At 67.6% G+C, this 52,742-nt stretch carries 65 protein-coding genes (1 of these 65 running past the window's edge); 34 read left to right on the plus strand and 31 right to left on the minus strand.

What is annotated here, in order from left to right; all coding sequences use genetic code 11:
• Positions 1–278 precede the first annotated feature (278 nt).
• Both ACTFO6_RS14335 and ACTFO6_RS14340 read left to right on the plus strand, forming a co-directional pair.
• On the plus strand, positions 279–557 hold the full coding sequence (locus ACTFO6_RS14335) for a BrnT family toxin (protein ID WP_439935129.1): 279 nt from the start codon (positions 279–281) through the stop codon (positions 555–557).
• The gene (locus ACTFO6_RS14340) at positions 532–810 is read left to right on the plus strand and encodes a BrnA antitoxin family protein (RefSeq protein ID WP_439935130.1); all 279 of its coding nucleotides are present in this window, start codon (positions 532–534) and stop codon (positions 808–810) included. Before ACTFO6_RS14335 ends, ACTFO6_RS14340 begins: the two co-directional genes overlap by 26 nt.
• Positions 811–902: 92 nt before the next feature.
• Here the strand turns inward: ACTFO6_RS14340 and ACTFO6_RS14345 are convergent, their stop codons facing one another.
• The 3 genes from ACTFO6_RS14345 to ACTFO6_RS14355 all read right to left on the minus strand — a co-directional run bounded on the left by ACTFO6_RS14345 (position 903) and on the right by ACTFO6_RS14355 (position 2,984).
• Complete coding sequence (locus ACTFO6_RS14345; protein ID WP_439935131.1) at positions 903–1,844, minus strand: hypothetical protein; 942 nt, start codon at positions 1,842–1,844, stop codon at positions 903–905.
• Between the two features lie 10 nt (positions 1,845–1,854).
• Positions 1,855–2,298 (minus strand): DUF6932 family protein, encoded by a 444-nt coding sequence (locus ACTFO6_RS14350; RefSeq protein ID WP_439935132.1) that lies wholly within the window; start codon positions 2,296–2,298, stop codon positions 1,855–1,857.
• Between the two features lie 200 nt (positions 2,299–2,498).
• Positions 2,499–2,984, minus strand: a complete 486-nt coding sequence (locus tag ACTFO6_RS14355; RefSeq protein WP_439935133.1) for a hypothetical protein — start codon at positions 2,982–2,984, stop codon at positions 2,499–2,501.
• Positions 2,985–3,152: 168 nt separating this feature from the next.
• Between ACTFO6_RS14355 and ACTFO6_RS14360 the strand changes: the two genes are divergently transcribed.
• The 4 genes from ACTFO6_RS14360 to ACTFO6_RS14375 are packed head-to-tail and all read left to right on the plus strand — an operon-like array spanning position 3,153 to position 4,501.
• Positions 3,153–3,596 carry a hypothetical protein gene (locus ACTFO6_RS14360; RefSeq protein WP_439935134.1) on the plus strand — a complete coding sequence of 148 codons (444 nt, stop codon included), beginning with the start codon at positions 3,153–3,155 and terminating at the stop codon, positions 3,594–3,596.
• 20 nt (positions 3,597–3,616) lie between these two features.
• Positions 3,617–4,000, plus strand: coding sequence for a DUF6631 family protein (locus ACTFO6_RS14365; protein WP_439935135.1), 384 nt, complete (start codon positions 3,617–3,619; stop codon positions 3,998–4,000).
• 5 nt (positions 4,001–4,005) lie between these two features.
• On the plus strand, positions 4,006–4,155 hold the full coding sequence (locus ACTFO6_RS14370) for a hypothetical protein (RefSeq protein ID WP_439935136.1): 150 nt from the start codon (positions 4,006–4,008) through the stop codon (positions 4,153–4,155).
• Positions 4,145–4,501: a DUF2513 domain-containing protein gene (locus ACTFO6_RS14375; RefSeq protein ID WP_439935137.1), complete on the plus strand. Its 357-nt coding sequence runs from the start codon at positions 4,145–4,147 to the stop codon at positions 4,499–4,501. Before ACTFO6_RS14370 ends, ACTFO6_RS14375 begins: the two co-directional genes overlap by 11 nt.
• 140 nt (positions 4,502–4,641) lie before the next feature.
• Here the strand turns inward: ACTFO6_RS14375 and ACTFO6_RS14380 are convergent, their stop codons facing one another.
• Complete coding sequence (locus ACTFO6_RS14380) at positions 4,642–4,839, minus strand: hypothetical protein (RefSeq protein ID WP_439935138.1); 198 nt, start codon at positions 4,837–4,839, stop codon at positions 4,642–4,644.
• Between ACTFO6_RS14380 and ACTFO6_RS14385 the strand changes: the two genes are divergently transcribed.
• Together ACTFO6_RS14385 and ACTFO6_RS14390 are read left to right on the plus strand one after the other, a co-directional pair.
• Complete coding sequence (locus tag ACTFO6_RS14385; RefSeq protein ID WP_439935139.1) at positions 4,838–7,741, plus strand: tape measure protein; 2,904 nt, start codon at positions 4,838–4,840, stop codon at positions 7,739–7,741. The genes ACTFO6_RS14380 and ACTFO6_RS14385 overlap by 2 nt on opposite strands.
• Positions 7,738–8,523, plus strand: a complete 786-nt coding sequence (locus tag ACTFO6_RS14390) for a DUF2460 domain-containing protein (RefSeq protein WP_439935140.1) — start codon at positions 7,738–7,740, stop codon at positions 8,521–8,523. The genes ACTFO6_RS14385 and ACTFO6_RS14390 overlap by 4 nt, the downstream gene beginning before the upstream one ends.
• Positions 8,524–8,526: 3 nt before the next feature.
• Here the strand turns inward: ACTFO6_RS14390 and ACTFO6_RS14395 are convergent, their stop codons facing one another.
• From ACTFO6_RS14395 to ACTFO6_RS14420, 6 genes are all read right to left on the minus strand, one after another.
• On the minus strand, positions 8,527–9,858 hold the full coding sequence (locus ACTFO6_RS14395; RefSeq protein WP_439935141.1) for a sulfate adenylyltransferase subunit 1: 1,332 nt from the start codon (positions 9,856–9,858) through the stop codon (positions 8,527–8,529).
• 11 nt (positions 9,859–9,869) lie between these two features.
• Entirely contained in the window at positions 9,870–10,811 is a 942-nt protein-coding gene (cysD, locus tag ACTFO6_RS14400) for a sulfate adenylyltransferase subunit CysD (RefSeq protein WP_439935142.1), read from the minus strand.
• A complete protein-coding gene (locus ACTFO6_RS14405; protein ID WP_439935143.1) occupies positions 10,808–11,563 on the minus strand; it encodes a phosphoadenylyl-sulfate reductase in 756 nt (251 codons plus the stop codon). The genes cysD and ACTFO6_RS14405 overlap by 4 nt, the downstream gene beginning before the upstream one ends.
• Positions 11,564–11,578: 15 nt before the next feature.
• A complete protein-coding gene (locus ACTFO6_RS14410; RefSeq protein ID WP_439935144.1) occupies positions 11,579–12,355 on the minus strand; it encodes a sulfite exporter TauE/SafE family protein in 777 nt (258 codons plus the stop codon).
• Positions 12,356–12,526: 171 nt separating this feature from the next.
• A complete protein-coding gene (locus ACTFO6_RS14415; protein ID WP_439935145.1) occupies positions 12,527–12,982 on the minus strand; it encodes a hypothetical protein in 456 nt (151 codons plus the stop codon).
• A 57-nt stretch (positions 12,983–13,039) separates the two neighbouring features.
• Positions 13,040–15,121, minus strand: a complete 2,082-nt coding sequence (locus ACTFO6_RS14420; protein WP_439935146.1) for an NAD(+) synthase — start codon at positions 15,119–15,121, stop codon at positions 13,040–13,042.
• Between the two features lie 458 nt (positions 15,122–15,579).
• On the opposite strand from ACTFO6_RS14420, the gene ACTFO6_RS14425 reads away from it, so the two are divergent.
• From ACTFO6_RS14425 to ACTFO6_RS14480, 12 genes are all read left to right on the plus strand, one after another.
• Positions 15,580–16,092: a hypothetical protein gene (locus ACTFO6_RS14425; protein ID WP_439935147.1), complete on the plus strand. Its 513-nt coding sequence runs from the start codon at positions 15,580–15,582 to the stop codon at positions 16,090–16,092.
• A 369-nt stretch (positions 16,093–16,461) separates the two neighbouring features.
• Positions 16,462–16,965 (plus strand): MarR family winged helix-turn-helix transcriptional regulator, encoded by a 504-nt coding sequence (locus ACTFO6_RS14430; RefSeq protein WP_439935246.1) that lies wholly within the window; start codon positions 16,462–16,464, stop codon positions 16,963–16,965.
• 150 nt (positions 16,966–17,115) lie between these two features.
• Positions 17,116–17,598, plus strand: a complete 483-nt coding sequence (ectA, locus tag ACTFO6_RS14435) for a diaminobutyrate acetyltransferase (protein WP_439935247.1) — start codon at positions 17,116–17,118, stop codon at positions 17,596–17,598.
• Positions 17,595–18,908, plus strand: a complete 1,314-nt coding sequence (gene ectB, locus ACTFO6_RS14440) for a diaminobutyrate--2-oxoglutarate transaminase (RefSeq protein ID WP_439935148.1) — start codon at positions 17,595–17,597, stop codon at positions 18,906–18,908. Before ectA ends, ectB begins: the two co-directional genes overlap by 4 nt.
• Positions 18,905–19,303, plus strand: a complete 399-nt coding sequence (locus ACTFO6_RS14445) for an ectoine synthase (RefSeq protein WP_439935149.1) — start codon at positions 18,905–18,907, stop codon at positions 19,301–19,303. The genes ectB and ACTFO6_RS14445 overlap by 4 nt, the downstream gene beginning before the upstream one ends.
• A gap of 88 nt (positions 19,304–19,391) precedes the next feature.
• Entirely contained in the window at positions 19,392–20,324 is a 933-nt protein-coding gene (thpD, locus tag ACTFO6_RS14450) for an ectoine hydroxylase (protein ID WP_439935150.1), read from the plus strand.
• Positions 20,325–20,362: 38 nt separating this feature from the next.
• Positions 20,363–21,241 carry an ectoine/hydroxyectoine ABC transporter substrate-binding protein EhuB gene (ehuB, locus tag ACTFO6_RS14455; protein WP_439935151.1) on the plus strand — a complete coding sequence of 293 codons (879 nt, stop codon included), beginning with the start codon at positions 20,363–20,365 and terminating at the stop codon, positions 21,239–21,241.
• 28 nt (positions 21,242–21,269) lie between these two features.
• The gene (gene ehuC / locus ACTFO6_RS14460) at positions 21,270–21,932 is read left to right on the plus strand and encodes an ectoine/hydroxyectoine ABC transporter permease subunit EhuC (RefSeq protein WP_439935152.1); all 663 of its coding nucleotides are present in this window, start codon (positions 21,270–21,272) and stop codon (positions 21,930–21,932) included.
• Complete coding sequence (gene ehuD, locus ACTFO6_RS14465) at positions 21,929–22,597, plus strand: ectoine/hydroxyectoine ABC transporter permease subunit EhuD (protein ID WP_439935153.1); 669 nt, start codon at positions 21,929–21,931, stop codon at positions 22,595–22,597. Before ehuC ends, ehuD begins: the two co-directional genes overlap by 4 nt.
• Positions 22,594–23,370 carry an ectoine/hydroxyectoine ABC transporter ATP-binding protein EhuA gene (gene ehuA / locus ACTFO6_RS14470; protein ID WP_439935154.1) on the plus strand — a complete coding sequence of 259 codons (777 nt, stop codon included), beginning with the start codon at positions 22,594–22,596 and terminating at the stop codon, positions 23,368–23,370. The genes ehuD and ehuA overlap by 4 nt, the downstream gene beginning before the upstream one ends.
• A gap of 204 nt (positions 23,371–23,574) precedes the next feature.
• Positions 23,575–24,315, plus strand: coding sequence for a tetratricopeptide repeat protein (locus tag ACTFO6_RS14475; RefSeq protein WP_439935155.1), 741 nt, complete (start codon positions 23,575–23,577; stop codon positions 24,313–24,315).
• Between the two features lie 49 nt (positions 24,316–24,364).
• On the plus strand, positions 24,365–24,844 hold the full coding sequence (locus ACTFO6_RS14480; RefSeq protein WP_439935156.1) for a DUF456 domain-containing protein: 480 nt from the start codon (positions 24,365–24,367) through the stop codon (positions 24,842–24,844).
• A 41-nt stretch (positions 24,845–24,885) separates the two neighbouring features.
• Here ACTFO6_RS14480 and ACTFO6_RS14485 read toward each other — a convergent pair whose 3' ends face one another.
• From ACTFO6_RS14485 to ACTFO6_RS14520, 8 genes are all read right to left on the minus strand, one after another.
• Complete coding sequence (locus ACTFO6_RS14485) at positions 24,886–25,497, minus strand: trimeric intracellular cation channel family protein (RefSeq protein WP_439935157.1); 612 nt, start codon at positions 25,495–25,497, stop codon at positions 24,886–24,888.
• 71 nt (positions 25,498–25,568) lie between these two features.
• A complete protein-coding gene (locus ACTFO6_RS14490; RefSeq protein WP_439935158.1) occupies positions 25,569–25,817 on the minus strand; it encodes a hypothetical protein in 249 nt (82 codons plus the stop codon).
• A gap of 188 nt (positions 25,818–26,005) precedes the next feature.
• On the minus strand, positions 26,006–26,575 hold the full coding sequence (locus tag ACTFO6_RS14495) for a glycine zipper 2TM domain-containing protein (RefSeq protein ID WP_439935159.1): 570 nt from the start codon (positions 26,573–26,575) through the stop codon (positions 26,006–26,008).
• A 52-nt stretch (positions 26,576–26,627) separates the two neighbouring features.
• On the minus strand, positions 26,628–26,849 hold the full coding sequence (locus ACTFO6_RS14500; protein WP_333840819.1) for a CsbD family protein: 222 nt from the start codon (positions 26,847–26,849) through the stop codon (positions 26,628–26,630).
• A 287-nt stretch (positions 26,850–27,136) separates the two neighbouring features.
• The gene (locus ACTFO6_RS14505) at positions 27,137–28,501 is read right to left on the minus strand and encodes a sigma 54-interacting transcriptional regulator (RefSeq protein WP_439935160.1); all 1,365 of its coding nucleotides are present in this window, start codon (positions 28,499–28,501) and stop codon (positions 27,137–27,139) included.
• A complete protein-coding gene (locus ACTFO6_RS14510) occupies positions 28,498–28,989 on the minus strand; it encodes a dihydrolipoamide acyltransferase (RefSeq protein ID WP_439935161.1) in 492 nt (163 codons plus the stop codon). The genes ACTFO6_RS14505 and ACTFO6_RS14510 overlap by 4 nt, the downstream gene beginning before the upstream one ends.
• Before the next feature lie 59 nt (positions 28,990–29,048).
• On the minus strand, positions 29,049–30,521 hold the full coding sequence (locus ACTFO6_RS14515; protein ID WP_439935162.1) for an ATP-binding protein: 1,473 nt from the start codon (positions 30,519–30,521) through the stop codon (positions 29,049–29,051).
• Between the two features lie 104 nt (positions 30,522–30,625).
• Entirely contained in the window at positions 30,626–31,681 is a 1,056-nt protein-coding gene (locus ACTFO6_RS14520) for a tartrate dehydrogenase (protein WP_439935163.1), read from the minus strand.
• Positions 31,682–31,891: 210 nt separating this feature from the next.
• Here ACTFO6_RS14520 and ACTFO6_RS14525 point away from each other — a divergent pair, with 210 nt between their 5' ends.
• Positions 31,892–32,164 carry a hypothetical protein gene (locus ACTFO6_RS14525; RefSeq protein ID WP_439935164.1) on the plus strand — a complete coding sequence of 91 codons (273 nt, stop codon included), beginning with the start codon at positions 31,892–31,894 and terminating at the stop codon, positions 32,162–32,164.
• Between the two features lie 15 nt (positions 32,165–32,179).
• Here ACTFO6_RS14525 and ACTFO6_RS14530 read toward each other — a convergent pair whose 3' ends face one another.
• The 5 genes from ACTFO6_RS14530 to ACTFO6_RS14550 form a co-directional block, all read right to left on the minus strand.
• Entirely contained in the window at positions 32,180–32,461 is a 282-nt protein-coding gene (locus ACTFO6_RS14530; protein ID WP_439935165.1) for a hypothetical protein, read from the minus strand.
• A 123-nt stretch (positions 32,462–32,584) separates the two neighbouring features.
• Positions 32,585–34,696: a RelA/SpoT family protein gene (locus tag ACTFO6_RS14535; protein WP_439935166.1), complete on the minus strand. Its 2,112-nt coding sequence runs from the start codon at positions 34,694–34,696 to the stop codon at positions 32,585–32,587.
• 193 nt (positions 34,697–34,889) lie between these two features.
• A complete protein-coding gene (rpoZ, locus tag ACTFO6_RS14540) occupies positions 34,890–35,096 on the minus strand; it encodes a DNA-directed RNA polymerase subunit omega (RefSeq protein ID WP_333839540.1) in 207 nt (68 codons plus the stop codon).
• 21 nt (positions 35,097–35,117) lie between these two features.
• Entirely contained in the window at positions 35,118–35,729 is a 612-nt protein-coding gene (gene gmk / locus ACTFO6_RS14545) for a guanylate kinase (RefSeq protein WP_439935167.1), read from the minus strand.
• A gap of 91 nt (positions 35,730–35,820) precedes the next feature.
• The gene (locus ACTFO6_RS14550; protein WP_439935168.1) at positions 35,821–36,687 is read right to left on the minus strand and encodes a YicC/YloC family endoribonuclease; all 867 of its coding nucleotides are present in this window, start codon (positions 36,685–36,687) and stop codon (positions 35,821–35,823) included.
• A 150-nt stretch (positions 36,688–36,837) separates the two neighbouring features.
• Here ACTFO6_RS14550 and ACTFO6_RS14555 point away from each other — a divergent pair, with 150 nt between their 5' ends.
• Positions 36,838–37,575, plus strand: a complete 738-nt coding sequence (locus ACTFO6_RS14555) for a PP2C family protein-serine/threonine phosphatase (RefSeq protein WP_439935169.1) — start codon at positions 36,838–36,840, stop codon at positions 37,573–37,575.
• Positions 37,576–37,677: 102 nt separating this feature from the next.
• Positions 37,678–38,397 carry a ribonuclease PH gene (gene rph, locus ACTFO6_RS14560; protein ID WP_439935170.1) on the plus strand — a complete coding sequence of 240 codons (720 nt, stop codon included), beginning with the start codon at positions 37,678–37,680 and terminating at the stop codon, positions 38,395–38,397.
• 17 nt (positions 38,398–38,414) lie between these two features.
• On the opposite strand, the gene ACTFO6_RS14565 is transcribed toward rph, so the two are convergent.
• From ACTFO6_RS14565 to ACTFO6_RS14575, 3 genes are all read right to left on the minus strand, one after another.
• Positions 38,415–39,131, minus strand: coding sequence for a DUF1045 domain-containing protein (locus tag ACTFO6_RS14565; RefSeq protein ID WP_439935171.1), 717 nt, complete (start codon positions 39,129–39,131; stop codon positions 38,415–38,417).
• A 128-nt stretch (positions 39,132–39,259) separates the two neighbouring features.
• Positions 39,260–40,102: an EamA family transporter gene (locus tag ACTFO6_RS14570; protein ID WP_439935172.1), complete on the minus strand. Its 843-nt coding sequence runs from the start codon at positions 40,100–40,102 to the stop codon at positions 39,260–39,262.
• 24 nt (positions 40,103–40,126) lie between these two features.
• A complete protein-coding gene (locus ACTFO6_RS14575) occupies positions 40,127–40,906 on the minus strand; it encodes a TerC family protein (RefSeq protein WP_439935173.1) in 780 nt (259 codons plus the stop codon).
• Positions 40,907–41,041: 135 nt separating this feature from the next.
• On the opposite strand from ACTFO6_RS14575, the gene rdgB reads away from it, so the two are divergent.
• The gene (gene rdgB / locus ACTFO6_RS14580; protein ID WP_439935174.1) at positions 41,042–41,638 is read left to right on the plus strand and encodes an RdgB/HAM1 family non-canonical purine NTP pyrophosphatase; all 597 of its coding nucleotides are present in this window, start codon (positions 41,042–41,044) and stop codon (positions 41,636–41,638) included.
• Positions 41,639–41,650: 12 nt separating this feature from the next.
• Here rdgB and ACTFO6_RS14585 read toward each other — a convergent pair whose 3' ends face one another.
• Positions 41,651–42,334: a phosphoribosyltransferase gene (locus ACTFO6_RS14585; protein WP_439935175.1), complete on the minus strand. Its 684-nt coding sequence runs from the start codon at positions 42,332–42,334 to the stop codon at positions 41,651–41,653.
• A gap of 33 nt (positions 42,335–42,367) precedes the next feature.
• On the opposite strand from ACTFO6_RS14585, the gene ACTFO6_RS14590 reads away from it, so the two are divergent.
• From ACTFO6_RS14590 to ACTFO6_RS14600, 3 genes are all read left to right on the plus strand, one after another.
• Complete coding sequence (locus ACTFO6_RS14590) at positions 42,368–42,688, plus strand: cupin domain-containing protein (RefSeq protein ID WP_439935176.1); 321 nt, start codon at positions 42,368–42,370, stop codon at positions 42,686–42,688.
• Positions 42,689–42,764: 76 nt separating this feature from the next.
• Positions 42,765–43,991, plus strand: a complete 1,227-nt coding sequence (hemW, locus tag ACTFO6_RS14595; protein WP_439935248.1) for a radical SAM family heme chaperone HemW — start codon at positions 42,765–42,767, stop codon at positions 43,989–43,991.
• 119 nt (positions 43,992–44,110) lie between these two features.
• Positions 44,111–44,398, plus strand: coding sequence for a coiled coil domain-containing protein (locus ACTFO6_RS14600; RefSeq protein WP_439935177.1), 288 nt, complete (start codon positions 44,111–44,113; stop codon positions 44,396–44,398).
• A gap of 143 nt (positions 44,399–44,541) precedes the next feature.
• Here the strand turns inward: ACTFO6_RS14600 and msrB are convergent, their stop codons facing one another.
• Entirely contained in the window at positions 44,542–45,108 is a 567-nt protein-coding gene (msrB, locus tag ACTFO6_RS14605; RefSeq protein ID WP_439935178.1) for a peptide-methionine (R)-S-oxide reductase MsrB, read from the minus strand.
• A 174-nt stretch (positions 45,109–45,282) separates the two neighbouring features.
• Between msrB and ACTFO6_RS14610 the strand changes: the two genes are divergently transcribed.
• From ACTFO6_RS14610 to ACTFO6_RS14620, 3 genes are all read left to right on the plus strand, one after another.
• The gene (locus tag ACTFO6_RS14610) at positions 45,283–45,753 is read left to right on the plus strand and encodes a GNAT family N-acetyltransferase (protein ID WP_439935179.1); all 471 of its coding nucleotides are present in this window, start codon (positions 45,283–45,285) and stop codon (positions 45,751–45,753) included.
• A gap of 89 nt (positions 45,754–45,842) precedes the next feature.
• On the plus strand, positions 45,843–46,316 hold the full coding sequence (locus ACTFO6_RS14615; RefSeq protein WP_439935180.1) for a GNAT family N-acetyltransferase: 474 nt from the start codon (positions 45,843–45,845) through the stop codon (positions 46,314–46,316).
• 4 nt (positions 46,317–46,320) lie between these two features.
• Positions 46,321–46,992 carry a DUF6882 domain-containing protein gene (locus ACTFO6_RS14620; RefSeq protein ID WP_439935181.1) on the plus strand — a complete coding sequence of 224 codons (672 nt, stop codon included), beginning with the start codon at positions 46,321–46,323 and terminating at the stop codon, positions 46,990–46,992.
• Positions 46,993–47,164: 172 nt separating this feature from the next.
• Here the strand turns inward: ACTFO6_RS14620 and ACTFO6_RS14625 are convergent, their stop codons facing one another.
• A complete protein-coding gene (locus ACTFO6_RS14625) occupies positions 47,165–47,386 on the minus strand; it encodes a hypothetical protein (RefSeq protein WP_439935182.1) in 222 nt (73 codons plus the stop codon).
• A gap of 74 nt (positions 47,387–47,460) precedes the next feature.
• Between ACTFO6_RS14625 and ACTFO6_RS14630 the strand changes: the two genes are divergently transcribed.
• Together ACTFO6_RS14630 and ACTFO6_RS14635 are read left to right on the plus strand one after the other, a co-directional pair.
• Positions 47,461–48,939: a phospholipase D-like domain-containing protein gene (locus tag ACTFO6_RS14630; protein ID WP_439935183.1), complete on the plus strand. Its 1,479-nt coding sequence runs from the start codon at positions 47,461–47,463 to the stop codon at positions 48,937–48,939.
• Complete coding sequence (locus ACTFO6_RS14635; RefSeq protein WP_439935184.1) at positions 48,936–50,060, plus strand: FAD-dependent oxidoreductase; 1,125 nt, start codon at positions 48,936–48,938, stop codon at positions 50,058–50,060. Before ACTFO6_RS14630 ends, ACTFO6_RS14635 begins: the two co-directional genes overlap by 4 nt.
• On the opposite strand, the gene ACTFO6_RS14640 is transcribed toward ACTFO6_RS14635, so the two are convergent.
• On the minus strand, positions 50,048–50,320 hold the full coding sequence (locus ACTFO6_RS14640; protein ID WP_439935185.1) for a hypothetical protein: 273 nt from the start codon (positions 50,318–50,320) through the stop codon (positions 50,048–50,050). The two genes, ACTFO6_RS14635 and ACTFO6_RS14640, sit on opposite strands and share 13 nt — an antisense overlap.
• Positions 50,321–50,587: 267 nt before the next feature.
• Between ACTFO6_RS14640 and ACTFO6_RS14645 the strand changes: the two genes are divergently transcribed.
• Together ACTFO6_RS14645 and ACTFO6_RS14650 are read left to right on the plus strand one after the other, a co-directional pair.
• Complete coding sequence (locus ACTFO6_RS14645) at positions 50,588–51,844, plus strand: FAD-dependent oxidoreductase (protein ID WP_439935186.1); 1,257 nt, start codon at positions 50,588–50,590, stop codon at positions 51,842–51,844.
• Positions 51,841–52,695 (plus strand): glycosyltransferase family 2 protein, encoded by an 855-nt coding sequence (locus ACTFO6_RS14650; protein WP_439935187.1) that lies wholly within the window; start codon positions 51,841–51,843, stop codon positions 52,693–52,695. The genes ACTFO6_RS14645 and ACTFO6_RS14650 overlap by 4 nt, the downstream gene beginning before the upstream one ends.
• A gap of 31 nt (positions 52,696–52,726) precedes the next feature.
• On the opposite strand, the gene ACTFO6_RS14655 is transcribed toward ACTFO6_RS14650, so the two are convergent.
• Positions 52,727–52,742 carry the end of a PGPGW domain-containing protein gene (locus tag ACTFO6_RS14655; RefSeq protein WP_439935188.1) on the minus strand. Its footprint extends 314 nt past the window's final position, so the window shows 16 of its 330 coding nt (coding positions 315–330); the start codon falls outside the window, past its right edge; it ends in the stop codon at positions 52,727–52,729.

Genomic DNA, 52,742 nt, shown 5'->3' on the forward strand with positions numbered 1-52,742 from the left:
TGCTCCCGAATTCGCTCCCATCGTTCGTCGCTCAAACGCAGCATGAACCCAATTCTAGAAACTCATACGCGCGCAGATAACAATTTTGAGATAGGTTCTAGATTCATCACGCTTCCCATTTTTCTGGCGCCGAAGCCGCCGGCGCTCAGGCTTTTGCCGGCAATAACGAAACGCTAACTAAATGTCAATAGCGTATCGTTAATTAAGCCCAACTATCCGCCCACTACGTACATACAAAAAGCTTGGCGCGGAAATGAAGTGTATGTACAATTTGCTCCGTGGAAATTACCTTCGACCCTGCCAAGAACGCCCGCAACATCCGGGAGCGGGGGCTTTCCTTCGAGCGGGTGGCGGAGGTGGATTTCAACACGGCCCTGATTTACCCGGACACCCGCAGGGACTACGGCGAGACGCGCTACCTCACGCTATGCTATTTGGACAAGCGGTTGCACGTCCTTTGCTTCACCGAGACCGAGACTGGGATTCGGGTCATCAGTTTTCGCAAGGCGAACGCAAGAGAGGCAAGACGATATGGCAAGGCGCAAACCCTTGATTGATGCCAAAGGCGAAGTGCGCGAATTGACCCTAGAGGACCTGAAGAAATTCAAACCGGCTCAAGAAGCGCTGCCGCCCTCGCTGAGAAAGAAGCTCGGGGTGCGCGGGCCGCAGAAGGCGCCCACCAAGGAGCGCATCACGATACGGCTCTCCCGGGACGTGGTGGAGCGCTTCCGCGCGACCGGCGAGGGCTGGCAGACGAGGATCGACGCGGCGTTGCGGGACTACCTCAAGACGCATCCGCGCTTGAGATAGGGCGGAGACGCATGGGAGGTGGAGATCGTGGCGGGCAAGCCTTTGCGCAAGGCGGCGTGAGGGGGCGGCCCCGGTGGCTCCGGCGATCTGTGTTACAACAGGTTTTGCGTTGCGATCGGCTCGATGCGTTCAACGAAAAGCAGTCGCGGCCTGCCGTGCCGGTCATGAGCAGCGCGCCCGCTGACATGCGCCTGCTCGCCAATGAGCGTCTTGGCTTGCTGGGCGGTCAGTTCAGTTAGCACGCAGCGCAGCGCGCCTTCCGTAGTCCGCAGCACGATCCGGGTTTTATCCAGATCGGCCGCGCGCACTTCGCCCTGCAGGGTCACTTCGCGCAGATCGCGCCCGTAGGGTTTCGCCAGCGCCTCACGCAGCACGACGCGCTCGCGGTTGCTTAAGGCGGCAGATCCATGCGTCCCCGATGCGACCTCCAGGGTATGAATGCCGGCGCGCCCTGTCGGGGCGAGGCGCAGGAGGCTTTCCAGCAGCACATCGCGCTCGGCGGGATCGGGCATGGCTTCCTCAATGCCTGGGCGCAGACCCTCGTCGTCAATGAAACGCGCCGCCTCCGGTAGCAGGCCGATGCGCTGCGCGAGCTGCGCCACGAGTTCGGTATCTTCCGGCAGCAGATCGCCCGCGGGCGGCTCGATGCGGAAGCCCATCCATAGGCTGCCCGGCGCCATTCCGGCCAGTCGCAGATCCAGGCGCTTGATGAGACGTTTGCTATCGGCGCCTTGAAGCTCGATCCATGCGGCCGACAGCGCTCTCATCACTCTCTCCGAGGTGGAGGCGAGCCAATTGAGCGCGGAAAGCCTGGGTCCATCACTGGCTGCTCCCGGCCCTTCCGCATGCAGCACGAGATGCGCGCGGTCCAGGAGGCGTGCAAGCGGCAGGCCGCGCTCGTACAGTTCATCGAGGAGCTGCGCCTGGGCCGGGAGCGGCGGCAACCGGTCCTCGTGCGCCATGGCGGCGCCCCAGGCCATGATCTGCTCTAGAATCAGCTCGATCTTGGTTTTGGTCTGCTCTTCCCAGGTCATAGCGCGATCCTCACGATTCCGCGCCGGTCGGATGCGGCCAAGTGCTTGATGGCGCCGGTTTTTTCTCCGACGTATTGAAAAAACTCGAGAAATCGCTGCCGTAGCCGACAAACGTGATGTAGAAGTCTACCCGATATTGCGCTGTCAGGCGCGAATGGGCATGCATGCTTCCGACTCGGTGCAAATCGCCTTGCAATGAGGGAGCGCGCTCAAGTGGCACCCGCAGCGTGCAGTCGGTGTCTTCTGGGCAGGGCTTGTCGGAAAGCAGCGAGCCAGCAATGTCCAGGTACAGACCGGACGCCCAAGGGAGGAGTTCAGTTTCGATGAACTGGCGCAGCAGCCGCAGTAGGTTGTTGCGGCAGTCTTTTCCGCCGAAGCGGCGGATCAGCTCATCGAGGCTGGCCTCATGAATACCAGGGAGCAGAAGGCCGCGGGGATCGAAATCCGGGATCATGGATCTGCCAGGTCTTCAGCACGCGTGAGCGCCGACACGTTGGCCAGGTTTTGGCTTTCCGCACCGCGCAGGAGCTCGACCAGCATGCTGCGGAGCATGTGCTGTTGCGTCGGGGTGAGGAGACGAAACAAATGGACGAATTCGCATTCCCGCGGCGTCGCTTACAGCAAGACCGGCAGTTCGCGGCGCTCCACGGGGCATTAGCGCTTCTTGCGCCGCAAATCCCATGCACGAGCGTGCGGGGCGATGCTGATGCTCTTAGCCGCCGCGAGGAGCATGCGGCGCGCGTCCTCCGGCGCCGCCCGATAGGCGCGTACGATCCATGCTTCTTCCGCCCGCGCGAGCTCGACCTCCTCTCCTGCCTGCCTGGCGGCCCGGTAGGCCGCCAGGAGCTGCTGCTCGTCGGCGGGGAGAGGTGGCAGAGATTTACGGGCAGGGCCGATCAGAGCGGCTGAATGGTCGTGGTCCATCCAGCCGACCTCTTTCCCGGCTGCAGCCTCGAATTCGCGAGCTTGTCGAGAGCCGATCGCTTTCGGTTTTCCCGTCTTTGAATCCCGTGCTTGGTTAAGCAGCTGGCTAATTTGAGCTGGCTGCTTTCCTACCATGGCAGCGAATCGCGCAATGCTGCCGGCTGCCGCGACCAGAGTACGCAGGTTTTCCAGTCGGATTTCTTCGATGACTTTCACTAGATCAATTAGATAGCAGAATGCTAATGTTGTGAATTCGTGCGGCACTATTGACACAGCAATAACGATTCGCTAATTTCGCCGCATGACTCTCGACGAATACCTGCGTAATAACAGCGCACGCGCATTGGCTGGGGCCATCGGAGTGCCGGCGCCATTGGTAAGTCAGTGGCGCCTGGCGACTACGTGCGGCTTGCCAAGCAGAAGGTCTCTTCGGTGGTGATCAAGGATTCCGCCGCCACGCCGGCGACTCTGGTGCAGGACACCGACTATGAGATCGCGAGCGCCGACCACGGCACGATCAAGATCCTGAACGTGGGCACTTACGTTCAGCCCTTCAAGGCGGACTACACCTACGCGCAGGTCACCCACGTCAACCTGTTCACCCAGGCCCAGCCTCAGGTGTGGCTGCGCTTCGAGGGCCTGAATAGCGCGGATGCCAACAAGCCCGTGCTGGTGGAGCTCTACAAGTGCGCGCCGAATCCACTCAACGAACTCTCGCTCATCGGCGAGGAGATCGCCCGGATGCAGCTCGAGGGATCCGCCCTCTATGACGAGACCAAGGTGGGCGATTCACTCCTCGGTCAGTTCGGCCGCGTGGTGCTGATCTGACGTGGCGGGCGGACAGGGACATGCGGATCACGATTGCTGACAGGACCCTCGATCTCCAGCCCGTCAAGGTGCGCGACCTGCCGGCGTTCCTCGCGGCCGTCGAGCCGATCGCGCGCGAGCTGGCCGGGGGAGACATCCTGGGCGCGCTCATGCGCCAGGCCGACCGCGTGATCGAGGCGACCGCCATCGGCGCAGGCGTCGAGCGCGCGTGGTTGGAAGCGCGCGAGGCTGACGAGCTCGTCGAGCTGGCGGCGGCGGTAATAGAGGCGAATGCGGATTTTTTCGTGCGGCGGGTGATGCCCGCCCTCGAGACGGCCACCAGCCGCATCGCCGCCGCGATCGGCTCTGGTGGCACGCATGGGTCGCCCGGCTCGTCCGGGCCGGCTTCGGCTACCGGGACGTGATGGACATGCCCTGGACGCTCGCGCGGGACTTTTCCGAGGCCGCGGCCCGGCTCGACCGTGAGGCGCAGCTTGCGCAGGCCATCGCGGCCCGAGCCGCTCAGGCGGAGGAGAAGGGCTGGAAGGCATGGGTGAGGGAGTTGACCCGTGAAACGTGATTGGGAACTGATCCGCATGATCCTCTTGCGCATCGAGACCGCACCGGATCTTTCCGGCCGGTACTTTGCCGACCGGTTTCCAGAGTGGCCGGCGGACGCGGTGAATTACCACCTGTGGCTGCTTATCCAGTCCGGGTTGATTGCCGGCCAGTGCAACGCCGATGCGCCGCGCCCAGGGTTCGTTTGTTACGGCGTGGCGCTTACCTGGGCGGGACAGGAGTTCCTCGCCGCTGTCAGAGACGATATGGCATGGCACCGGATCAAGGCGCGTCTAGCCGAGCGGGTTGTGGATTTGTCGCTCGATGCGGTGCTTGCCTGCGCGCGGAGAATCGTGGCGGACGGGTGATTGCGGTCAGCCGAGATGCGCGATGGTGTCGCGGCGGCGGCGAAGGCGAGCCAGGTCACGAGACTGATCCCTAGCATCGTGCCGGCCCAGACGCGCGGTGCAAGCGGAAGAAAAGGACTGAAAGCGGTGGGTGAAGGAGGTCAGCGACCAATGATGGCGGCGATGATGCCCAGCAGAGCGCCTTTCGCGGCGCCTGGCAGCGTCAGCCAGACCGCAAGCCAGCCAATGGCGGCTGCCGTCATCGCCCACACGGCCCACGTCTGCCCGCCAACGAACGCGAAGATGGCCATCAGCCAGAACAAGCTGCCGAACACCTGAAGTAGGTTTTTACGATCCATGGCCAACAACCTGTCGATCTCGCTCAAGCTCAGTCTACAGGATGACGGCGTGCAGGCCAAGGTCGCCCGCGCGGCTGCCTCCATCGTCGGCCTGCGCCGCGAGGTGGACAAGCTCGCCGATTCCGGCCGTACTGTCAGGCAAAGGCTTGGCGAAGGGATGGATTCGATCTCCCGACAGTTGGCCAGCATGCAGCGCCTGGCGCAGAGCGCGTTCCTGATCTTCCAGGGCGCAGGGCTCGTGGGCGGCATCGCCCGCACGGCCGCCGAGTTCGAGTCGCTGGAGGCGGCCATGCGCGTCGTCTTCGGCTCGGCAGAGGCCGCCTCCAGCGAAATGGATCGACTGCGAGCCGAATCCGAGCGCCTGGGCGTACCGCTGGAGACGCTGGCGCGCTCCTGGCTCGCCTTCGCCGCCGCCGCGCGCGGCACGGCGCTGGAGGGCGCCCAAGCGCGCGAAGTGTTCACGGCGCTGGCCGAAGCCTCAGCCGTGCTTGGGCTTTCGCAGGATCAGCTGCAGGGCGCGCTGCTCGCTGTGCAGCAGATGATCAGCAAAGGCACGGTCTCGAGCGAGGAGCTGCGCCAGCAACTGGGCGAACGGCTCTATGGCGCGATGCAAATCGCGGCGCGCTCGCTGGGAATCACCACGCAGGCGTTTTCTGACCTGCTCGAGCGCGGCATGATTCCTGCCGACCGTTTCCTGCCGGCCTTCGCGCGGCAACTGCGGCAGGAATTCGGCCAGGGCGTGGCGGATGCCAGCAACACGGCCCGCGCGGCCTTCGCCCGGCTGGAGAACGCGCTACTTGAGCTCAAGCTGGAATTCGCCCGCTCCGGCTTCATGGAGGCGCTGGTCGATGCCGCCAAGCAGTTGACCGCAGCCTTCCAGAATCAGGGCTTTCGACAGTCGGTGCGCGAGTTCGGCGCGCTCATCGGGAATCTCACGCGCTTCGTGGTCGAGCACGGCGACAAGCTCGTCGTGCTCGGCGGCGTGCTGGCCGGCGCGCGCACGGGCGCCATGGCGGGACGCCTGTTCGGGCCGAAGGGCGCGGCGATCGGCGCGGGCATCGGTGCGGTGGCAGGGGGCTTGGGCGCCGCCTCACTCCTGCCGGAAGACACTGCCTCCGGCGAGGACGAAAAGCGAGTCATGGATGTGGAGGCCGCCGTCGCCCGGCTCAAGCGCCGCATCGAGGAGACGCGACAAGCCGCCGCGGCCGGGCTCATCACCGCGTCTGAGGCCCAGGCCAGGATCGCCGCCGACGAGCAAAGGATCGCGCGACTGACCGCCAAGCCGGAGTCTGAAACGGCGGCGCCAGGGGCGCCGTCCGATTTTGGCCGCGAGCTGATGCGTAGACAATGGGATGACTACCTCAAGCAGTTCCGCGACAAATCCCAACAACTTAAGGATGCGCTGACGGAGCTGCGCGAGAAGGCCAAGGCCGCGGGCATCAGCGAAATGAGTCAGGAATTCAAGCGCGCCGAGGCGGCAATCCGCGCGAAGTTCGCAGAAGATACGGCCGCGGCGAGACTTGCTGCTGCCAAGGACGCCGCCGAGGCCGAGCTTACCCTCCTCAAAAGTGGCCTTGCGCGCGCCCAGGCCGCTTATGAGGCTGCGCTCGAGGATCGGCTGATTTCGATCCGGGACTTCTACGCCGCCAAGACGGCGATCGAAACCAGTGAGATCGACGCCGAGATCGCCAGGACGCGGCAGATGCTGGCCGAGCAGCAACGGCTGGCGTCCTCTGGCAAGACGGAGGCAGATCGCATTCGCGCCAGGGGCGAGGTGGCCAAGCTCGAAGCGGAACTCATCACGCTCAACGACCGCCGCGCCGACATCGAGCAGGCGAACGCCCGCAAGGCGGCCCAGGCCGAGCGCGACTTGGCTGATGCGCTGGCGCAAGCGCGGGAGGAGCTGGCGAACATCACAGGCCAAGCAACGGATGCAGACCGCCGCGCTGCGATCGAGCGGCAATACAGGGATCTTCGCGCCCGTCTCGCCGCAGAGGGCGACACACAGGGCGTCTCGCTCATCGACCGGCTGATTGACGTCAAGGCCGCGCAGGCCAACCTCCAGGCGCTGGAGCAGTCCTGGCGGCTGGCGCTGGAGACCATGCGCAACGCCGAGCAGTCGATCAATATCCAGCAGAGCCAAGGCCTGATCACCACGGCGGACGCGCAGTCGCGGATCGCCGAGGCGCACCGGCAGGCCGCCGCTGCGCTCGATGAGTTGCTGCCGAAGATGGAGGCTGCCGCGCAGGCGCTTGGACCAGAGGCCGTGGCGCGGGTGCAGGCGTGGAAGAACGAGCTGGCCTCCGTCAAGCAGGTGGTCGACCCCATCGCCGAGAGCCTCAACACCAGCGTGAAGCAGGCCTTCGAGGACATGTTCGTGTCCATCGGGCAAGGCGCCAAGTCGGCCAAGCAGGCCTTCCTCGACTTTGGCCGCTCGATCCTCGCCACCATCAACCGCATTATCGCCCAGAAGTTCGCCGAGCAGCTCTTTGCAGGCTTCGGAGGAAAAGGCGGTGGTATCGGCGGCTTCATCGCCGACTTCTTTAAGGGCTTCAAGTTCTTCGCGGCCGGAGGCTACGTCTCCGGCCCGGGCACCTCCACCTCGGATTCGATCCCCGCACGGCTGTCCGCCGGCGAGTACGTGGTGCGGGCCGCCGCCGTGCGGCAGCTGGGTGTAGCGTTTCTGGACGCCATTAACGGCCTGCGCGTGCCCCCGCCCGTCGTCTCCGGGCGGCTGGCGTTTGCCTCGGGCGGTCTGGTGCCGTCGGTCGGCGCCGGCGAGCCTCCCGTGGTGGTGCAAATGACGATCCAGACCCCGGACGCTTCGAGCTTTAGGCGTTCCCAAGGCCAGATTGCAGCAGAGATGCGGCTCGCCCTGGAGCGGGCCCGCCGCAACCTATGAGCTTCGTCGAGATCCGCTTGAACGACGGCCTCATCGTCTACGACACGGTGGGCGGCCCGGAATACTCCACAGACGTGATCGAAGTGCAGTCGGGCTTCGAGAAGCGCAATGTTAATTGGGCCGCCTCCCGCGGCCGTTGGGAGCTGGGGGAGCGGCGCGTGCGCCGCGCAGAGCTGGAGGCCCTGATCGCCTTCTTCCGCGCAGTCAAGGGCCGGGCCTGTGGCTTCCGCTTCAAGGACTGGGCGGACTATTCGGTCTCTACCGCCAACGGCCGGCTCGGCACCGCCCAGGAGACCGAATCCCCCGAGGAGCGGGCCCGGGCGGCCTGGCAGTTGGGCTATCTCCTCCACCTCTACGGCGAGTACGAGCGTGCCATCGAGCGCTACCGCGAGTCCATTTCTATCCATCCCACAGCCGAGGCCCATACCTTTCTCGGCTGGTCGTTGAGCCGTCTTGGCAAGCTCGAGGAGGCCATCGCCCAGTGCGAGATCGCGATCCGGCTCGATCCGGACTTCGGCAACCCGTACAACGACATCGGGGTTTATCTCATCGACCTCGGGCGGCTGGAGGAGGCGGTTCCCTGGCTGGGAAAGGCCACCAAGGCCAAGCGCTATTGCTGCTACCAGTTTCCCCATTTCAACCTGGGGCGGGTATGGCTCGCCCAGGGGCGGATCGAGGAAGCCAGGCACGCGTTCGAGCGGGCGCTCGAGTACGATCCCGATTACATGCCCGCCCGGCGGGCGCTCGAGGTTCTGGAACGCAGCGGCTTGCGGGGTTTGTAGCCTCTACGCCGCCCAGTCGTGGGCGCCAAGCGTCGGCGCGGAGTCCAGCACCATGCCGGCCGCCACCGTGCGGGCGCTCCATTCGTCGATCAGGATGAAGCTCCCGGTGCCCCGGCGGCGCGTGTACGGGTCGAAGGCGAGGGGCTCCTGGAAAAGGAGCGTCACCCGGGCGATGTCGTTGGCTTGCAGCGCCTCACCGACGGGCCCGTCGGCCAGGGTGTCCATGTCCAGCCGGGATTCCACTTCCAGCACCCGGGCCTTCACGGTGCGGGTGCCCAGCTTCAACGCGTAGGGGGCACCCTCCCGCAGGGGCTCGCGATCGAACCAGCACAGGGTGGCCTGGGCGACGGTGTTGACCGTGGGGGGTGAGGCGGGACTGGCGATCAGGCTGCCCCGGGAGACGTCCAGCTCCCGGTCCAGCACCAGGGTGACCGCGTCGCCGGCTTGGGCCCGCTCCACCGGGCCGTCGAGGCCCAGCACGGTGCGCACCTGGGCCGAGCGCGCGCCGGGGTAAATCCAGACCTCCATGCCGGGCGCTACCGCCCCCGACTCCACGCGCCCCATGAGCCGCCGGCCTTGGCCCGGTTGCAGCGGGCGGCCTACCAGTTGCACGAAAAAGCGAAAAGGCTGCGGTCCTAGGTCGCGGGCGGGGTCCAGGCGCTCCAGCGCATCGAGCACGGTGGGGCCCTCGTACCAGGGCATGGCGCCTCGGCGCGCCGCCACGTGCTCGCCGGCGGTCGCCGAGACGGGGACGCTGACGGTGTCAACCAACCCGAGCTTCCCGGCGAGGGCCGCCACTTCCCGGGCCCGCTCGACGAACGCCCGGCGGCTGAAGGCCGCCAGGTCCATCTTGTTGACGGCCACGATGAAATGGCGCACCCCCAGCAGCCGCGCCAAGGCGAAGTGCCGGGCGGTCTGGCGCGTGACTCCCTTGGTCGCGTCCACCAGGATCACCGCCGCGTCCGCCCGGCTCGCGGCGGTGGCCATGTTGCGGGTGTACTCCTCGTGCCCGGGGGCGTCAGCGATGATGTACTTGCGTTCGCCGTGGCTGAAGTAGCGGTAGGCGACGTCGATGGTGATGCCCTGCTCCCGCTCGGCCTCCAGCCCGTCGGTGAGCAGCGACAGATCGATGGTCGCCTCCCCCCGGCGCCGGGAGGCGCGCACCAGGGCCGCCATCTGGTCGCTGTAGATGGCGCCGGTCTCGAGGAGGAGCCGCCCGATCAGAGTGCTCTTGCCGTCGTCCACGTCCCCCGCGGTCATGAAGCGCAGCAGGCCGCGCTCGGGGTTGAGGGTGATGTCCCGCTTGAGCGGGATGATCTCTGCCGGTGTGGTCATGGCATGGCTCCTCAGAAATAGCCTTCCCGTTTGCGCCGCTCCATGGAAGCTTCCGCCGTGTAGTCGTCGAGCCTCGTTGCGCCCCGCTCCGTGACCGCCGCCCGCCGGGTTTCCTCGATCACCTCCTCCACGGTCGTGGCGGAGGATTCCACCGGGCAGGTGCAGCTCATGTCCCCCACGGTCCTGAAGCGCACCGAGAGTTCTTCCACGGCTTCCCCGTCCCGGGGCGGCCGCAGGGGCGTCACGGGGACGAGCAGCCCGCGATGGCGGACGACCGGGCGCCGGTGAGCGAAATAGAGGGACGGCAGGTTGAGGCCCTCCCGGGCGATGTACTGCCACACGTCCAGCTCGGTCCAGTCGCTCAAGGGGAACACCCGCAGGTGCTCTCCTTCGAGCACCCGCGAGTTATAGAGAGTCCAAAGCTCCGGCCGCTGGCCCTTTGGGTCCCACTGGCCGAAGCGGTCCCGAAAGGAGAACACCCGTTCCTTGGCCCGGGCTCTCTCTTCGTCCCGGCGGGCGCCACCGATCAAGGCGTCGAAGCCGAATTCCCGCACCGCCTCCAGCAGGGTGACCGTCTGGGCGGCGTTTCGCGACTCGTCCTCGGCCCGTAGGCGCACCGTGCCGCGGCGGATGGAATCCTCCACCGAGCGCACAATGAGCCGCACTCCCGTTTCCCGAACGAGCCGGTCGCGGAATTCCAGCACTTCGGGAAAGTTGTGCCCGGTGTCGATGTGCAGCAGGGGAAAAGGCAGGCTGCCGGGGTAGAAGGCCTTCTGGGCCAGCCGGAACAACACCACCGAATCCTTGCCGCCGGAGAAGAGCAGAGCGGGATTGGCGCACTCCGCGGCGACTTCCCGCAGGACGAAGACCGCTTCCGCCTCGAGCCAGTCGAGGGGGTCCAGCGTCTTTGTCGGGGCGCCGGCGAAGGCATGCTGGTGAAAGGCATCGTTCATGGTTGCACCTGTCTCGATCGAACAAGCTTTCCGTCGGGCCCCACGTGCAGGCCGCATTCCCGGGTGGCGGGCTCCTCCCACCACCAGCGGCCCGCCCGCGGGTCCTCCCCCGGAGCCACCGGCCGGGTGCAGGGCGCGCAGCCGATGCTGCGGAAGCCCCGGTCGTGGAGAGGGTTGTAGGGGACGTCGAAGGCCCGGAGGTAGTTCCACACCTCCTCCTCGCTCCAGTCGGCGAGGGGGTTGAATTTGACGAGCCCGTGCTGGACGTCGAACTCCCGTTCTGCGATATCCGCCCGGGTAATGGACTGCTCCCGGCGCAGCCCCGTGATCCAGGCCCGCTTGCCCGCCAGGGCGAGCTTCAAAGGTGCGAGCTTGCGGATTTCGCAGCAGCGTTTGCGTATCGCGATGCTGCGATAGATGCCGTCGTCGCCGTGGGCCTCGTGGAACGCCAGGACGGCCCGGGGATCGGGCTCGAAGGTGCGCATGCGATAGCCGTAGCGGCTCTCGACCGCTTCCATTAGCGACAGCGTCTCCGGATGGAGCTTTCCCGTGTCGAGGGTGAAGATCTCGATGCAGGCACCTAGGCGCAGGATGGCGTCGGTCAGCACCATATCCTCGGCGCCCAGGCTGGAGGCGAGGGCTGCGGGGCTGAAATCCCGGGCGATGTGGCGCACCGTGTCCTCCAGCCGGGCGAGCTTCTGCGCCCGGGGCCCGGGGCCTGGGAAACGGTGGGAAAGGCTGGACTTGCCCATGGGTTTTTCCTTTTCTTACCAAGCGAGTTTGCCGGCGACCGCCAACAGCGCCGTGCCCATGATCCGGCGCAGCACCGGCTCCGGGAGCGCGCCGCAGAGCCGCGTTCCCACCCAGACGCCGGGGATCGACCCGAGGAGCAGGCCAGCGAGCAGCCCCCACTGCACCGTGCCCAGGGCCGCATGGCCGAGGCCGGCCACCAGGGTGAGGGGCACGGCGTGGGCGATGTCGGTCGCCACGATGCGCCGGGCGGCCCACTCGGGGTACACCATGGAGAGAAAGGCCACCCCCAGGGCGCCGGCGCCCACCGACGAGACGGTAACCAGCACCCCCATGGCCGCCCCCATAGCGATGGTCGCGCGAGCCTCACCCCCGAGCCGCTCCACGAGCCGGGCGCGGGCAGCCAAGGCCTGGGCCCGCCGCCCGAAGAGGAGTGCCAGGCCGGTGAGGATGAGGGCCCCGGCCAGGACGGCACGCACCGCCCTATCCAGTCCCTCGGGGCTGCCGACTTGCCCCAGCCAGGCCAGCGCCAGGAGGCTGGCAGGCAGGCTTCCGAGGGCGAGCAACCCCACGGTGCGCCAGTCCACCACCCGCTCCCGGTGATTCCACCGAGTGGCGCCCACCTTGGTAAGGGCGGCGTAGAGTAGGTCGGTCCCCACCGCGGCGGCGGGCGCCACCCCCAGCACCAGAATGAGCAGCGGCGTCATGAGGGCGCCGCCGCCGATGCCGGTCAAGCCCACCAGCACGCCCACCAGGAATCCCGCCAGGGAAGTCGAGGGATCGAAACCGTCCATGGGAAGAGGTCAGAAATTTTTATGCACACATTAATGGCTCTTATCCTATTCCTGGGACATATATTCTCAAAGAAATTTAAAGCCAGATATTTATTCCTAAAATTTATTTAAAACGGGATCCATGGGGTGGCCCTGGAAGGCAAATCCGGGAAGGATGCTCAGGGGCTTTTTTCAGGGGTTGGCGAGCCGCCGCCGGGCCGAAGCCGGGCGGGGACGGCGGCGCTCCCGGGTCCGCGCCCTGGCGGAAGGCGGCGCGAGCTGGGAGACCCGCTTCAGGATGCGCAGGCTCGCCCGAGTGGCGGTGACCGCCAGCGCCTGGTCCCGGTCGAATTCGATCACCAGGTGCACGCGGCCCGAGGCGGCGAATCCCAGAGGCAGCTCACGGGTCAGGAAAATGCTGCGGCAGCGGATTTCCCATTTCGAAAGCCGCCGCGGCAGCCGGCGCGGCGCCTGTTCCACCGTGGCGCCCCACAGGCGGAGCTCGGCCTCCACCATAGGGGTGACTTCGCCAGCGCTGCGCCCTCGCAGGTGCAGGGGCACCCGGGGGAAGCAAACGGCCACGTGGGTCGGCCGCTGGGTGAGGGTGCCCACCAGGGCACCGTCCAATTCGACGAAGGAGTCCTTCAACCGGTCAGCCTGGGCGGGGAGGTTGCCGGTCCATTCTTGAATCGGGAGGCAGGCCGGTCAAGGCCCGTTCCGGGGCGGGCTTTCTCGGTCAGGGATGGCGGCGAGGCGGGCGAGCCAGGCGCGGGCGTTCCCGTCGCTCGGGGCGCGCCAGTCGCCTCGGGGGGAAAGGGAGCCGCCGGAACCCACCTTGGGGGCGTTGGGCAGGGCGCTGCGCTTGTACTGGCTCAGGCGGAAAAAGCGGTCCAGGAACACCCCGAGCCAGCGTTTGATCTCGGCGATGGTGTACTGGTGGCGTTTCGCCTCGGGAATGTCGGGCCAGGTGCCGGTTGCCTTGGTGTGCCAGGCGCACCAGGCCAGGTAGGCCACCTTCTCCGGGCAATAGCCGAAGCGCAGCACATAGTAGAGGAAGAAATCCACTAGCTCGTAGGGTCCGATGATCTCCTCGGTGCGCTGCCCGGGCTGGTCGCCGTCGGCGCCCGGCACCAGCTCCGGGCTGATCTCGGTCTCCAGCACCTCTAAGAGGACCTGGCTCGCCTCGGTACCGAAGCGGCCGGTGGCCGCGACCCAGCGGATCAGGTATTGGATCAGGGTCTTGGGCACGCTCGCGTTCACGTGGTAGTGGGCCATGTGGTCGCCCACCCCGTAGGTGCACCAGCCCAGGGCTAGCTCCGAGAGGTCGCTGGTGCCCACCACCATGGCCCCGTGCAGGTTGGCGAGGCGGAACAGATGGCTCGTGCGTTCGCCCGCCTGCACGTTCTCGAAGGTAACGTCGAAGACGGGCCTGTCCTCGCGGTGGGGATGGCCGATCGCCCGCAGCAGGGCTTCCGCGGCGGGGCGGATGTCCAGCTCCCGGGCGCTCGTCCCCAGGGCCGCCATCAGCCGCTGGGCCTGGCGGCGGGTGCGGGGGGAGGTGGCGAACCCGGGCAGGCTGTAGGCGAGGATGTGGGTGCGGGGAAGGTTCAGCACGTCCATGGCCCGGGCGCACACCAGCAGGGCCTGGGTGGAGTCGAGCCCGCCGGAGACGCCGATCACCACCTTGTCGATACCGGTAGCCTTGAGGCGCGTCACCAGCCCCTGCACCTGGATCTCGTAGACCTCCCGGCAGCGCTCGTCCCGTCGCGAGAGATCGGCGGGCACGTAGGGGAAGCGCTCTAGGGGGCGCTTCAAGGGCAGGAATCCCTGGGCGAGGGTTTCCAGCCGGAAGGGCACGGTGCGGAAAGCGGCCACCGCGTCCCGGTGGATCCGGGCCGAGTCGGCGAAGGTGCCCTGGCGCAGGCGGTCCTGGACGAGCCGCTCCAGGTCGATGTCAGCGGCGACGAGCTGGGACCGGTAGGCGAAGCGCTCCGACTCGGCGAGCCGGGAGCCGTTTTCATAGATGAGGGCGTGGGCGTCCCAGGCGAGGTCGGTGGTGGACTCTCCCGGCCCGCAGGCCGAGTAGAGATAGGCCGCCAGGCAGCGGCCCGATTGGTTGGCCACGAGCTGACGGCGGTAGTCGTCCTTGCCCAGGGTCACGTTGGAGGCGGAAAGGTTCACGAGCACCGTGGCTCCGGCGAGCGCCCCATAGGACGAGGGGGGCACCGGCACCCACAGGTCCTCGCAGATCTCCGTGTGTACCACGAAGCGCGGCTGGTCCTCAGCCTGGAACAGCAGCCGGGCCCCGAAAGGGACCTCCTGGCCGCAGAGGGCGATCCTATCCCGGGCAGTACAATCGCCCGGGGTGAACTGGCGCCGTTCGTAGAATTCCCGGTAATTGGGCAGGTAGGTCTTGGGCACTACCCCCAGCACCCGCCCCCGGTGGATCAGGGCGGCACAGTTATAGAGCCGCCCGTCGATCTCCAGGGGCAGCCCTACCGCGGCCAACAGGGGAAGCTCCGCCGTCTCCTTGAGCACCCGGGCCAGGGCCTCGCGGCAGCCCGTGAGCAGAGCCTGCTGGTGGAACAGGTCTTCGCAGGAATAAGCGGACAGCCCCAGCTCGGGAAAGACCACAAGCGCCACCCGCTCCTCCGCTGCCCGGCCCATGAGGGCGACGGTCTGGGCGGCGTTGAAGTCCGGGTCCGCCACCCGCACCTCGGGGACGGCCACGGCGACCCGCACGAAATGGTGGCGGTAGGGATTGAAGAAATCGCTCGGTTCGGTCATGGGTTGAAGGAAAGGGAGGCCCGGCTTAGCTTTGGCATTCTAATGCCTGGCCGCGGGACGCGGGGCTTCGGCCGCCGCTAAGCGGGTTTCCCCGGCGCCCTGGCGAACCCTTCAGCATGCCTTAAGGCGGACTCGTTCCTGAAACACCTAGGCCCCTCGCTCCACCTCACTCGGGATGAAACTGGGCGCTTGGGGTGCGGCTGCCATCAGGACATCGGACAAGCTCCGGCCTTCCTTTCCGCGCAAGCTAGCACTCACTTGGCAGGACGGAGGTTCGAAGAGATCGGGCTTAAGTTCAGCGCGCCGATTTGTTAGAAATCGTCAAGCGCTTGTCTCGAGCCTTTGCAAAGCCCGCAGCGCGACACGGAGAGAGAAGGTCGGGCGTCAGCCCCTTTTCCCTTCGCCCTTTCCACCTAGGGAAGCGGGCGGTTAGAATCGCCCCGCGCTTCCTCGACGCCATGCCTTTTGCCTTCTACGACCGTTTGAGCCCCCGCCGCAAGCGCGTCTACGACGCGAGCGACAGGATCGAGGCGGTGCCCGTGCCCGGCGTGGAGGACCTGCATCCCCTGGTGGACCTCATCGCCCAGGCCCTGGCCGCCGAGCATCCCGGCGCCACGGAGCTGGCCTGTCAGCGGTTGCTGGACGAGCTTGCCCGACGGCTGGGCGTGCCGCCGGTGCGCATCAAGGTGTACAAGACCCGGCCCCAGGTGGCGGGCGGCGAGCTCCATGGCCTGTACGAGCCCACCGGGGACGCAACGCCGCCCAAGATCTCGGTCTGGATGCGCACTGCCCAGCGGGGGCAGGTGGTGAAGTTCCGCACCTTCCTGCGCACGGTACTACACGAGCTGTGCCATCACCTGGACTACGAGCTCTACCGGCTGCCGGAAACCTTTCACACGGAGGGTTTCTACAAGCGGGAGTCCCACCTCCTCAAGCAACTCGCGGGCGGGCCGCCTCCCAAAGCGCCCTGAGACTCCCCAGGGGCGCGGGCCGCCTCTGCGGCGATTCTCGGGGTCTACCGCCACCCACCGAGCTCTTTCACGCCTCGCTACGGCGAGGCTTCGGCCGGGAAGACCACGCTGCCGAAGCGCGGAAACCCCCGGGCGACTCGCCGCTGCCTGATCTGTGTTTCACCATTCGAAAGCCCCTAGGGTTGACAGGCCGTGGAAATTGATTATGATTAACATCATTTCAGAAGAAATAATAATATTCAGGATGATTTCTGTCGAAATTTCATGGCGAGGCCGCTCATGGTAACCAGCGTCGACCCTAGGATCGAGCCGCTCCCCCTGGTCGAGGAGACGGCTACCGGCGCCCAACCTCCTCCCCGGCTCGAGGCGATCCCGGAGGTGGAGGATGGCCGGGCGAGTGTCCGATACGATTTGCGAGTCTTGCGCGCCATCCGGCGCATCATCCGCTGCGTGGACATGTACTCCAAGCAGTTGGAGTCCCAGAGCCACATCACCGCGCCGCAGCTCGTGTGCCTGCTGGCGGTGGTGAACGGCGGGCCGATGACCGCCACCGCGTTGGCCAAAGAAGTGCACCTTTCCCCGAGCACCGTGGTGGGCATCCTGGACCGGCTGGAGGAGAAGGGCCTGGTGACCCGCAGCCGCGGGGTGGAGGACCGGCGCATCGTTCGGGTCAGCGCGACCGAACGAGGGGCGGCCCTAGCCGCCCAGGCGCCTTCGCCGCTACAGGAGCGGCTAGCTCAAGGTCTCAACCGCCTGCCGGAACTGGAGCAGGCCGCCATCGCCCTGGCGCTGGAGCGCATCGTGCAGCTCATGGAGGCCCAGCACATCGATTCCGCGCCGATTCTCGAAACCGGGCCCCTCAGCCGACCCTGAGGGAACTGCGCTGAAGCGGGTGTCGGGTCCGCGGCACGGGGCTTTTCCCCTGGATCATCTCTATCGTATGGACGAGGAGGCAGGCTTATCGCGATCAGCACGGAATATTCCCAGGCCGACCAGCGGCCCATCCAACTGGCACCGCCGACGATCGAGCACGGCGACGAGATCCGCAGGCTCATCCGCGCCTGCCCGCCCCTCGACGTCAACTCCACTTACGCCTACCTGTTGCTGGCCCACCATTTCGCCGAGACCTGCATCTTGGCGCGGGAGGACGGGCGGGCGGTCGGGTTCGTATCCGCCTACGTCCCTCCGCGCCGGGAGGACACCCTGTTCGTCTGGCAGGTGGCGGTGCGTCCGGATGCGCGCGGCCGGGGCCTTGGCAAGCGCATGCTGCTCGCACTGCTGAAGCGAAAAGCCCTTTCTCGCATCACCCGGATCGAGACCACCGTTTCGCCCGGCAACGGGGCGTCGCGGGCCATGTTCGCCGCCCTCGCCCGGGCGCTCGATGCGCGGATCGAGGAACGCCCCCTGTTCACGCCGCAAATGTTCGGGACCGAGGATCACGAGGAAGAACGCTTGCTTGTGATCGGCCCGATCCAGAAACCAGCCGAGAAAGGAGAGATGGCATGAACCTGAGAATTTTCAATCGACTGGAATCGGAGGTGCGGGGCTACGTCCGTTCGTTCCCCGCGGTCTTCACCAAGGCGCAGGGCCCCATCCTGTGGGACGAGGACGGCAACCGCTACATCGATTTCTTCGCCGGGGCGGGAACGCTCAACTACGGCCATAACGAGCCGGGAATGAAGGCCCGGCTGCTGGACTACCTGGAGCACGACGGCGTCGTCCACGGCCTCGACATGGCCACGACCGCCAAGAAGGAGTTTCTGGAGACCTTCGAGCGCGTGATCTTGCAACCGCGGGGCATGCACTACAAGGTCCAGTTCCCTGGACCCACCGGCACCAACGCGGTCGAGGCGGCCCTCAAGCTCGCGCGCCAGGCGAAAGGCCGCACCGGCATCATCGCCTTCACCAACGCCTTTCACGGGGTCACCGGCGGGTCCCTCGCGGCGACCGGCAACGAGAAGTTCCGCTCCGCTGCGGGCCAGCCGCTGCCCAACGTGCAGTTCATGCCCTACGACGGTTACATCGACGGGGTCGATACCACGGAGCTGCTCGACCGCCTGCTGGCGGACAAATCGAGCGGCATCGATGTCCCCGCCGCGGTGATCGTCGAGACCGTGCAGGGCGAGGGTGGCGTGAACGCGGCCCGCTTCGAGTGGTTGCGGCGTCTGGAGCAGGTGTGCCGGCGCCACGACGTATTGCTGATCGTGGACGACATCCAGGTGGGTTGCGGGCGCACCGGTACCTTCTTCAGCTTCGAAGGCGTCGGCATCAGCCCAGATATCGTCACCCTGTCCAAGTCCCTCTCGGGCTTCGGGCTGCCCATGTCCCTGGTCCTGATGAAGCCCGAGCTGGACGTCTGGCGCCCGAGCGCCCACAACGGCACGTTCCGCGGCAACAACCTGGCATTCGTCACTGCCCGCGAGGCGCTGCTGCGCTACTGGAGCAGCGGCGATCTCACCCGGGAGGTGGAGCGCAAGGGCAAGATCATGCGCCTGTGGCTCGAGCACATCGCCGACGCTTATCCCGGCGGCCAGTTCGAAGCCCGAGGGCGCGGGATGATCCAGGGGCTGGCGTCGCAGGTCCCGGGGCTGCCCAACCGGATCACGGCGGCCGCGTTCAAGCGCGGCCTCGTGATGGAAACGTCGGGCGCAGAAGACGACGTGATCAAGCTGCTACCGCCCCTGACCATCGATACCGAGCTGCTGGCCGACGGGCTGTACCTCCTGGAGCAATGCGTCGCCGAGACGCTGGGCGTTCGCCTCGCCACCAGCTCCAACGTCCGCACCCTGAAGAAGGCGGCGGGGGGCGGCCGATGATCGTGCGCAGGGTATCCGACGTGCTCGGCACCGAGCGCGACGTGCACGCGCCCAACTGGGTGAGCCGCAGGCTGCTACTCAAGCGGGACGGCATGGGCTTTTCGCTGCACGAGACCATCATCCATGCCGGCACCGAGACGTCCATGTGGTACCGCCATCACCTGGAGGCGGTGTTCTGCGTCGAGGGCGAAGGCGAAGTGGAGACGCTGGCGGACGGCGCGATCCACTCCATCACGCCGGGAACCCTGTACGCCCTGGACCGGCACGACAAGCACGTCCTTCGCGCCCGCACCGACATGCGCCTGGTGTGCGTGTTCAATCCGCCCCTCACCGGCGCCGAAGTGCACGACGAAGAGGGCGTCTATCCGATCACCGAGGAGGCGGCCGCCGGCTAGGTGGCGAGCGCGCTGAGGCGTGCGTGAGGCCGTGGCACCGGCGCCCGGCTGGCCGCTTCCGCAACCGAGTATTGGAGGCAGCGGAAACATGATTACCGTGACCGACGTCTATAAATCGCGATCCGACAGCGAAGCCGCGATCATCCTGCGCCAAGATCCCGTGGTCTATGATGGCTGGAAGGAACAGGGCCCGACGGACCTGTCGCAACACCAGCTCGCCCGCTACGCCAAAAAGGGCTTCATTCTCCTGAAGCAGCTTTTCAGCCCGGAGGAGGTTGCGCGATTCCTGAGCGAGGTGGAGAGATTGGCCCACGATCCGAAGCTCGAGGGCCGCGACGAGGTGATCGCCGAGCCGGGCAGCGGCGAGGTGCGCTCGGTCTTCATGGTACATCGCCTGAGCCCCGTGCTCGACCAGCTCGCGCGCGATATCCGGCTGGTGAACATCGCCCGCCAGATCCTAGGCAGCCAGGTCTACATCCACCAGTCACGCGCCAACCGCAAGCCCGGCTTCAAGGGCAAAGAGTTCTACTGGCACAGCGACTTCGAGACCTGGCACGTGGAAGACGGCATGCCGCGCATGCGGGCGGTTTCCTGCTCGATCCTGCTCACCGACAACGACGAGCACAACGGCCCGCTGATGATCATCCCTGGCTCCCACATGCACTATATCCAGTGCGTGGGCGAGACGCCCGATGAGCACTACAAGCAGTCCCTCAGGAAGCAGGAGTACGGCGTGCCGGACGAGGCCAGCCTGCGCTTCCTGGTGGACCGGGGCGGGATCGAGTCGATGAAGGGGCCGGCCGGATCGGTGGTGTTTTTCGACTGCAACGCCATGCACGGGTCCAATAGCAACATCACCCCCGATCCCCGCAGCAACCTGTTCTTCGTCTACAACAGCGTGGAGAACGCGCTGGGCGCTCCGCTGCACGGTCTGACTCCCCGGCCCGAGTTCATCGCTACCCGCAGCGACTTCTCGCCCATTGAGCCGGTGGTTCCGCAGGCGGTAAAGAGAGGCGTATGACCGCATTCGCTGGACGGGCGCCTCATCGGGAGGAATGGATGACGCTCCGGTCGCTTCTGGCCGCCGCGGTTGCGGCGGTCCTGCTGCTGGCCGGCTGCTCGGATCCGTCCGCTTTGGGAGACGGATCGACCCTCGAACGGGCTCGGCGGGAAGAAAGCATCCGCATCGGTTTCGCGGACGAGGCGCCCTTTGCCTATCTCGACACCCAGCGCAATCGCGCGACCGGCGAGGCGCCGGAGGTGGCGCGGGTCATCCTGCGCCGCTTAGGGATAGAGAAGGTGGAGGGCGTGCTCACCCAGTTCGGATCCCTGATCCCGGGATTGCAGGCCGGGCGGTTCGACATCATCGCCACCGGGATGTACATCCTGCCGCGGCGGTGCGAACGCATCGCCTTCTCGAACCCGACCTACGCCATTGGCCAGGCGTTCATCGTCAAGCAGGGAAATCCCCTCGGACTGCACAGCTACGAGGACATGGCGCGCCACCCGGAGGCGAAGCTCGGCGTCGTTGCGGGCGCGGTGGAGCGAGGGTACGCCCGGGCATTGGGCATTCCCGACGAGCGCGTCGTCGTGTTCCCTAGCGCGGCCAACGCGCTGGCGGGCGTCGAGGCCGGGCGCGTGGACGCGTACGCGGCGACGGCCCTCACCGTGCGCGACCTGCTGGGAAAGGCCGAGGTCGGAAATACCTGGGTCGAGCGGGCCGATCCGTTCCGACAGCCGGTGATCGACGGCAAGCCGGCGATCGGCTACGGCGGGTTCGGATTTCGCAAAAGCGATCGGGACCTGGTCGAGGCGTTCAATCGCGAGCTCGAAACGTTCATCGGAACCCAGGAGCACCTGCAATTAGTTGCGCGTTTCGGCTTCACGCAAGCGGACCTGCCGGGCGAGGTCACGGCGGCAGAGCTGTGCCAAGGCTAGGTCAGGACCTGCACGCTGGCGAGTAACGATGGCGTCCGTGCTGGACCTGGTCCCGCCTCTGCTGGACGGGCTCGCGGTGACACTGCGCCTCACCGCGGGCGCAGCGCTGTTGTCTGTGCCCATCGCGCTCGCCGCCGGGCTGGCGCGCCTCTCGCCCTGGCGAGCCGTGCGCTGGCCGGCCACGGCATACGTGGAAGTGTTCCGCGGCACCTCCGCTCTGGTGCAGCTCTTCTGGTTCTATTTCGTGCTGCCCCTCTTCGGCTTGAATCTGCCCGCCATGGCGGTCGGAATCTTGGTCCTCGCCCTGAACACCGGCGCGTACGGCGCCGAGGTCGTTCGGGGCGCCATTCTCGCGGTGCCGCGAGGCCAGCGGGAGGCTGCGGCGGCGTTGAGCTTCACCCCCTGGCAGACGCTCGCGCGCGTGGTCCTGCCCCAGGCAATCCCGGCCATGCTGCCCCCGGCCGGCAACCTCCTGATCGAGCTCCTCAAGAACACGGCGCTGGTGTCCTTGATCACCATCACCGATCTCACGTTCCGGGCCCAGACGCTGCGCTCCGAGACGCTGCAGACCGAAATGATCTTCAGCCTGGTGCTGGCGATGTACTTCGGCGCCGCGCTGGTGATCACCGCGCTTCTGCGCGGGCTCGAGTTTCTCGCCTCACGGGGTCTGGAGCGGGGGGGCGTGCGGTGATCTTCGACTGGGCCTTCGCCCTGGAAATCGTGCCCCGGCTCGCCCGGGCGCTGGTGGTCACGGTCCAGGCGACCCTCGGGGGCATGCTGATCGCCCTTACCCTCGGGCTCCTTCTGGCGATCGCCCGCCGCGCGCGGCTGCCGGTGGTGCGGCTTCCTGTTGTCGGTTTCGTGGAGTTCGTGCGCAGCACGCCCCTGCTGGTTCAGATCTATTTCCTCTTCTACGTGCTGCCCGGCTTTGGCGTGCAGCTCTCGGCCTTCGCCACCGGGGTACTGGCCCTCGGCTTGCATTACGGCGCTTACTGTTCCGAAGTCTACCGGGCCGGGCTCGACGGGGTGCCCCGGGGCCAGTGGGAAGCGGCGGCGGCGCTGAACATGAGCCGAATGCAGACGTACATCCGGGTCGTGATCCCCCAGGCGATTCCGCCGGTGGTGCCGGCCTTGGGCAACTACCTCATCGCCATGTTCAAGGATACGCCCCTGCTCTCCGCCATCACTGTGCTAGAGCTGCTGCAAACCGCTAAGGTGATCGGCGCCGAGACGTTCCGCTATACGGAGCCGCTCACCCTGGTGGGCGTGCTGTTTCTGGCGGTCAGCCTTGTCGCGGCGGCGGGCGTTCGCGCCCTGGAACGACAGCTTGCCGCTGCCCTGGGGAGAACGGGATGAGGGTGGCGGTTCGCCTCGAGGGCGTGAGGAAGCGCTACGGCGAGTTGGAGGTGCTCCGGGGCGTGGACTTGGAGATGCCGACCGGCCAGACGGTGGCCGTCATCGGCCCCAGCGGTTCGGGCAAGTCCACGTTGCTGCGGCTGCTGATGGCCCTGGACCGGCCCGACGCTGGGCGCATCGAGATCATGGGCGAGCCGTTATGGACCACGGTGTGCAACAGCCGCGAGGTGCAGGCCGACGAGCGCCACGTGCGCCGCCTGCGGGGCAAGGTGGGCATGGTGTTCCAGCACTTCAATCTGTTTCCCCACATGACGGCGCTCGCCAACGTGATCGAGGCGCCGATGCGCGTGCGGCGTTTGAGTCGCGCCGAGGCCGAAGCCCTGGGAGTCGCGCAGCTCGAACGGGTGGGCCTCGCCGACAAGCGCAACGCCTATCCGGCAGAGCTTTCCGGCGGCCAGAAGCAGCGGGTCGCGATCGCCCGGGCGCTGGCGATGGAGCCCGAGATCATGCTGTTCGACGAGATCACCTCGGCCCTCGATCCCGAGCTGGTGGGCGGGATTCTGCGGCTCCTGGACGAGCTCGCCCGGGGAAGGCGCATGACCATGCTGATCGTCACCCATCACATGAAATTCGCCGAGCGCTCGTCCGACCGGGTGCTGTTCTTCGATCAGGGCCGCATCCTGGAAGACGGCTCGCCAGAGCGGATCTTCCGCGATCCCCAGGAGCCGCGCACCCGGCAGTTCCTGGATTCGATCCTTTCTTCGGAAGGCTAGAAGCATCCGATATGCGCGAGCCGCGGCAGCGCGAAAGGTCATGGGCGGTTGCCATTCGGCGAAGAGCAGAGCGGGCGGCGGATCGGGCAAGGGGCGAGCGCGCCTGTGCTAGACTGAAAACGCCGGAACATGGACTGCGGCAGGGTCCAGAACCGGCGCAAGGCGGGTGCAGCAATGAGCACGAGGTACGCGAAAGCACTTCTCTTGGTAGTCGGATTTGCCATTACGGCGCCGGCGGCAGCGGCCTTCGAAGACGCCTGGCGTGCTTACGTGGGCGGAGACTACGCTGCGGCGGAACGCGGGTTTGCGGCGGCGGCGGAGAGAGGCGATGCCCGCGCGGCCTGGCTGCTGGGAGACCTGTACGCCCGGGGACGTGGCGTGGCGCCGGACCCGGCGCGGGCGCTGGAGTGGAAAGAGCGGGCTGCGGAATTGGGCGACGTGGCTGCCCAGTTCGCCGTGGGCGAGATGTACGCCCAGGGCCGCGGCGCCCCCCTCGACCCGGATCGGGCGGCCCGCTGGTTCGAGCGCGCCGCAGAGCAGGGGCACCCCAACGCGGCCCTCGCCCTCGCCCGCCTCAGGGAGCGGGAGGGGCACATGGAGCAAGCCCTGGGCTGGTACCGGCGCGCCGCCGAGGCAGGACTGCTCGAAGCGCAGCAGCGGCTCGCGAGGATCTACGAAGAAGGCTTCGGTGTCCCCCGGGATCCGGAGCGCGCCGCTGAGTGGCGCCGGCGCGCCGAGGGCGTCCTCCAGGAGGAGCGCCGCTTCCAGGCGGCGGAACAAGCGCGGCGTGAAGCGGAAGCCCAGGCCGAGGCGTACCGGCGCGCATGGCAGGATTATTGGGGCACCCACGTCTGGTTGGACCGTCACGACCGGCCATGGCATCGGGGGTGGTCCTACGGGATCGGTTTCGGCCCCTATCCCTGGGGCTATCCGTACGGGTGGTGATTCCCGCTGCATGGATTGAGCGCAGCGTCGTGAGTCGGGGCGTCCTGCGGTGAACGTCTGGCTCTGGCTTCTGGTGATCGCCCTGGTGGTGGCAGGCCTTCTCGGCACCGTGCTCCCCGGGCTGCCGGGCGTTCCCCTGGTCTTTGCCGCCCTGCTGCTCGCCGCCTGGATGGACGATTTTCAGCATGTCAGCGTCGTCACCGTGGCCGTCCTGGCGGCACTCACCCTGGCGGCGGTCCTCGTGGACCTGGTGGCGAGCGCCTTGGGGGCGGAGCGGGTCGGCGCGAGCGCCCGGGCGGTGGCGGGCGCCGCCGTCGGCACCGTGGTGGGCGTGTTCTTCGGCCTGCCCGGTCTGTTGCTGGGACCCTTCGTCGGCGCGGTGATCGGCGAATATCTCACCCGCAGCGACTGGAGCCGGGCCGCCCGCGCCGGAATCGGAACCTGGGTAGGGCTCCTGCTCGGCACCCTGGCGAAGCTCGCCCTGGCGTTCACCATGGTGGGCGTGTTCGTGACCGCTTACTTGATATAGAAGATCCGGCACAGGGTGGAGCGGCCCTCGAACCGTCACAGCTAGCGCCTGGCGACGAAGATGGGCAGCCGGATGCGCCAGCGGATCGCCGCCAGGCGCAGGGCCAGAACGGCTGCGGTGGCCAGGGCCGCGGAAGCGTTGGCGTCTATGCCGAAGTGGTTCAAGGCCACCAGCAGCAGAGCGCCGGCCCAGGCCGCCGTCGCGTAAAGCTCGCCGCCGAACACCAACGGCACCTCGTTGCACAGGACGTCCCGCAGCACCCCGCCGAAGACACCGGTGATGACCCCCATCAAGCTGGCCACGAACCCGTCCATCTCCATGGCCAGGGCGATCTGAGTGCCGAGCACGGTGAACAAGGCGAGCCCCAGCGCGTCGGGAATGAGGAACAGGTTGAGGGGCAGCCGCAGGCGCCTCACCAGGACGAACGTGGCGAGCCCGGCGGCCACGGCGGTCCACAGGTATGAGACATCGGCGATCCAGAACACCGGGCGATCCAGCAGCAGGTCCCGGAGCGTGCCTCCGCCCAGGGCCGCGGCGAGCGCCACCACCACCATGCCGAAAAGGTCGATGGGCTTCCTTCCGGCTTCCAGCACGCCGGTGGCCGCGTTGACTGCCACCGCGCACAGCCCGATGGCGTAGAGCCCCTCGTTCACGGTTTTTACCCCCAGGGCCGAGATTGTACGGCCTGGCCGGTCCCGGTGGTGGAAAGACTCCTGGGTGAAAATCAGCGCTTACTGCAGATGTCGTAGCCGTCCCGCCAGCCCTGGGCGTAGAGGCTGTCGTTCTTGAAACGGGCCTCGTCCTTGCGCACGCCGATCAGGGTTCGGGCGCTGTGGCAGCCGTCGGCATAACCTTCCTGGAAGGCCGGCGGATAGCCGGACAAGTTCACATTGGGACGACTCGGCTGGGTCGCGGCGCACCCGGCGGCGAGCAGGGCGACGTTCACGAGAATGAAAAAGCGCAAGGCTTTCATGGGTGACTCCGGGTTAGCACCCGCGCACCGCGCGGGCGTCCATTGACGCTCCAAAAAAAAGCCCGCCGGAGGAGAAAATAGCGGGCCAACTTGGGGGTTCCTTGTCTTCGCCGAAGAATCGCTTCTGCGTGCTGGGATTCCTTTCGCTTGCCTTGAGTTCCCTGCAGGTGCCTTTTACCTAAGTAGCCTCAACCTCTTGCCACCAGGCGCCCATCCACGATGCGCACCTTTTCGCCGATACCGAATCCAGGCGGCGTCTCTTGAGTCAAGGTGCGGGTGGTACCGTCGTCCATGCGCACCGTGATCCGGTAAACTGTGGTTTTCTTCGCGTTTTTCTCGATTTCGTTGCCCACGTAAGCGCCTCCCGCCGCGCCCACGATAGTGGCGATGGTACGGCCGCTGCCGCCGCCGATCTGGTTACCGATCACCCCGCCGGTGACACCGCCGGCCACCATGCCCACCCCGGACGGCTGTCCCTTGACCTCGGAAGCCGTGACGGACTCGACCACGCCGCAGTCCGGGCAGGGGGCCGCCCTCGCGACGGGCGCAGGCGCCGCCGTCCTGGCGGCGGCCGGCTTCGGCGCGTCCGGCCTCGCCGCCGCATTCGTCCTGCTCGTCGCCTGCCCTTCCTGGACTTCCGAGAAGGCCGCGGGTAGGTGACCCGTCATGGTGGCGATGCCCACGATGCTGAACAGGATCACCGCCATCGCCGCGATGATCATCAATGGGTAAAGCAGGCTGCTGTTGTTGTTCACCATGTCGCCCCCACTGTCCCTCTTGCCTCCGGAAGCCGTGCCTTGCCGCGACTTTTCAGTGATTGGGTCGAATGAAGCTGCTGGCGCGCACCAGGAAGCGTTCCACGTCCACCTCCGCTTCCTCGCGGGTATGGCCGTAACGCTGCTGCAGCAGATCGATCAGCCGGTCGCGCCGGCCTTCCACCTCATCCAGGTCGTCTTCGGTCAGCTCGCCCCACCACTGTTTGGCGTGGGCGCGGATTTCTTTCCAATTGCTGTTTAGGACGTCGATGGCCATTTTTTGGTGCTCCCTGATCTCAGTCGCTGGCGCCTCGCAGGCCTCCAGCCACCAAGCTATGGCAAGGGGCGTGCCAAGGGGGAGCATTTTTTTAACAATCATTGAGTTAGTTTTAAAAGGGCGGAATTTTCTGGCGGGACCAAAGCGGAGAACTGTCGTCGATCGGCGACAGCGCAACCGCAAATCTCTTGTAACACGCTGACTTAGAGCATGTTTTTAAAGTCGCCGGCCAACGACGGGCCGGACGCAAAGAGTCCTTCCCGGAATCGCCGGACGGGGTGGACGGCTCAGTCCCTGGGCCGCTTGAACAGGGCCGGGTCGAGCTGCAGGCGTTGCAACAGCTTGTAGAACTCCGTGCGGTTGCGCTTCGCCAGCTTGGCCGCCTGGCTCACGTTGCCGCCGGTGATCTTGAGCAGCCGCGCCAGGTATTCCCGCTCGAAACGGGTGCGCGCCACCTCGAAAGAGGTGATTTCGTCCTGCTCGTGCTGAATGGCGTTCTGCACCAGGGTGGCGGGTATGATGGGGCTGGTGGCGAGGGCCACCGTCTGCTCCACCACGTTCTGCAATTGCCGCACGTTGCCGGGCCAGGAGGCCTGGGCCAAGAGCTCCATCGCCTCGGGGGCGAAAGCGGCCACCGCCTTGCGGTACTTGTTCGCCAGGCGGTGCAGGAAGTAGGTGGCAAGGAGCGGGATGTCTTCGCGCCGTTGCGCGAGCGAAGGGACCGTGAGGGAAACCACGTTCAGCCGGTAGTACAGGTCCTGACGGAAGTTGCCCGTGTTCTTGAGGGCCTCCAGATCCCGATGGGTGGCGGAAATGATGCGCACGTCCACCGGGATGCTGCGGGTGGACCCCACCGGGCGCACCTGCTTGTCTTCCAGCACCCGCAGCAGCTTCACCTGCAGGGTGAGGGGCATGTCGCCGATCTCGTCCAGGAACAGGGTGCCCTGGTGGGCCGCCTGGAACAGTCCGCTGTGGTCGCGGGTGGCGCCGGTGAAGGCGCCCTTCACGTGGCCGAACAGCTCGGATTCCAGGAGTTGTTCGGGAATCGCGCCGCAGTTGACCGCGACGAAGGGCGCCTGGGCCCGGGCGCTGGCCTTGTGGATGGCCCGGGCGAGCAGTTCCTTGCCGCTGCCGGACTCGCCCTGGATGAACACGCTGGCATCTCCCGCCGCCACCAGTCGGGCCTGGGCCAGCAGGTCCTCCATCAGGGGGCTGCAGGTGATGATTTCGCTGCGCCACTCCCGATCGCCCAGGGCGGAGGTACCGGCGGAAACACCGCCGGAGACGCTGATCGCTTTCGCCACCTGCTCCAGCAGCTCTTGGGCCTCGAACGGCTTGGTGAGGTAGCCGAACACACCGCGCTTGGTGGCCGCCACCGCGTCGGGAATGGTGCCGTGGGCGGTGAGAATGATCACCGGCAGGGTCGGGTGCGCCCGGTGTAAGGCGTCGAACAGGGCCATGCCGTCCATGCCGCCCATGCGCAGGTCGGTGATCACCAGATTGGGCCGGGCCGCCTCGATGGCCGAGAGGGCTTTTTCGGCGCTCTCCACCGAGGTGACGGCGTAGCCTGCCGACTGCAGCCGCAGGGTGAGCAGCCGCAGGATGCCGGGATCGTCGTCCACCACCAGGATGCGCTGGGGAATGCTGGTCATCGCTGCTTGCGCATCTGCTGTTCGCGCTCGATCAGGTTCTTTTCGATGCTCTTGATGGCGTCGAGCTTCTGCTGCAGGTCCTCGGCGCGCTTTTGTTCTTCCTTGGCCTTCTGGCTGGCCGCGTTCAAGCCTTCCGCGAGCCGCCGGTGCTCCTGGATCAGGCCGTGCAGCAGCAGGGCGAGCCGCCGCAGGTCGCCGTTTCTCTGGTCGTTCGACTTCACCAGGGGCTCCAGGAGGTTCAGGCTCTGGATCTGATCTTCCGGGCCCGCTCCGGGCAGCGCGCCGTGGAGCGCGAGCTGGAGCCGGTTATAGTCGCTGCGGGCCCTGGCGTAGGTTTGCCGGACCCGCTCGTACTCTTTGGCCAGCTCCTGTCCCTGGAGTTTCGTCAAGCGCTCGTAGTAGTCGAGCAACGCCTCCACGTCGCTGACGGGGCGGGTGAGGCCGGGGATGACCGGCTCCGGCCGCTCGCCCTCGCCGAGCGGAGGCACGGCGCAGCCTGCGACAAGAGCGAGCGCCGCCGCCAACAGGAAAAGCCGCGACCCCGGCTTCACGCGCCGACCCATGGGTTGAGGGGCAAGGTGACCCGGAAATGAGCCCCCGGCGCGGCGCGGTCCACCACTTCCACCCGTCCGCCATGGGCCAGCACGTGCTCCTTGACGATGGACAGCCCCAGCCCCGATCCCTTGACCGCCGCCGATTGCTGGGCGCGGCCCTGGAAAAACGGCGCGAACACCCGCTCCCGCTCCTCGGGCGGGATGCCGGGCCCGTCGTCGATCACGTCCAGTACTGCCGCGTCGTCGTCGCGGCGCAGTTCGACGCGCACGCGGCCGCCCTCGGGCGTGAACTTGATGGCGTTGGAAACCAGGTTGTCCACCACGGTCCGCAGCTTCTCCTCGTCGCCGGACACGTACACGGCCTCGCAGTCGAGTTCCAGTTGGATCGAGCGGGCGCGCAGCGCCAGTTTATGATCGTTGACGACGCTCTTTACCACGTCGCTCATTTTAACCTGTTTGATGTTGAGCTTTCCCTTCCGGAACTGGGACGCGCTGTAGGCGAGCAGGTCCTCGATCAGCCGGCCGAGTTGGAGGCTGCTCTGGCGCAGGATGCGGGCGATCTCCTTCTGTTCGGGATTGAGCTTGCCCACCACTTCATCCGCCAGCAGGTCGGAGCCCTCCCGCAGCGCCGTGAGCGGGGTCTTCAGCTCGTGGGACACGTGGCTCAGGAACTTTTTCTTCTGTTCCTCCAGCTCCATCAGCCGCAGCCGCAGCCAGTCGAGCTGCTGGCCCAGGTAGCGCAGATCTTGAGGGCCGTCGACCCGGATTTCCAGATCGAACCGTCCCTCGCCCAGGGTGCGTATGCCCTGGGCGAGCTGCCGGATGGGGGGCACGATGAGCAGGGGAAAGCCCACCACCAGGAAGATCGCCACCGGCACCAGCGCCAGCATCTGTAGCATCATGATCTCGTAGGCCTTCTGCGACATCTGGCGCAGCGTTTCCACTTCCCGGTCGATCACCTCGTTGCTGTGGATCACCAGCTTCTGCGCCCCCTGGGACAGGGATTCGAACGCCACGGCGATCCATTGGAGCTGCTGCGCTTCCTGGTCCTTGGCCGCTGCTTCCGGGTTGGCCGGCGACAGCGCCGCGAGCTGGCGGTGAATGGCTTCCTCCCGCTCGACCATCTCGGCGAGCAACGCCCGCTGCCCCTCGGCCAGCCGGGAATGCTGGAGCAGGCGAGCGCTTCTCAGGAATCCTTCCCGCAAGTTCCCATAGCCGTCGAGCAGCGACCGGTCGCGCAGCACCAGGTACTGGCGCGCGACCCGCTCCATGCCGGTCACCGACTCGGAGAGCGCCCGGCTCTCCTGGATGAGGCGCGTCGCCTCGTAGACCGCCTTCTGTCCCTGGTTGGTGAGGCGGTCGATCGCCACCGCGTTGTTGACCAGGGCGAAGATGAGGGGCAGCGCGACCAGGGTGAGCCCGACGAACAGCAGGGCGAGGAACGACTTGGGGTAGCGGACCCGCATGGGCAAGGATATAGAGGGGCAAGAACGCCCTCCCGCTCGGAAGCGGAAGGGCGCTCAAATGGTAGCAGCGCCGCCGTTCAGCGCCAACGGGAGGGCGCGGCTTTTCAAAGCGCGGAAGCGATGGCCTGGCCCACCTCGGCGGTGGAGGCGGTGCCTCCCATGTCGCGGGTGCGCGGTCCTTCCGCGACCACCGTTTCGATGGCGCGCTCGATCGCTTGTGCCGCTTCCGCGTGGCCCAGGTGTTCCAGCATCATGGCACCGGACCAGATCTGGCCGATGGGGTTGGCGATGTTCTTGCCGTAGATGTCCGGGGCGGAGCCGTGCACCGGCTCGAAGCAGGAAGGGAATTCCCGCTCGGGGTTGAGGTTCGCCGACGGCGCGATGCCGATGGTGCCGGTCACCGCGGGCCCCAGGTCGGACAGGATGTCGCCGAAGAGGTTGGAGCCCACCACCACGTCGAACCATTCCGGGTGCAGCACGAAGTGGGCGCTCAGGATGTCGATGTGATACTGGTCGGCGCGCACGTCCGGGTACTGGGCCGCCATGGCCTTGAAGCGCTCGTCCCAGTAGGGCATGGTGATGGAGATGCCGTTGGACTTGGTGGCGGAAGTCACGTGCTTCGCTGGCCGGCGGCGGGCGAGCTCGAAGGCATAGCGCAGGATGCGGTCCACTCCCCGGCGGGTGAAAGTGCTCTGTTGCACCACGACCTCGTGCTCGGTGCCCTCGTAGATGCGGCCCCCGATCGAAGAATATTCCCCTTCGTTGTTTTCCCGCACCACCCAGAAATCGATGTCGCCGGGCTTCTTGTCCTTCAAGGGGCAGGGCACGCCGGGCATGAGCCGCACCGGGCGCAGGTTCACGTACTGCTGGAAGCCCCGGCGGATCGGGATCAGCAGGCCCCACAAGGACACGTGGTCGGGAACGCCGGGAAAGCCTACCGCGCCGAGATAGATGGCGTCGTGGCGGCGGATCGTCTCCAGTCCGTCCTCGGGCATCATGCGCCCGTGACGGGTGTAGTACTCACAGCTCCAGGGGAAGTGATCCCACTGGAACTCGATGCCGAACTTGCGCCCGGCGGCCTCCAGCACGCGGATGCCTTCCGGCACCACTTCCTTGCCGATGCCGTCGCCGGGGATCGTGGCGATCTTGTATTTGGGCATGGTTCCTCTCTCGCTTGATCGGGCTGCGAACGGGGCGAGGTTCGGGTCGCAGGGGCCGCACCGGGACCGCCGGAGCCGTCGGGTTGGGGTACCATCGGGGAAAAGGCCGCGCGGCTCGCACCTGAGCCCCGCGGGCCGGTTCGTGATCGCGTATTATAGCCGGCGCGGCGCGGGTCGGGACGCCGGGTCCGGGCCTCTATAATGAAAATCATGGAAACGCACCGCACCGAAGCCGGCCCGAGGAGCGCCCTCACGCGCCGGGCGCTGGGGGCGATGCTCGTGCTCGCCGCGGCGCTTGCCGGGTGCGAGGACAAGCCCCGGCCCCCCAGCGGTCCCCCGGTCCCCCGGATGGAGTCCGAGGACGTCCAGCGGAAGATTTTCCGCGAAGAGCGCCGGGCGCTGGAGCGGGCGAAAGAAGCCGCGCCCGCCCTGGAAGAGCGCGAGCGCGGCATGCGCGAGCGGATCGAGCGGGAGGCGCGCTGAAGCGGGGCCGACGGCCTATTTGACCGACTTGACGGCCGCCTGGCTGGCCTCCCAGGCGTGCTTGATGGCCGCCGCCTCGTCTCCCTTGGCCGCGGCTTCCTGGGCCTGCTGGTAGGACTTGCGGGCGGCGGTCGTGTCCCCCTTGCGGCTTTCGGCGAACTTGATGTCCTGCTCCGCCTGGAGCAGGGCCGTCTGGGCCTCCACGGAAAGCGCGGGTTTATCCTGGGGCACGAAGCCAGCGCATCCGGCAAGGCTCAGGGCGCCCGCGAACATCATCGCAATCAACGGTTTTTGCATGGTCTCCTCCTCGAATGGGGATTGCCCCGGGGCGCAAGCCACCCCGCGAGCGCCGGCGACAATACCCGCACGTTGGGCGGCCGTCATTGACCTAAGTCAGGTGGGAAGTGGCAGAGGAGGGGATTAGCCTTTGACCCGGGTGATGCGGGCCACTTCGGGGATGCGGCGCAGGCTGCGCATCACCCTGGCCAGGTGGATGCGGTTTTTCACCTGCAGGGTGAAGTTCATGGTGGTGTAGGCTCCTTCCCCGTCCATGCTCACGTTCTCGATGTTGCTGCCCGCTTCGGCGATCTCCGCCGCCACCTTGGCCAGCACCCCGCGCTGATTGGCCACCACCAGCCGGATGGTGACGCCGAAGGAGCGGGTGATGCCCGGGTCCCATTGCACGTCCAGCCACTTCTCCGGGTCGCCCTTGGTCTTGCCGATCATCGGGCAGTCGTGGGTGTGGATGACCAGGCCCTGGCCCTTCTTGATCAGGCCGATGATCGGGTCGCCGGGAATGGGCCGGCAGCAGCGGGCGTATTGCACCGCCATGCCCTCGGTGCCGAGGAGCGTGATGGCGCCAGCGGAAGGCATCTCCCCCCGCTGGGCCTCGCCGCCGGGAGCGACCAGCATGCGCGCTACCACCACCGCCAGCCGCTTGCCGAGGCCGATGTCGGCCAGGATCTCCTGCCTGGACTTGGCGCTGGTCTCCCGTACCAGCTTGTCCCACTGCTGGTCGCTAATGTCCTCCAGCTTGCCGCCCAGGGCAGTCACGGCCTGGGCCAGCAGCCGCTCGCCCAGCTCGGCCGACTCCTCGTACTGCATGGTGCGCAGGAAGTGGCGGATCTCGAAACGGGCTTTGCTGGTCACTACGTAGTTGAGCCAGGAGGGATTGGGCTTGGCGTGGCTCGCGGTGATGATCTCCACCTGATCCCCGTTCTTGAGCTCGGTCCTGAGGGGCATCAGCTCGTAGTTGATCTTGGCCGCGACGCAGCGGTTGCCGATGTCGGTGTGTACGGCGTAGGCGAAATCCACCGCCGTGGCCCCCCGCGGCAGCGCCAGGATCTTGCCCTTGGGGGTGAACACGTACACCTCGTCCGGGAAGAGGTCCACCTTCAGGTGCTCGAGGAATTCCACCGAGTCCCGGGACTCGGAGAGGGATTCCAGCAGGCTTTGCAGCCACTGGTGGGTCTTCTGGTGCAGCTCCTTGAACTCGGCGTCCGAGGTCTTGTACAGCCAGTGGGAGGCCACGCCGCTCTCGGCGATGCGGTGCATGGTGCGGGTGCGGATCTGCACCTCGATGGGGGTGCCCAGGGGGCTGAAGACCGTGGTGTGCAGCGACTGGTAACCGTTCGCCTTGGGGATGGCGATATAGTCCTTGAATTTTCCGGGAATGGGCTTGTAGAGCCCGTGCAGCACGCCCAGGGCGAGGTAGCAGGAGGGGATGTCCTTGACGATGATCCGAAGGCCGAGGATGTCCAGCACCTGGCCGAAGGAGAGGGACTTCTCCCGCATCTTCTTGTAGATGCTGTAGACGTGCTTTTCCCGCCCGTGCACCTCGGCATCGATGCCGGCCTCCTTGAGCTTGTGCTGGAGGGTGGCCTGGATCTTGTGCACCACTTCGCGCCGGTTGCCCCGGGCCGCCTTCACCGCCTTGGCGAGCACTTTGTAGCGATTGGGATAGAGGTGGCGGAAGGCGAGATCCTGCAGCTCCTGGTAGATGGCGTTGAGCCCCAGGCGGTTGGCGATGGGGGCGTAGATCTCCAGGGTTTCCCGGGCGATGCGGCGGCGCTTTTCGGGCTCCACCGACTTCAGGGTGCGCATGTTGTGCAGCCGGTCGGCCAGCTTGATGAGGATGACGCGCACGTCCCGGGAGACGGCGAGTAGCATCTTGCGGAAGTTCTCCGCCTGGGCGTCCTCCGCGCTCTGGAACTCGATGCGGTCGAGCTTGGAGACCCCGTCTACCAGCTCGGCCACCGGGTTGCCGAAGATGGAAGCGATCTCGGCCTTGGTGACCTTGGTGTCCTCCATCACGTCGTGCAGCAGCGCCGCGGTGAGCGCCTGGGCGTCCAAGCGCATCTGCGCCAGGATCTGGGTCACCGCGAGGGGATGGGAGATGTACGGGTCGCCGCTCTTTCTGAACTGGCCGTGATGGGCGGCCTTGCTGAAGTGGTAGGCGGATTCGAGCTGAACCACGTCCTCCGGCTTGAGATATCCGGAGAGTTCCTTGAACAGGAGTTCCGCTTCCGCCATGTCAACGCTCGCCCGTCGTTTTCAATCGCCGCCCGCCGGACGGTTCCGCAGTGCCGCCGATGCGGCCCGGCAGTCCGCGGCAGCCGCCGGAACGTGGGAGCTGCAACGAACCTTCCATGGGACCCAGCCGGGAGTCGGTCGATCCTTGAGCGCGAGAGAGGGGAGCGGGGAACGTCGAACCGCTGCGCTGGCGCTACAACTGCCCCTTGTTGAGGACCTCCAGCCCCACCTTGCCGGCGGCGATCTCCCGCAGGGCGATGACCGTCGGCTTATCCTTGAGCCCCTCGATCAGAGGGGCGGCGCCATGGGCGATCTGGCGCGCCCGATAGGTGGCGGCCAGCGTCAATTCGAAACGGTTCGGAATGTGCTTCAAGCAGTCGTCGACCGTGATACGAGCCATTTCCCTTTTATCCTCAAAGCCTTATTTCGTGAGCGACTCGATCAGCGGGCGGTGGCGCTCGAGCTGCCGTGCCACCTTCAGCCGCTCGGCCCGTACCACCGAGGCCAGGTCATCGAGCGCCTCGTCAAACCGGTTATTGATAATAACATAGTCAAATTCTCCGACACGGCCCATTTCCGCCCGGGCGGCTGCCAGCCGCCGGGCGATCGCCTCGGGGGGTTCCGTGCCCCGCTTTTCCAGCCGGCGCTTGAGCACCTCCATCGAGGGCGGGAGGATGAAGACACCTACCGCCTCCGGCATCAGTCGCCGCACCTGGGCTGCCCCCTGGCAGTCGATCTCCAGCAGCACGTCCGTCCCGGCTTCGAGCTGGCGGCGCACCCAGGCCTGGGAAGTGCCGTAGCGGTTGCCGTAGACCTCGGCGCTTTCCAGGAACTCCCCCCGCTCCAGCATCTCCTGGAACGTGGACGGGTCGACGAAGTGGTAATGGCGGCCGTCCACCTCCCCTTCCCGGGGCGGGCGCGTGGTGTAAGACACCGAGAGGCGCAGGTTTCGGTCCCGCTCCAGCAACGCGGCGACGAGGCTGGTCTTACCGGCTCCGGAGGGGGCGGCGACGATGAAGAGGATGCCGCTCATCGGGCGCGGGGCAGGGGGCGCCGGCGGAGGTCGAAGGCGCCGGGGTTAAAGGGGGTCGACGGCATGGGCTTCACGGCTTACGTCTTTACGCTCACTCGATGTTCTGGATCTGCTCGCGCATCTGCTCGATCAGCACCTTGAGCTCCATGGCGATGCGGGAGACTTCGGCGTCCACCGACTTCGCCCCCAGGGTGTTGGCCTCCCGGTTCAGCTCCTGCATGAGGAAGTCTAGGCGCTTGCCCGCCGGGCCGCCGCTCGCCAGCACCCGCTTCACTTCCTGGAGATGGGCGGTGAGCCGGCTGAGCTCTTCGTCCACGTCGATCTTGCTGGCGAACAGCATGAACTCCTGGCGGATGCGCTCGTCCTCCAGGTTCAGCATCGCTTCCCGAAGCCGGTTGGACAGCCGCTCCTGGTAGGCAGCGATGAGGGCCGGGATGCGGGGCGTCACCTCCTCCACCAGCGCCTCCATCCGGGCGACCCGCTCGCGCAGGAGCTCTTTGAGCCTCTCCCCCTCCCGGCGCCGGGCCGCCACCAGGTCGTTGAGCGCCTGCTCGAGCAGGGCCAGGCACGGCTCCCGCACCGTGTCCGCGGAGAGGGTCGCCTGGTCGAAGACGCCGGGCCAGCGCAGCACGTCGCTCACGGTGAGCCCGGGAGCCTGGGGAAAGGCGGAGCGCACCGAAAGCTCCAGGCTTTTCAACCGCTCCAGCGCCTCGGCGTTGAGGGCCGCGCCGTGCTGGAGCGCAGGCTTGGGAACCAGGCCGATCCGGCAGTCCACCTTGCCCCGGGTGAGCCGGCCGGCCAGCAGCTCCCGGACCTCCGACTCCAAGCTGCGCAGCTCGTCCGGAAGCCGGGTCTGGATGTCGAGGAAGCGGTGATTGACCGAGCGCACTTCCACGTTGAGGGTCGCTTCGGGCAGCTCCCGGGAGGCGACGGCGAACCCCGTCATGCTGGCGATCATGCTTTTGCCGCTGGCGCTTCGCGCTTTACTCGAGGGACGGAAAAATTCAGAATTTTCAGAGCGCAACGATACCATAACTTCGGCCTCCCACCGACGTCCGCCTTTGCTCCCTTCCACCTTGCGGTCCGATCCCAAGATGAGAACGCCCCGATGAACGTGGAAGTCGCCCAGGCAAGCCTCCTCGGCGGGCGCCGGATCAACCAGGATCGGGCCGCCTATACCCGTAGCGACGGCTCCCTCCTGCTGGTCCTAGCCGACGGGATGGGAGGAACGCCCCGGGGCGAAGTGGCAGCCCAGCTGGCGGTGGACCGCCTCCTCGGCGCCTACCGGGCCGCTGCCGCTCCCCGGCTGGCCGACCCGGCCGAGTTCTTCCGCCAGGCCATGACCGCAGCCCACGAGGACATCCAGGCCTATGCCAGAGAGCATCTCCTGTGGAACCCTCCGGGAACCACCTGCGTAGCGTGCCTGGTGCAGGAGGGCACGACCTACTGGGCCCACGCGGGGGATTCCCGCGGTTACCTGCTGCGGGAGGGCTCGGTGGTGGCGCGCACCCGGGACCACTCCTTGGTCCAGGAGCTGCTCGACCAGGGAGTCCTTCCCGCCGCCGACCCCGTGTTCCTTGCCGAGCGGGGGGTCCTCACCAACTGCCTCGGCGGTTGGGAGGCCCCATACGTGGAAATCGGCGCTCCCGTCGCCCTCCGGTCGGGGGACGTGGTGCTTCTCTGCAGCGACGGGCTGTGGGGCCAGCTCCCAGAGGAGGAGTTCGCCGCGGCCCTGTGCAACTACCCCCTGGAGGAGGCGGTGGCGGCGGTGGCCCAGGCCGCCGAGATGGAAGGGGGCGCCGCTTCGGACAACGTGACCCTCCTCGCCGCCCGCTGGCTGGGATAGAGGGCTCGGCACGGAACTATAATGCGAATTTTGCCGGCTCCGCGCCGTCCAATCCCGGCGCTTTGCCCTAGCGCTATCGGACAGCTCTCGAACATTTCCTCCATGCGACCCAGCCAGCGCCGACCCGATGAGCTGCGCCCGGTGCGTATCACCCGCCGCTTCACCAAGCACGCCGAAGGGTCGGTGCTGATCGAATGCGGCGACACCAAGGTGGTGTGCACCGCCAGCATCGACGAAAAAGTGCCCGCCTTCCTCAAGGGGCAGGGCCAGGGGTGGCTCACCGCCGAGTACGGGATGCTGCCCCGCTCCACCGGCACCCGCACTGACCGGGAGGCGGCCCGGGGCCGCCAGTCAGGGCGGACCCAGGAGATCCAGCGGCTCATCGGTCGGGCGCTGCGGGCGGTGGTGGATCTTTCCCGGCTCGGGGAGCGCACCCTCCAGATCGACTGCGACGTGATCCAGGCCGACGGCGGCACCCGCACGGCCAGCATCACGGGAGCCTTCGTCGCCCTGTGGGACGCGGTGGAATACATGCTGGCCAAGCAGATGATCGACGCCTGGCCCATCAAGGACCACGTGGCGGCGGTATCGGTGGGCATCTACGAGGGGGTGCCGATCCTGGATTTGGACTATCTGGAGGACTCCGCCTGCGACACCGATATGAACGTCGTCATGACAGGGGCATTGAAGCTGGTGGAAGTGCAGGGCACCGCGGAGGGGGAGCCCTTCACCCGGGGGCAACTGAACGAGCTGCTGGATCTCGCCCAGTCGGGCATCGAGCGGCTTGTGGCTATTCAGAAAGAGGTTCTGCGGCGGAGCTGACGAGGCTGTCTCGGGCTTCAGCCGCCCTCAAAGAATTCCACACTTCCGTCGAAACCGAGTCGGGCCGCCATCCGGAACGGCGTTCTCTCTTGCGACTGGCGGAACACGCAGATCGCATCTACCCACGGGGGGTCGGCGTTCAGGCGCTCGACCTCCGGCTGCAGCAGATCGACGATCGACTGCCGCCGAGATTCCGGCAAAGGCCCGGTGAGGGTCATGTGGAAGCGGTATTGGTCGAACACATAAGGGTAACCCCAGCGGGTAAAGAGCTTCTCCTGCCAGGAAGTGAGCCCCACCTCCCGCCATCGCTCCCGCTCTTCCTCCGAAAGGGGCGCCCGGCACCGGTCGAAGTGAATCACGCATTCCTCGGCCAGGAGCTCCAAGGCCACCGAGGCATGACTCGGCCGCAGCGCGACGAAATCCGACAGGCATTCCACTCGCAAGGGCGGCAGGCGAAAGGGTTTTCGGCTGCCTGCTACGACCCGAGCCACGGCGTAGAGCTCCCGTTCGCTGCTTTCGGGCGCCAGGACAAAGGGCGCCTTGAGGGTCCCATGGAACCCGTAACGTCTGGGCACTTCCGTGATGGCTTCCCAGTCCGGAAGCTGGCCAGCGAAATCGGGTGGCGCAAGGCGTTGCCCTGTCACGGGATCGCGGCCAAGCCAGCGGCAGCCAAACTCCCACCATGGACTGTCGAAGGCCGGTGCGAAATAGATAGCGTAGCGGACCAGGTTCATGGGATTCCATGATCCCGCTTGCCGTCACCTTATACAAGCTTTTTAAGCTAATCCGCTTCCCGCAGGATGGATGCGCGCGGTCCGTGGTGTCTCAGGCGGCCCTCGAAGGAGCGCTCGGTGCGCGAGTTTCAGGCGAGGCGCGTGGCCATGGCGCCGGCCGCCACCAGACCCACCCCCATCCAGCGCCGGGGCGTGAACGGCTCCCGCAGCCAGCGGGCGGCCATCGCCGCCCCGAACAGGATGGAGGTTTCCCGCAGGGCCGCCACCAGGGCGATGGGGGCCCGGGTCATGGCCCACAGGGCGATCCCGTAGGCTCCCAGGGTGCAGGCGGAGCCCAGCAGCACCCGCCCCCAACGGGGCCCTGGCTTGGCCGGTAGGCGGCCCCGGACCAGCCCTACGTATAGGGGGACCAGCGCCACGCCGGTCAAGGCGAAGAGCCAGGCGGCGTAGCTCATGGCGTTTCCCGAGACGCGCACGCCGGCCCCGTCCACCAGGGTGTAGGCCACGATCACCGCCACGTTGGCTCCCACCATCGCCAGGCCCCGGCCCGATGTGGCCCGCGCCCGCAGTCCCTCGCCGCTCAGCATGAGCACGCCCAGCACGATGGCGAGCACCGCCGCCCAGCCGGGTGCCGACAGGGTCTCGCCGAAGAGTAGGGCCGCCCCTGCCGCCACCACCGCGGGCGGCACGCCCCGCATGAGGGGATAGGCGATGCTGAGCGCCCCCGAGCGGTAGGCCAGGGCCACCAGGACGAAATAGGCCACGTGCAGGGCGGTGGAGGCGGCAAGGGGAGGCCAGCTCTCCGGTCGAGGCGGGGGCAGCCCGACGACCGCCGGCAGCGCCAGGAGCCCCGCCCCCATGACCACCGCCAGGGCTTCCGGCAACGGGTCGGGGCTCGCCTTGAGGCGCGCATTCCACGCCGCGTGCAGCAAAGCGGCGAAGAGCACGGCCAGCATGACGCTTAACGACATTTGCCGCGGCCTCGGCGCAGGCGGTCAGTTTTTCCCGCCCGCTTGCTCCGCGCCGGCGCCTCCCGGCGAAGCGGCCTTGTGCAGCTTCACCGGTTTTCCTCGGCGTGCCCGCAAGCGCAGGTTCAGCATCTCCACGGCCACTGAGAAGGCCATGGCGAAATAGATGTAGCCCTTGGGGATGTGGAACTCGAAGCCCTCGGCGATCAAGGCCACTCCCACCAGCACCAGGAAGGACAGGGCCAGCATCTTGATGGTGGGGTGCCGGTCGACGAAGTCGCTGATGGGCCCGGCGGCCAGCATCATCACCAGCACCGCCAGCACGATGGCGATCACCATCACCGGCACGTGGCTCGCCATGCCCACGGCCGTGATCACCGAGTCGAGGGAGAACACGATGTCGATCAGGGCGATCTGCAGGAGCACGCCGCCGAAGGTGGCCGCCGCGACCCTTTTCTCTCCCTCCTCCGGCCCTTCCAGGGCGTTATGGATCTCGTGCACGCTCTTCCACAGCAGGAACAGCCCCCCGCCCACCAGGATCAAGTCCCGGCCCGAGATCTCCTCCTCGAGAACCGTGAAGAGCGGCGCGGTGAGGGACATGATCCAGGCGAGGGAGAGGAGCAGCCCGATGCGCATGCCCATGGCCAGGGCCAGGCCCAGGAACCGCGCCTTGCCCCGTTGCTCGGGGGGAAGTCGGCCCACCAGGATGGAGATGAAGATGATGTTGTCGATGCCCAGGACGATCTCCAGGGCGGTCAAGGTCCCCAGGGCGATCCAGGCCTGCGGGTCGGTGATCCATTCGAACATGGTGGCGTGTTCCCCTTTCTCTGCTGCGAGATTCGATGCGGCGGGCCAGCGGCTGCCCGGAGGCACGGGCCGAGAGGGTATCATAGCCGCCCGGCGACCGCCTTGCGGCGGCCCTCTCGATCGAATCGGAGACGCATGAAAAAGATCGTTCTCGCCAGCAACAATCCGGGCAAGATCCGGGAGATCCGCCGCTGCCTTGAGCCCCTGGGCTTCGAGATCCTGTCCCAATCCGACCTGGGCATCCCCGAGGCGGAGGAGCCCCACGTCACTTTCATCGAGAACGCCCTGGCGAAGGCCCGGCACGCGAGCCGCGCGGCGGAGCTGCCGGCGCTCGCCGACGACTCCGGCATCTGCGTGAACGCCTTGAACGGCGCGCCGGGGGTGCACTCGGCCCGCTTCGCGGGCGATCCCCGCTCCGACGTGCGCAACAACGAAAAGCTCCTGGCGCTGCTGGAAGGGGCGGCCGATCGCCGCGCCCACTATTACTGCGTCATGGTGCTACTCGACCACGCCGACGACCCCCAGCCCCTCATCGCCGAGGGGGAATGGCACGGGGAGATCGTCCATGCCCCCCGGGGCACGGGAGGATTCGGCTACGATCCCTTGTTCCTGGACCCCCGCCTCGGCCGCACGGGGGCGGAGCTGCCCCTCGAGGAAAAAAACCGGGTGAGCCACCGGGGCAAGGCCTTGGCGCGGCTGGTGGAGAGGCTCAACCGGGAAAGGCCGGATTGAGGCCCGGTTGGTTCACGAAGCCGCCTCCCGCAGCAACGCCAGCGCCTCCTCTTCCGGGACGTCGTACCAGCGGCGATAGGCGTCCGCCACGGCGAAGCGGTGGCCGCTTCGTAGGTTGGCGCAGTAGAGGCGGTCCACGGAGGGCGCCACTCGCAGGGCTGCCTGGGAATGCCCCGTGGGCACCGCCACCGCGATCTCGGCCGCCCCGGCGCGCCGCAGGGCCTCCGCGGCGGTCATCATGGTGAGCCCGGAGGCGAGCCCGTCGTCCACCAGGATCGCCGGCCGTCCGGCGAGGGGCGGGAAAGGCCGCCCGGCCCGCAGGCGCGCGAGCCTGCGCTCCACCTTGGCCCGGGTCTCGGCGATGCCCCGGGCCACCTCTTCCGCCGGCAACCCCAACTGGTCCACCAGGGCCTGGTTCAGGCGAACGGTGCCGTCGAAGGCCACGGCCCCGTAGCCCGCCTCGGTGGTCCAGGGGAGCAGGATCTTGGACACCACCGCCACGTCCAGAGGGAGCCCCAGGGCGCGAGCCGCCTCCGCCGCCACGGGAACGCCCCCGGCGGGGATGGCGAGCACCAGGGCGTCGCTTCCCCGGTACGCTTCCAGCATGCTGGCCAGCACCCGCCCCGCCTCGGCCCGGTCGGCGAACACCGGCGCCCGGTTGCGCAGGGGTTCCAGGTCGACGATGGGGGCGGTCATAATCGAACGTCTCCAAAGAGATCGGAAGGTGTATTGGCCAAGGCGCTCGAAGTGGAACGCTGGGACGAGGCCCGGGACGGTCCCCTCACCGAGGAGCGGCTGCGGGCCAAGATCGAGGCCCGGGGCTACCGGGTGACCCGGTACGTCTATCCTCCGGGGACCTATTTTCCACCCCATACCCACGAGGTGGACAAGATGGACGCGGTCCTCGCGGGCCGCTTCCGCCTGACGGTCCAGGGGCGCGAAGTGGTACTGGGACCAGGCGACCTGCTGCCCGTACCCCGGGGCGTGCTGCACGATGCCGAAGTGGTGGGAGACGAACCGGTGGTGAGCCTGGACGGGATGAAGGGCTGACCGGGGCTTCGGGGGCCTGCCCTATAATGGGGGCGTTTCTTCCCCAGGAATCTTCCCCGTGTCCGCCGTGGTTTCCATGACCGCCCGTGGTCCGGCCCTTCCCCGCCGGCCGCAACTTAAGGCGCTGCCGCCCCTCGCCCTCTATATTCACGTGCCCTGGTGCGCGCGCAAGTGCCCCTACTGCGATTTCAACTCCCATGAGGTGCGCGGCGGGATTCCGGAGGAACGCTATATCGAGGCCCTCATCCGGGACCTGGAGCTGGCGCTGCCCGAGATCTGGGGCCGGCGCGTCCATAGCGTATTCTTCGGCGGCGGGACACCGAGCTTGCTCTCCCCCGAGGCGGTGGACGCGATCCTGTCCGCCGTTCGGGCCCGCGTGCCCCTGGACGTTTACGCCGAGATCACCCTGGAGGCCAACCCGGGCACGGTGGAGGCGGCGAAGTTCGCGGGCTTCCGCGCCGCGGGCGTGAACCGGCTCTCCCTGGGCATCCAGAGCTTCGACGACCGGATGCTCCGGGCCATCGGGCGGGTGCACGACGGGGCTCAGGCCCGCCGGGCCCTGGAGCTGGCCCTCGCCGCCTTCGAGCACGTGAACCTGGACCTCATGTATGGGCTGCCCGGGCAGACGCTGGAAGCGTGCCGGCGCGACGTCGAGACGGCGGCGGCCTCGGGTGCGCCCCATGTCTCGGCGTACCACCTGACCATCGAGCCTAACACCTATTTCCACCGTTACCCGCCCGTGGTCCCCGACGAGGACGCCGCTGCGGCCATGGAGGAAGGGGTGGAGGAGATCCTGGCCGCCCGGGGCTACGTCCATTACGAAACCTCCGCCTTCGCCCGGCCCGGCCGGGAGTGCCGCCACAACCTCAACTACTGGCGCTTCGGGGACTATCTGGGCATCGGCGCCGGCGCCCACTCCAAGGTCTCGTTTCTCGACCGCATCGTGCGCAGCCGGCGCTACAAGCAGCCCAAAACCTACATGGCGCGGGTGGAGCAGGGCGCGCCGGTCGAGGCGGTCCAGGAAGTGTCGGTGGAGGAGCTGCCCTTCGAGTTCATGATGAACGCCCTGCGCTTGAACCAGGGCTTCGAGCTGGCCCTGTTCGAGGAGCGCACGGGGCTGCCCCTCGCCGCGGTGATCCCTACACTGGATCTGGCCGAAACGAAGGGGTTGGTGGTGCGGGACCATCGCCGCGTCGCCCCGACGCTCCTGGGCCGCCGGTTCCTGAACGACTTACTGGCCCTGTTTCTCCCTGGCCAGGCGCCCGGGCGGCAGGCCCATGAGCCCTTTTACCGAGCATCCTAAAAAATGCTTGACGACGCTCGGCCCTCTCCCCCCTCTCTCCCAGAGGGAGAGAGGGGGGACAGCGGTAAATGGTTAGTCAACCATTTACCGGAGGCTCAATAGATGGAGAGGAGGCACCCATGGAAACCAAGGAAGACTACATCAAGCGGCTTCAGACCCAGTTGGACCAGTGGAAGGCCGAGATCGACCGGCTCAAGGCCAAGGCCGAACAGGCCGAAGCGAGCCTGCGCAGCGAGTATCACCAGCAGATCCAGGCCCTGCGCGCCCGCCAGGACGCGGCCCGCCAGAAGCTGGACGAACTGCGCCGGGCGAGCGAGGGCGCTTGGCAAGAGCTGAAGGCCGGCATGGACAAGGCGTGGAATGAGTTCCACGAGGCCCTCAAGTCGGCCCTATCCAAGTTGAAATAGCCGGCGCCATCCACCCTCTGCCACGTCCTGGCAAATCGCCTGGAGGAGGCCCTCGCCCTGGGGTTCAGGCCCCTTTCCGAGCTGCCGCTGGCCGCCGTCAGACCGTGTCCCGAGGGACGATGACGGTAGCGGCTGGGACGGAGTCAGGCCTTCCCGATCTTGGGAATGAAGCGCAGCGCCACGCCGTTGTTGCACCAGCGCTCCCCGGTGGGCGGCGGGCCGTCGTTGAAGACATGGCCATGATGCCCGCCGCAGCGCGCGCAGTGGTATTCGATGCGCGGCAGCAGCAGCTTGTAGTCCCGCTTGGTGGCGAAGACTCCGGGGATCGTGGTGAAGAAACTGGGCCAGCCGGTGCCGCTGTCGTACTTCATCGCCGAGGTGAACAGGGGGAGGCGGCAGCCGGCGCACACGTAAACGCCGGGGCGCTTTTCCTGGTTCAGGGGGCTCGTGAAGGGTCGCTCGGTGCCTTCCCGGCGCAGTACGCGGAATTGCTCCGACGTGAGAATCTTTTTCCACTCCTCATCGGAGCGTCGCAACGGCTCGGTCGTGAGGGCCACGTCCGCCCCGTCCGCCAGCAGGGCCTTCCAGTTCCTCTGCAGCTCTTCCACGCCCATGGTGACGCTCCCTTGCGGCGCCGCCAGCCCGGGACGCGCCAGCCAGAGCGTCCAAGGGGCGGCCGCCAAGGCCTTAAGCATCATACGCCGTTTCATGATTCCTCCGTTGGGCTTTGCGAATAAGACCGCCTGCCGAGCGGGCGAATTCCCGGTCCATGCCCCTTGGTCGGCGGGCGCGGGCCCGGGCTTGCGGCCCCGTGTCCCACGGGTGATGGGGGCGAGACGATGGAGTTTTCCGTTCGGCAACAGGAACGAGAAGGGGAGGTGCAGATGAGCGCAGTCCGTATTCGAGCAGCCAAGCTGGAAGATGCGCCGTCCATCGCCGTGCTCCTGCGAGCGCTGGAATGGTTCGGCGACCTCGGGGAGGAGCCGCGGGAGGCCACCGAGCGGCGGGTACGCCGCCACCTCTCGGCCTGTCTGGCGGACAACAGCCACTCGGTTTACGTGGCCGAGGCGGAAGAACGGGTCGTCGGCTATAGCTCGGTGCACTGGCTGCCCTACCTGTTTCTGCCCGGACCGGAGGGCTACATCTCCGAGCTCTTCGTGGAAGAGGCGTACCGGGGCCGTGGCGTAGGACGCTCCCTGGTGGAGGTCATCGTCGCCGAAGCCCACGGGCGGGGCTGCGCACGCCTGATGCTGCTCGTCGGTCGGGACCGGGAAGCGTACCGGCGCGGCTTCTACGCGAAGCGCGGCTGGATGGAGCGCCCCGAGATGGCCAATTTCGTCCTCCGGCTGGGGTGAAAAGGGGGCCCCGAGGCGCGGCCGGCCGGGTGCAGGAGGAAGGTGTAACATATCCGAACGGCCGCGACCGCTGCGGCCTGGATTGACCCATGGACGTGCTCCTCAGACCCGCGGCGCCCAAGGACAGCGCGGAGATTGCCGCTATGTCCCGCGACTTGATCGAAACGGGGCTCACCTGGTCCTGGACGCCGGCCCGGGTCGCCGCCAGCATCCGTCACCGGGAGACCATGGCCCTGGTGGCGGAGGCCCAGGGCCGGGTGGCGGGGTTCGCCATCATGGAGTTCGGCGACGAAACGGCCCACTTGAACCTGCTGGCCGTGCGGCCCAGGTTCCAGCGCCAAGGCGTCGCGCGCCGCCTGGTGGAGTGGCTGGAAGCCTCCTGCCGCACCGCCGGTATCCAGGTGGTTTACCTGGAGCTGAGGGCGGTGAACCGGGGGGCGCGGCAGTTCTACCAGTCCCTGGGCTACCGGGAGATCGCCCGCGCGCCCCGCTACTACGGGGGGCGGGAGATGGCAATCCGCATGGCCCATGACCTGGTTTGCGAGGTCGCCCCCGATCGCTAGCCCGATGGAAACCTTCAAGGACCTTCTGGCCCGCCACCTGGCCCTGTCCCTGGCCAAGCAGCAGGCCCTGGCCGAGTACCTGGGAGACCACCGCGGGCGGCTCCGCCTGGAGCGTGGCGTGGTGGATTTCGGCCGCTGCCGGGTGTTTCCGCTGCAGCTCCTGGGGACCGAGGTGGAAAAGGACAACACCTGGATCTGGGCTTGGGCCGATCCCCTCGGGGAATTTCCCGAGGAGATTCTGCTCGACGCGGAACGATTGCGGGAATACGGCCTGCGGCAAGACATCCCCATGCTGATCGAGCCCCGGCTGCCCCTGGCGGACATCGCCGGCCACGCCCTGGCTCTGGCGGCTTCCGGCGTGTGCGGGGCGGACGCCTATTACCGCGCCCCTAGCGCGGGCGGCGCCGTCTATTTCTTACTCCACGAGGCGCCCCTCGACCTGGATTTCACCGGGCGCCCCGACCTGATCGTGTCGTGCTTGAGGCGCGCGGTCCAGCTCTTCGAGGTGGATCATCGCGCCGTCACCCGCGCATGGATGCGCAACCTGTCCCTGGAGGTGGAGGAACTGCCCTCGCGCATGCTCGCCCGCCAGGAGGGGCGGCCCTTCCTCCTGGTGCGCTTCGACGAGGGAGGCCGCATCTCGGACATCGAGGCGCCGGCCGGCGAATCCCATTGAGCGGCGCGGCCCAGGCGCGGCTTAGCGTGCGGGCAAGGGGCCGGCGGGCGGCTGCATAGAGCGCGTACCCGCTGACGAAGAGCCCGAGCCCGGCGAGGGTGGCATCCCGAGGCAGATTCACCAGCAGGGTGACCCCCCAGGGCGAGACCCGCCAGGGTGAACGGGAGGAGCGCTAGCAGCTCCCTGCCGTCGGCGTCCCGGCGGGTGTGGTAGCCGAGAAGCAGGGCGGCGGGGCCAGGTCGAGCGCGCTGCACAAGGCGAGCACGAAGGGCAGCGAAAGGAAGTGGGGCAGGACCGGGACGGTGATGGGGGACGCACCGAAGCCCCTCATGCCGAAGACCACGTAGCCGGCGAAGATCACCAGCATCATCAGCGGGAGGGACTCGAGGGGCACGTGCGTGGGGCGTCTGCGCGCCCCGGGGCGGCGCACGGCGACCAGTATAATGCCCTTTCCCGGTACGGGCCTCTATGCCGCTCCCCGAATCCCTCGACGTCATCCGCGTCCTCGCCGACCAGGCGTTCTCCCGCTCCGCGGGGGCGCCCCTCGTCGCCGGCAACCGCGTGCGCGTGCTCTGCGACGCGACGGAGAACTACCCGGCGTGGGAGGCGGCCATCGAGGCCGCCCGCCGCCAGGTGTGCTTGGAGATGTACATCATCGATGACGACCGCACCGGCCGCCGGTTTGTGGAGCTACTCGCGCGCAAAGCCCGGGAGGGGGTGGCGGTGCGGGTGCTCTACGACTGGTTCGGGTCCCTGCGCGCCGGCTGGAGCCGCCTGTTTCAACCCCTAGTGGAAGCGGGGGGCGAGGCGCGTCCCTGCAATCCACCCCGGCTCACCGCGGCCTTCAGCGTCCTGTCCAGGGATCACCGCAAGCTTCTGGTGACGGACACCGAGGTGGCTTTCGTTTCCGGTCTTTGCATCGGCGACTCGTGGATGGGCGATCCCGCCCGGGGCCGGGAGCCCTGGCGCGACACGGGCGTGGAAATCCGCGGGCCCGCCGTGGCCGACCTCCTCTGGACTTTCGCCGAAGCCTGGGAGGACGCAGGCGGCAGCATCCCCGAGTCCCTCATCCCGGCGCGGGAATCGATTCCGGCCCGGGGCGAGGTGGCCCTGCGGGTGATCGGCGCCACCCCCGCCACCGCCAACCTCTACCGGTTGGATCTCCTGGTGGCGGCCCTCGCCCGCCACAGCCTGTGGCTCACCGACGCCTACTTCATGGCCACTCCCGTGTACCTGGAAGCCCTACGGGAGGCCGCCTCGGACGGGGTCGATGTGCGGCTGCTGGTGCCCCGCTCGAGCGACGTGCCGGTCATCGCCACCCTGTCCCGCACCCAGTACCGCCCGCTGCTGGAAGCGGGCATCCGCGTTTTCGAGTGGGACGGCCCCATGATCCACGCCAAGACCGCGGTGGCCGACGGGCGCTGGGCGCGGGTGGGCTCCACCAACCTGAACCTTTCCAGTTGGTTCGGCAACTGGGAGCTGGACGTGGCCATCGAGGACGCGGGCGTGGCGCAAGAGATGGAAGCGCGCTTCCTGCAGGACCTGCGCCGCTCGACGGAGATCGTCCTCTCGCCCCGGCAGCGGGTGGTGCTGTCCAGTCCCCGCCAGCGGCTCAAGGCCATGCGGGAGCGGGCCCGCTCCAGCGCCCGGGGGGCGGTGCGCTACGCGGCTCACTTGGGGGGCGCGGCGGCCGCGGCGGTGCGCGGGCGCCGTCCCCTGGACGCGGCCGAGGCCCGGGCCCTCGCTGCCATCGGCGCCGTCCTGATGGCCGCATCCTTCCTCGCCTGGCGCTATCCCTATGTCATCGCCGCGCCCGCGGTGGTGGCGCTCTTCTGGGTCGGCCTCACCGCCGCGGCGCGCTCTGTGAACCTGCTCTGGCGCCGCCGCTCCGAGGCCGGGCGCGGCGACGCGGATGGGGTTGCCTCCCGGCGGGCGGGAAACCCGTGAGCCGGTGCCGGGTGGTGCTGGTGGGCGCCGGCCACGCGCACCTGCACGTGGCGCTTAACGCCCAGGCCTTCCGCGCCCGAGGCGCGGAGCTCGTCCTGGTGGATCCCGGCCGGCTGTGGTATTCCGGCATGGCCACCGGCATGCTGGGCGGCCAGTACGAGCCGGACGACGACCAGATCGATCCCTGCCCGGTGATCGAGGCGAACGGCGGCCGGTTCGTGCTGGACCGGGCGGTGGGCCTGGACCGGACAGGCCGGGAGGTGATCCTCGCCTCCGGCGCGCGTCTCGCCTACGATTGCGTGTCCTTCAACGTGGGGAGCGAAGTGGCGGCCGATCCCGCCTGGATGGGTCTCCACGACGTCTGGCCGGTGAAGCCCATCTTGGGGCTGGTGCGGCTCAGGCGGCGGCTGGAGGAGACTTTCCGCGCCCGGCCCTCTCGACTCGTCCGGGTGGCGGTGATCGGCGGCGGCGCCACTGGCGGCGAGGTGACCGCCAACGTGGACGCCCTGGCGCGGCGCCGCGGCGGGCGGGTGCAGATCACCCTGGTGGAGCAGGGCGGGCGCCTCCTCCCGGGCTATCCCGCCGGCGCCGGACGGGTGTTGCTCCGGGCGCTGCAGCGGCGGGGCATCGAGGTACTGTTTCACTTCCGTGCCCGTGCCGTGCGCCAAGGCGAGCTGGAGTCCGAGGACGGCCACATCGCGAAATGGGACGTGCTGGTGGTGGCCACCGGCCTGAAACCCGCCGGTCTGGTTTCCCAGCTCGGGCTTCCGGTGGCGGAAGACGGGGGACTTCAAGTCTCCGCCACCCTTTCCTCGGTCGCCGATGGGCGGGTGTTCGCCGCGGGCGATTGCGCCGCCCTGGAAAACCACCGGCTGCCCAAACTGGGCGTGTACGGCGTGCGCCAGGGCCGCGTGCTGCTGGAAAACCTTCTGGCGCGGGCGGCGGGCGGCGGGCTCCGCCGCTACCGCCCCCAGGCCTTCGCCCTCTCCATCCTCAACCTGGGGGACGGGGAAGCCCTCACCGCCTGGGGTCCCTTTTACTGGAAAGGGCGATGGTGTATGGGCTGGAAGGAGTGGCTGGATCGCCGCTTCGTGGAACGGTACAGGCGTTATGCCCGTTGAGGAGTGGCGGGCTCTTTCTGTCTTTTAAGCCACGCATGGCCCGCGGGACTCAGGCTGTACTGGTCGTCGGCCCCGTCCAGGTAGGACGCGTGGATGAGGCCCGCCACCTCCAGCCGGGTCAAGGCCTCGCCCACGGCCTCCAGGGGCATGGACAGGCGCCGGGCCAGCACCCGGGCGGAAGCGGCCTGCAGGCGGGCGATCTCCACCAGGAGCCGCCGTGGCTCGATCGCCGTTTTTTCGCGGGTGTCGCCGTCGTACATGGGTTCCTGGCGCCCGAGGCGCGGCGATGGGATTTCCCGAAACTGTAGAAAAAACACCTTGGTAATTTTTAGATAGCTCAAAAGCGGGCGGGTTTCAGGGAAGAATCTGTTAACAAGTGTGAAGGCGGAAGCCGAAACGCGCCGTTCCGGTAAGACTTTCCGAGCGGCGGCGGCGAGCCCCGACCGGCGGGCCGCGAGGACGGGCCGCCGCAACGGCGGGTGGGAGTGGTGGGATCGGCTCCCCGCCGGAAAAAAGGGAGGATCGGCATGCCAGGCGGATCGCTGGGATGTCCCCGGGTCGTGGTGCTGGGCGCAGGGCTCACGGGCGTGGGCGTCGCCCTGGAACTGGCCCGCCGCCGCGTAGCGGTGACCCTGGTGGATCAAGACCCGTGGCCCATGAATCGGGCCAGCTTGCGCAACGAGGGCAAGATCCACCTGGGTTTCATTTATGCCGCCGACAAAACCCTGTCCACCGCCCGGCTACAGCTCATGGGGGCGCTGCGCTTTCGCGCCCTGCTTTCCCGCTGGATCGGCAGCCGCGCCGATCGGCTGCGCCGATCTACCCCCTTTGTCTACCTGGTCGCCCGCGATTCCCTGCTGTCGGTAGAGGCGCTGGATCACCACTACGCCGCGGTGCAGTCCCTTTACCGGGAAGGATTGGCCCAGGCGCCCGAGCACGACTACTTGGGCGAGCGGCCCGAGACCCTCTACGCGCCTTGTCCCCTCGACCGGCTCGGGCGGTGGTTCGACGCCGGGCGCTTCGCCGGCGCCTTCCGCACCGAGGAGCGCGCCATCGACACCGGGGAGCTCGCCGCCCTGCTGCGGGAGGCAGTGAAGGCCTCCCCCCGGATTCGCTTCCTACCGCGGCATCGGGTGCTGGCCGTGGGCCGCGCCAACGGGGGCTTGCGGATCGAGGGCGAACATCCCGGCGGCCGGTGGCGTCTGGAGGCCGACCAGGTGGTCAACGCCCTGTGGGAGAACCGGCTGGCCATCGATCGTACCGTGGGGCTTGCGGCGGAACCGGGATGGGTCCACCGGCTCAAGTACCGGGTGATCGCCCGCCTTCCCGGGTCGCTCCACGGCGCACCTTCCGCTACCATGGTCCTGGGCCGATATGGCGACGTGGTGGTGCGCCCCGACGGCACCGCCTATCTCTCCTGGTATCCCCTGGGGCTGCGCGGCTGGAGCCACGCCCTGGCGCCGCCCGCCGACTGGGACGGCCCGTGCCGGGGGGAAGTCTCGGCTGAGGAGCGCGACGCCCTGGCCCGAGGCCTGCTCGCTGCCATCGACGCGTGGTATCCCGGCATCGGGCGATCGGAGCCCCTGCTGGTGGATGCCGGGGCGATCGTCGCCTACGGCGCCACCGACGTGGACGATCCCGCCAGCCGGCTCCACGACCGCTCCCGCATCGGCGTGACCTCGATGGATGGCTACCACAGCGTCGATCCGGGCAAGCTCACCACGGCGCCGTTTTTCGCCAGCCTCGCGGCGGAGCGGATTCTGGGCACCGAGGCGGAGTCATGAGCCGCCCCGGCCCAGGCGCTCCGCCCGTGGTGGCTTGCCTTCCGGCGTGGAACGCCGAGCGCTTCATCGAGCGCACCCTTGCGTCCCTCGCCGCCCAGACGTATCCGAACCTGGAAATCCTCGTCTCGGACGACGCTTCCATCGATCGCACTCCAGAGATCTGCGCCCGTTTCGCCGCGGCCGACCGGCGCTTTCGCCTGCTGCGGCAGCCGCGGCGAAGGGGCTGGATCGGCAACGTCAACCAGCTTCTCGCCGCAGCGGACGGGAAGTACCTGTTCTTCGCCTTTCACGACGATCCGCTGCAACCCGCGTACGTGGCGCGGCTGGTGGATGCCCTGGAGAGCAACCCGCGGGCGGTCCTCGCCTTCTCCGATGTGGAGATCGATCACGGAGGCGCCGAGCGCCCGGTCTGGCGTTACACCGAGCTCGACGGGGTGGCCGAGCGCCTGGAACGGGGCCGGCGCCTGCTGCGCCGGGCAGGGCACTGGTGGATACCCAATCGGGGACTCTTCCGCGCCGAGGCGGCGCGGCGCGTCGGCGGGATGCGGGTCCACCCGGGCGGCGAATTCCAGGCGGACTGGCCCTGGCTCCTTCACTTGGCGCTGCTAGGGGAATTCGTTCGCGTGCCCGAGCCCCTGGTGCGCAAGACCTTCCGCCCGGGGGCGTTGCACCTCACCTGGCGCGGCACGCCGCGCCAGTGGCTGGGCGCGGGCTTGGCCTGCGCCCGCGTGGTGTTGCGCGCGCCCCTCCGGCCCGCCGAGCGTTGGGCGCTGGCGGCGAGCGGCGCGAAATACCTGTGGTGGCACCTGAATCGGCGGCTCGCCCGGCGCCGCTCCCGGAGAATCCCCTGAATCCGCCCACCTGGGCGCGGCGCAGGGAACGCTACCTCGAACCGCGG

The sequence above is a fragment of the Pelomicrobium sp. G1 genome (assembly GCF_051905455.1).
GTDB lineage: Bacteria > Pseudomonadota > Gammaproteobacteria > Burkholderiales > UBA6910 > Pelomicrobium.

Bases quoted from the DNA above. Each gene is read 5' to 3' on its own strand.
- ACTFO6_RS14340 (WP_439935130.1), top strand. From the start codon at position 532: ATGGCAAGGCGCAAACCCTTGATTGATGCCAAAGGCGAAGTGCGCGAA.
- ACTFO6_RS14345 (WP_439935131.1), bottom strand. From the start codon at position 1,844: ATGACCTGGGAAGAGCAGACCAAAACCAAGATCGAGCTGATTCTAGAG.
- ACTFO6_RS14350 (WP_439935132.1), bottom strand. From the start codon at position 2,298: ATGATCCCGGATTTCGATCCCCGCGGCCTTCTGCTCCCTGGTATTCAT.
- ACTFO6_RS14365 (WP_439935135.1), top strand. From the start codon at position 3,617: ATGCGGATCACGATTGCTGACAGGACCCTCGATCTCCAGCCCGTCAAG.
- ACTFO6_RS14370 (WP_439935136.1), top strand. From the start codon at position 4,006: ATGCCCTGGACGCTCGCGCGGGACTTTTCCGAGGCCGCGGCCCGGCTC.
- ACTFO6_RS14385 (WP_439935139.1), top strand. From the start codon at position 4,838: ATGGCCAACAACCTGTCGATCTCGCTCAAGCTCAGTCTACAGGATGAC.
- ACTFO6_RS14380 (WP_439935138.1), bottom strand. From the start codon at position 4,839: ATGGATCGTAAAAACCTACTTCAGGTGTTCGGCAGCTTGTTCTGGCTG.
- ACTFO6_RS14390 (WP_439935140.1), top strand. From the start codon at position 7,738: ATGAGCTTCGTCGAGATCCGCTTGAACGACGGCCTCATCGTCTACGAC.
- ACTFO6_RS14395 (WP_439935141.1), bottom strand. From the start codon at position 9,858: ATGACCACACCGGCAGAGATCATCCCGCTCAAGCGGGACATCACCCTC.
- cysD (WP_439935142.1), bottom strand. From the start codon at position 10,811: ATGAACGATGCCTTTCACCAGCATGCCTTCGCCGGCGCCCCGACAAAG.
- ACTFO6_RS14405 (WP_439935143.1), bottom strand. From the start codon at position 11,563: ATGGGCAAGTCCAGCCTTTCCCACCGTTTCCCAGGCCCCGGGCCCCGG.
- ACTFO6_RS14410 (WP_439935144.1), bottom strand. From the start codon at position 12,355: ATGGACGGTTTCGATCCCTCGACTTCCCTGGCGGGATTCCTGGTGGGC.
- ACTFO6_RS14420 (WP_439935146.1), bottom strand. From the start codon at position 15,121: ATGACCGAACCGAGCGATTTCTTCAATCCCTACCGCCACCATTTCGTG.
- ACTFO6_RS14425 (WP_439935147.1), top strand. From the start codon at position 15,580: ATGCCTTTTGCCTTCTACGACCGTTTGAGCCCCCGCCGCAAGCGCGTC.
- ectB (WP_439935148.1), top strand. From the start codon at position 17,595: ATGAACCTGAGAATTTTCAATCGACTGGAATCGGAGGTGCGGGGCTAC.
- ACTFO6_RS14445 (WP_439935149.1), top strand. From the start codon at position 18,905: ATGATCGTGCGCAGGGTATCCGACGTGCTCGGCACCGAGCGCGACGTG.
- thpD (WP_439935150.1), top strand. From the start codon at position 19,392: ATGATTACCGTGACCGACGTCTATAAATCGCGATCCGACAGCGAAGCC.
- ehuB (WP_439935151.1), top strand. From the start codon at position 20,363: ATGACGCTCCGGTCGCTTCTGGCCGCCGCGGTTGCGGCGGTCCTGCTG.
- ehuC (WP_439935152.1), top strand. From the start codon at position 21,270: ATGGCGTCCGTGCTGGACCTGGTCCCGCCTCTGCTGGACGGGCTCGCG.
- ehuA (WP_439935154.1), top strand. From the start codon at position 22,594: ATGAGGGTGGCGGTTCGCCTCGAGGGCGTGAGGAAGCGCTACGGCGAG.
- ACTFO6_RS14490 (WP_439935158.1), bottom strand. From the start codon at position 25,817: ATGAAAGCCTTGCGCTTTTTCATTCTCGTGAACGTCGCCCTGCTCGCC.
- ACTFO6_RS14495 (WP_439935159.1), bottom strand. From the start codon at position 26,575: ATGGTGAACAACAACAGCAGCCTGCTTTACCCATTGATGATCATCGCG.
- ACTFO6_RS14500 (WP_333840819.1), bottom strand. From the start codon at position 26,849: ATGGCCATCGACGTCCTAAACAGCAATTGGAAAGAAATCCGCGCCCAC.
- ACTFO6_RS14505 (WP_439935160.1), bottom strand. From the start codon at position 28,501: ATGACCAGCATTCCCCAGCGCATCCTGGTGGTGGACGACGATCCCGGC.
- ACTFO6_RS14515 (WP_439935162.1), bottom strand. From the start codon at position 30,521: ATGCGGGTCCGCTACCCCAAGTCGTTCCTCGCCCTGCTGTTCGTCGGG.
- ACTFO6_RS14520 (WP_439935163.1), bottom strand. From the start codon at position 31,681: ATGCCCAAATACAAGATCGCCACGATCCCCGGCGACGGCATCGGCAAG.
- ACTFO6_RS14525 (WP_439935164.1), top strand. From the start codon at position 31,892: ATGGAAACGCACCGCACCGAAGCCGGCCCGAGGAGCGCCCTCACGCGC.
- ACTFO6_RS14530 (WP_439935165.1), bottom strand. From the start codon at position 32,461: ATGCAAAAACCGTTGATTGCGATGATGTTCGCGGGCGCCCTGAGCCTT.
- ACTFO6_RS14535 (WP_439935166.1), bottom strand. From the start codon at position 34,696: ATGGCGGAAGCGGAACTCCTGTTCAAGGAACTCTCCGGATATCTCAAG.
- rpoZ (WP_333839540.1), bottom strand. From the start codon at position 35,096: ATGGCTCGTATCACGGTCGACGACTGCTTGAAGCACATTCCGAACCGT.
- gmk (WP_439935167.1), bottom strand. From the start codon at position 35,729: ATGAGCGGCATCCTCTTCATCGTCGCCGCCCCCTCCGGAGCCGGTAAG.
- ACTFO6_RS14550 (WP_439935168.1), bottom strand. From the start codon at position 36,687: ATGATCGCCAGCATGACGGGGTTCGCCGTCGCCTCCCGGGAGCTGCCC.
- ACTFO6_RS14555 (WP_439935169.1), top strand. From the start codon at position 36,838: ATGAACGTGGAAGTCGCCCAGGCAAGCCTCCTCGGCGGGCGCCGGATC.
- rph (WP_439935170.1), top strand. From the start codon at position 37,678: ATGCGACCCAGCCAGCGCCGACCCGATGAGCTGCGCCCGGTGCGTATC.
- ACTFO6_RS14565 (WP_439935171.1), bottom strand. From the start codon at position 39,131: ATGAACCTGGTCCGCTACGCTATCTATTTCGCACCGGCCTTCGACAGT.
- ACTFO6_RS14570 (WP_439935172.1), bottom strand. From the start codon at position 40,102: ATGTCGTTAAGCGTCATGCTGGCCGTGCTCTTCGCCGCTTTGCTGCAC.
- ACTFO6_RS14575 (WP_439935173.1), bottom strand. From the start codon at position 40,906: ATGTTCGAATGGATCACCGACCCGCAGGCCTGGATCGCCCTGGGGACC.
- rdgB (WP_439935174.1), top strand. From the start codon at position 41,042: ATGAAAAAGATCGTTCTCGCCAGCAACAATCCGGGCAAGATCCGGGAG.
- ACTFO6_RS14585 (WP_439935175.1), bottom strand. From the start codon at position 42,334: ATGACCGCCCCCATCGTCGACCTGGAACCCCTGCGCAACCGGGCGCCG.
- hemW (WP_439935248.1), top strand. From the start codon at position 42,765: ATGACCGCCCGTGGTCCGGCCCTTCCCCGCCGGCCGCAACTTAAGGCG.
- ACTFO6_RS14600 (WP_439935177.1), top strand. From the start codon at position 44,111: ATGGAAACCAAGGAAGACTACATCAAGCGGCTTCAGACCCAGTTGGAC.
- msrB (WP_439935178.1), bottom strand. From the start codon at position 45,108: ATGAAACGGCGTATGATGCTTAAGGCCTTGGCGGCCGCCCCTTGGACG.
- ACTFO6_RS14610 (WP_439935179.1), top strand. From the start codon at position 45,283: ATGAGCGCAGTCCGTATTCGAGCAGCCAAGCTGGAAGATGCGCCGTCC.
- ACTFO6_RS14615 (WP_439935180.1), top strand. From the start codon at position 45,843: ATGGACGTGCTCCTCAGACCCGCGGCGCCCAAGGACAGCGCGGAGATT.
- ACTFO6_RS14620 (WP_439935181.1), top strand. From the start codon at position 46,321: ATGGAAACCTTCAAGGACCTTCTGGCCCGCCACCTGGCCCTGTCCCTG.
- ACTFO6_RS14630 (WP_439935183.1), top strand. From the start codon at position 47,461: ATGCCGCTCCCCGAATCCCTCGACGTCATCCGCGTCCTCGCCGACCAG.
- ACTFO6_RS14640 (WP_439935185.1), bottom strand. From the start codon at position 50,320: ATGTACGACGGCGACACCCGCGAAAAAACGGCGATCGAGCCACGGCGG.
- ACTFO6_RS14645 (WP_439935186.1), top strand. From the start codon at position 50,588: ATGCCAGGCGGATCGCTGGGATGTCCCCGGGTCGTGGTGCTGGGCGCA.
- ACTFO6_RS14650 (WP_439935187.1), top strand. From the start codon at position 51,841: ATGAGCCGCCCCGGCCCAGGCGCTCCGCCCGTGGTGGCTTGCCTTCCG.